The organism is Chitinophaga sp. sic0106 (assembly GCF_019219075.1).
GTDB lineage: Bacteria > Bacteroidota > Bacteroidia > Chitinophagales > Chitinophagaceae > Chitinophaga.
This window is the reverse complement of sequence record NZ_JAHUWJ010000006.1, coordinates 115,344-173,014: the sequence shown is the minus strand read 5'-3', so window position 1 is coordinate 173,014 and position 57,671 is coordinate 115,344. Positions and strand designations below refer to the sequence as shown.

General features: G+C 49.0%; 25 protein-coding genes (2 of these 25 cut by a window edge). 14 read left to right on the top strand and 11 right to left on the bottom strand.

The annotated features are described in order from the left end of the window. The 4 genes from KW844_RS11200 to KW844_RS11185 all read right to left on the bottom strand — a co-directional run. Window positions 1-559, bottom strand: the 5' end (the start) of a protein-coding gene (locus KW844_RS11200) for a RagB/SusD family nutrient uptake outer membrane protein (RefSeq protein WP_218376817.1). The gene continues 845 nt to the left of window position 1, outside the view; only the first 559 of its 1,404 coding nucleotides appear in the window; it begins with the start codon at window positions 557-559; its stop codon lies off the left edge, out of view. A gap of 11 nt (window positions 560-570) precedes the next feature. Continuing rightward, on the bottom strand, window positions 571-4,119 hold the full coding sequence (locus KW844_RS11195; RefSeq protein WP_218376816.1) for a SusC/RagA family TonB-linked outer membrane protein: 3,549 nt from the start codon (window positions 4,117-4,119) through the stop codon (window positions 571-573). Between the two features lie 102 nt (window positions 4,120-4,221). Further along, window positions 4,222-5,370 (bottom strand): FecR family protein, encoded by a 1,149-nt coding sequence (locus KW844_RS11190; RefSeq protein ID WP_218376815.1) that lies wholly within the window; start codon window positions 5,368-5,370, stop codon window positions 4,222-4,224. A gap of 78 nt (window positions 5,371-5,448) precedes the next feature. Further along, entirely contained in the window at window positions 5,449-6,039 is a 591-nt protein-coding gene (locus KW844_RS11185) for an RNA polymerase sigma factor (RefSeq protein ID WP_218376814.1), read from the bottom strand. A 378-nt stretch (window positions 6,040-6,417) separates the two neighbouring features. On the opposite strand from KW844_RS11185, the gene KW844_RS11180 reads away from it, so the two are divergent. Together KW844_RS11180 and KW844_RS11175 are read left to right on the top strand one after the other, a co-directional pair. Further along, window positions 6,418-9,147 carry an outer membrane beta-barrel protein gene (locus KW844_RS11180; RefSeq protein ID WP_218376813.1) on the top strand — a complete coding sequence of 910 codons (2,730 nt, stop codon included), beginning with the start codon at window positions 6,418-6,420 and terminating at the stop codon, window positions 9,145-9,147. A 5-nt stretch (window positions 9,148-9,152) separates the two neighbouring features. Beyond that, window positions 9,153-9,932: a GLPGLI family protein gene (locus KW844_RS11175; RefSeq protein ID WP_218376812.1), complete on the top strand. Its 780-nt coding sequence runs from the start codon at window positions 9,153-9,155 to the stop codon at window positions 9,930-9,932. 71 nt (window positions 9,933-10,003) lie between these two features. Here the strand turns inward: KW844_RS11175 and KW844_RS11170 are convergent, their stop codons facing one another. The 3 genes from KW844_RS11170 to KW844_RS11160 form a co-directional block, all read right to left on the bottom strand. Further along, window positions 10,004-11,575 (bottom strand): SusD/RagB family nutrient-binding outer membrane lipoprotein, encoded by a 1,572-nt coding sequence (locus tag KW844_RS11170; RefSeq protein WP_218376811.1) that lies wholly within the window; start codon window positions 11,573-11,575, stop codon window positions 10,004-10,006. A 10-nt stretch (window positions 11,576-11,585) separates the two neighbouring features. Beyond that, window positions 11,586-15,062, bottom strand: a complete 3,477-nt coding sequence (locus tag KW844_RS11165) for a SusC/RagA family TonB-linked outer membrane protein (RefSeq protein ID WP_218376810.1) — start codon at window positions 15,060-15,062, stop codon at window positions 11,586-11,588. A gap of 211 nt (window positions 15,063-15,273) precedes the next feature. After that, on the bottom strand, window positions 15,274-16,290 hold the full coding sequence (locus tag KW844_RS11160; RefSeq protein ID WP_218376809.1) for a FecR family protein: 1,017 nt from the start codon (window positions 16,288-16,290) through the stop codon (window positions 15,274-15,276). 124 nt (window positions 16,291-16,414) lie between these two features. Here KW844_RS11160 and KW844_RS11155 point away from each other — a divergent pair, with 124 nt between their 5' ends. Beyond that, a complete protein-coding gene (locus tag KW844_RS11155) occupies window positions 16,415-16,990 on the top strand; it encodes an RNA polymerase sigma-70 factor (protein WP_218376808.1) in 576 nt (191 codons plus the stop codon). Window positions 16,991-17,005: 15 nt separating this feature from the next. Here the strand turns inward: KW844_RS11155 and KW844_RS11150 are convergent, their stop codons facing one another. After that, on the bottom strand, window positions 17,006-17,986 hold the full coding sequence (locus KW844_RS11150) for a type IX secretion system membrane protein PorP/SprF (protein ID WP_218376807.1): 981 nt from the start codon (window positions 17,984-17,986) through the stop codon (window positions 17,006-17,008). 49 nt (window positions 17,987-18,035) lie between these two features. Further along, a complete protein-coding gene (locus KW844_RS11145; protein ID WP_218376806.1) occupies window positions 18,036-28,856 on the bottom strand; it encodes a gliding motility-associated C-terminal domain-containing protein in 10,821 nt (3,606 codons plus the stop codon). A 491-nt stretch (window positions 28,857-29,347) separates the two neighbouring features. Here KW844_RS11145 and recD point away from each other — a divergent pair, with 491 nt between their 5' ends. From recD to KW844_RS11125, 4 genes are all read left to right on the top strand, one after another. Continuing rightward, on the top strand, window positions 29,348-31,153 hold the full coding sequence (gene recD / locus KW844_RS11140; RefSeq protein WP_218376805.1) for an exodeoxyribonuclease V subunit alpha: 1,806 nt from the start codon (window positions 29,348-29,350) through the stop codon (window positions 31,151-31,153). A gap of 9 nt (window positions 31,154-31,162) precedes the next feature. Next, window positions 31,163-34,366 carry an exodeoxyribonuclease V subunit gamma gene (recC, locus tag KW844_RS11135; RefSeq protein WP_218376804.1) on the top strand — a complete coding sequence of 1,068 codons (3,204 nt, stop codon included), beginning with the start codon at window positions 31,163-31,165 and terminating at the stop codon, window positions 34,364-34,366. Then, window positions 34,366-37,782 carry an exodeoxyribonuclease V subunit beta gene (gene recB, locus KW844_RS11130; RefSeq protein WP_218376803.1) on the top strand — a complete coding sequence of 1,139 codons (3,417 nt, stop codon included), beginning with the start codon at window positions 34,366-34,368 and terminating at the stop codon, window positions 37,780-37,782. Before recC ends, recB begins: the two co-directional genes overlap by 1 nt. A 113-nt stretch (window positions 37,783-37,895) precedes the next feature. Continuing rightward, complete coding sequence (locus KW844_RS11125) at window positions 37,896-38,693, top strand: SDR family NAD(P)-dependent oxidoreductase (protein ID WP_218376802.1); 798 nt, start codon at window positions 37,896-37,898, stop codon at window positions 38,691-38,693. Here the strand turns inward: KW844_RS11125 and KW844_RS11120 are convergent. Further along, on the bottom strand, window positions 38,680-39,117 hold the full coding sequence (locus KW844_RS11120; RefSeq protein WP_218376801.1) for a MarR family winged helix-turn-helix transcriptional regulator: 438 nt from the start codon (window positions 39,115-39,117) through the stop codon (window positions 38,680-38,682). The two genes, KW844_RS11125 and KW844_RS11120, sit on opposite strands and share 14 nt — an antisense overlap. Next, window positions 39,114-39,620, bottom strand: a complete 507-nt coding sequence (locus tag KW844_RS11115) for a GNAT family N-acetyltransferase (RefSeq protein ID WP_218376800.1) — start codon at window positions 39,618-39,620, stop codon at window positions 39,114-39,116. The genes KW844_RS11120 and KW844_RS11115 overlap by 4 nt, the downstream gene beginning before the upstream one ends. Window positions 39,621-39,716: 96 nt before the next feature. Here KW844_RS11115 and KW844_RS11110 point away from each other — a divergent pair, with 96 nt between their 5' ends. From KW844_RS11110 to KW844_RS11080, 7 genes are all read left to right on the top strand, one after another. Continuing rightward, window positions 39,717-40,265 carry a hypothetical protein gene (locus KW844_RS11110; protein WP_218376799.1) on the top strand — a complete coding sequence of 183 codons (549 nt, stop codon included), beginning with the start codon at window positions 39,717-39,719 and terminating at the stop codon, window positions 40,263-40,265. A 274-nt stretch (window positions 40,266-40,539) separates the two neighbouring features. Beyond that, the gene (locus KW844_RS11105) at window positions 40,540-41,532 is read left to right on the top strand and encodes a hypothetical protein (protein WP_218376798.1); all 993 of its coding nucleotides are present in this window, start codon (window positions 40,540-40,542) and stop codon (window positions 41,530-41,532) included. Window positions 41,533-41,570: 38 nt separating this feature from the next. Beyond that, window positions 41,571-43,685, top strand: a complete 2,115-nt coding sequence (locus KW844_RS11100; RefSeq protein WP_218376797.1) for a hypothetical protein — start codon at window positions 41,571-41,573, stop codon at window positions 43,683-43,685. A gap of 9 nt (window positions 43,686-43,694) precedes the next feature. Beyond that, window positions 43,695-47,090: a DUF6603 domain-containing protein gene (locus tag KW844_RS11095; RefSeq protein WP_218376796.1), complete on the top strand. Its 3,396-nt coding sequence runs from the start codon at window positions 43,695-43,697 to the stop codon at window positions 47,088-47,090. After that, window positions 47,087-50,437, top strand: a complete 3,351-nt coding sequence (locus KW844_RS11090; protein ID WP_218376795.1) for a hypothetical protein — start codon at window positions 47,087-47,089, stop codon at window positions 50,435-50,437. Before KW844_RS11095 ends, KW844_RS11090 begins: the two co-directional genes overlap by 4 nt. A gap of 11 nt (window positions 50,438-50,448) precedes the next feature. Then, window positions 50,449-56,007 (top strand): hypothetical protein, encoded by a 5,559-nt coding sequence (locus tag KW844_RS11085; protein ID WP_218376794.1) that lies wholly within the window; start codon window positions 50,449-50,451, stop codon window positions 56,005-56,007. A gap of 1 nt (window position 56,008) precedes the next feature. Beyond that, window positions 56,009-57,671, top strand: partial view of a hypothetical protein gene (locus KW844_RS11080; protein WP_218376793.1) — the 5' portion only. Its footprint extends 197 nt past the window's final position; 1,663 of the gene's 1,860 nt are visible here — the first part of the coding sequence; it begins with the start codon at window positions 56,009-56,011; the stop codon falls past the right edge of the window.

Sequence of the window (57,671 nt, the reverse complement as noted above, 5' to 3'; positions counted from 1 at the left end):
TATTCTTGTTATTTACCGACTCAAAATCGATATCCTTCACATAGGGCACACCACCATCCATGGCTGCTGAAGCCGGATCATAGGCCTTTGCATAAATATTTACCAACAGGTAATGTGAGTAAGCACGAAGAATGTGTGCTTCTGCTTTTAGCTGCTTTAGCAGCTGCGGGTCGCCGCTGGCCTTATCCGCATTGGCCAGCACAATATTGGCGACGGTAGAAATGAGGCGGTACAAGCCTTCATAAGGCCCGTCGGTAAGGGTTAAGGCGGCCCTGTCAGCCGACTCGTCATACGTCAGCAGGATCTTATTCATCGTTTGCACATTGGAGGAAATGGTATTGGGTACATTGATGGCCTGCAGGTACATATCATTGTCGAGCAGCGCCTGCTTCATCGCAGTAAAGGGCGTACCCGAATAGTTTACATTTAGCAGCAGATCCAGGTCCGTAGCTCTGTTCAGCAGGTTCTGGCCTTTAGGTGTAATATCTGTATACTTCTTACATCCGCCCACAGCCAGCAGGAAAATAGCCATTGCCAGCAGGTATATAGAACTTCTCATAAATACTTGAATTAGAAATTAGCATTGATACCAAAAACAAAAGACGCAGGAATCGGAGCAGCGCCGGTTTCAGGGTCTACATGCACATCTTTTTGTTTGATCCAGATAGCACCAGGATTGTTTATCTGTGCCCTCATCTTGAGGCTGGTGGCCCTGATTTTAGACGCAACTGTGGCTGGCAGCGTATAGCCGAGCACGATGTTCCTGATTTTTATGAAGTCGGCCGGCCGCACCAGGTTATTGCTATAATAATATTGGTTGGTAATAGGCACCTGATAATATTGGCCGCTTCCCGGAACATCAGTATTGGTATTAGTGGGCGTCCAGCTGTTCAGCAGATATGTTGGCATTGGCCCATAGTTCGCATATGGATACGGTGTTGGAACAGGACGGGCTCTATAGTAGTGCCCACCATAATACACCGCAAAAATATTCAGACTGATACCTTTATAGGAGATGTCGTTGTTGAAGCCTAAATTCAATATCGGATCAGCACTACCAGAGTATTCAATAGCATCGGCATCATTGGCACCCAGGGATGCTTTGCTAGGCGCTCCTTTAGCATCATACCACTGTGGCACTCCATTGGTATCCAACCCTGCAAACCTGAAGGAGAACAGGGAGTGAACCGGATAACCCACCCGGTAGGAACCGCCACCAGCCAATGTCAGCGGGTTACGGGTCAGCTCATCTACTGCGGTAATTTTATTTTTATTCCAGCTACCTGTTACCTGGGAGGACCATCTGAAACCGCCGGCGCTTGAGGGCCTAAACCAATCGTATCCTAAATTCAGTTCAATACCGTGATTGGTCATGCTCGCATTATTAATCACCATGGAGGTAAAACCTTCCGACGGGTCGAGGCGCTTCTGTGCGAATAAATCAGTGCCTTTTCTGAGGTACCAGTCAAGCGAACCTCGCAGCCGCTGCTGCCACCAGCTGAAGTCCAAGCCGATATTAGTAGTCGCTGTTTTTTCCCATCTCAACTTTGGGTTCGGGGGGTTAGTGACCGTGGCATTCGGCAGTTGGGTAATGTTATTTACACCAGTAGTGGCTGCCAGCACTGCGGTCACATTGCGGATATTTCCGGTGAGGCCATAAGTAGTGCGTAGCTTCAGGTAGTCCAGGTTCACCATGTTTTTCAGGAATGCTGCTTCAGAGGCTACCCAGGATGCGCCAACGGACCACAGGGGGCGTCCACGGTATTTTTCATCGCCGCCAAACAGGTCTGCATAGTCTTTTCTTAATGAACCGAAGAGATTGTATTTTCTATCATATGTGTAGGTGAGATTGGCATAGCCGGAAGCAAACCGGTGCAACTCATCACGTAGCAGGCTCATGTCCGCAATTTCATTAAAATGATATTGCCGTACCGGATAGCTTGGGTTCCAGAAGGTGCCCGTATTGAGGTTATACAGATTGCCAAAGTTTACACTTTGGGTCGACTGCGTCTGCAACTGATCGTCGTAGCCCAGCAACACTCCATTGTTTCCGTATGTCCGTGTTTGTCTGAATTCCATACCTGCAATGGCTATGAACCCGTGGTTGCCAAATTCACGATCGTAGTTGGCCTGCAGCCTGGCGGTATAATTCGGACTTTTAATATCAGCTGTGGCCAGCTTCCCTCCTTTTGGCAAAAGATTAGTGTACTTGTAATTGCCGGCAGCACCTGTGCGGGTACTGTACACATCCTGTAACCAGCGCATCGTATAACTTTCTGCCTCGGAGTAGGCGCTTACATTGCGGCGCAAATCCTCGTACTGGACCATTGGCTGTATGTAAAGGCCTCTTAGCACTTTGAAATGCATATTTAGGTAATACCTGGTGTTGAGCGTGGAAGTATTTACGAAATCTCTTTCCAGTTCATCCAGATGATTAAAGGTACCCGAATACAGTCCCGGTGTGGTTTCCATGATAGTGTTATAACTATTAAACCTGTTGGTGGAATATTGCGCACGGGTGCCATCCGCATTGAATAGATTGAAGTACGAAGGCACGGAATATGGGGTAGTCGCAAAATCATTATTATGTGCCCTTGCTTTTCCAAGCACGCTATTTACGCCATAGTCCAGGTCCAGCCATTTAGCGATATTGTAGGCACCTTTATAAAATAGATTGATCTGCCGGTTATAGGCATGAATGATGCCGGTATTATCGGTGGTATAATTTACCACCAGGCTATTGTGCGATTTACCATTGTTGGTGCGTAAGGCAAGATTATATTGTTGCAGGACCTGTGATAGCAGCGCCTGATCCCGATACTGAGCTACAAAATCATTTTTCCGGTAATCGCCAAGCTGGCTCTCCAGCTGTGCGGCATTGATTTTACCGGTTTTATATTGGTAATAGGCGTATTGCACGGGAGAAACAGGTGCACCATTGGCCACATTGTTTTCAAAATTACCAACCGGGTTGGAAACGGTACCGTTTCCGCCATCGAACCACCAGTGGTAGTATTCCGATTCCCAGTCCACCTGCTGGGCAGGAGTCATATAGCTTTGGTAACTGTAATCCGGTTTATCCGTTACCGTTAAATTGGAAGAGAGTTCTATTGTAGTCTTGTTTTTAGCTTTCGCTTTTTTGGTATTCACCACAATCACACCGTTAGAGGCTCTTGCTCCGTAGATAGCGGCGGCGGCAGCGTCTTTCAAAACGGTTACACTCTCCACCTCATATGGATTAACATCTGCTATACTCCCTTCGATAGGCAAACCATCCACCACTACCAGTATATTTGCATTCGCCTGTATGGTGCTCACGCCACGGATGGTAGTATTGCCGCGGTATTGTACCAAGCCGGGCACCAGCCCTTCCAGGTTCAGGAGTATATTTTGAGTATTGCGTTTTTCCAGCTCCTCGCTGCCTACGGTTGCTACTGATCCGGTAAGGTTGGTGCGGTTAATAAGCTGGTAGCCGGTGTTTACTACTGCTATTTCTTTCAGGTCATTTACAGTTGGTTTTAGGGAGATGACAAGGCTATTGGAATCAGCAATGACCAGTTCTTTGGTATCATACCCTATGAAACGTATGATCAGCACGTCGCCGCGTTTTGCCTGGAGGTTAAACCCACCATCTTCTCCGGAAACAGTACGGTTATGGGTAGCTTTATTACTGATGGAAGCGCCTGAAAGCGGTTTTCCGGCAGAGTCCACTATATGCCCGCTAAGCGATGTGATGTCCATGTTATCATCCTGACTAGTAGCTTTCACTTTTTTTGAAATGAAAATCGTTTTGCCTTTGATTACATATTGTAATTGCTGCTCGCTTACAATCTGCGCCAGCAATTCGTTTAAAGGCTTGCTGACAACCTGCAGTGTAACAGGTTTGGCAGCGTCATATACATTGCGGTTGGCTAGAACGCCATATCCTGTTTGCTGCTGAATGGCTTTAAAAACCTGTTGCAAGGTCAGGTCTTTTCCGTAGATAGTTACGGATTGTGCGTAAACGGAGATGCCTTTCAGGCAAAGAAAAAATAAAAGGAATAATACATTACACCCGCTCCTTAGCGTTCGTACAGATCCATGCATAGCACGTCCGGACCTGAAAATAGTTTCTGGCATACCTACGGTAATTTGGTTGATAATTAATTGGCTGACCGGTTGGGCAGCCATGCATAATCAGATAAATTAGTGTTGGTTGGTCCTAGCGCATATGACTCAATATTATGGATGATGTGGTAATACAATTAATTTTCGTCCTTCCAGTCTGGTATGTAATCCCAGTTTCCCCAGTCCTTCCATCAGGTCGTTTAGCGATATATCCCTGGTCAAGTTGCCGACGAGTTCCAATTCGGGCACTCCCTGTTCGTACACCACGTCTATATTGTACCATCGTTCCAGTTGTCGCATAGCTTCCGCGAGACTCACATTTCCAAAATCGAAGTAGCCGTTTTTCCAGGCAATTACATTGGCTAGATCCCCAGCTGTAAATTGCTTTATAGTCAGGTTAGCTGCGGTAAGCTGCGCCTGCTGACCAGGCTGCAATTGAACCGCCTTATGAAGCAACCATCCCGTTTTTATACTGCCCTGGAACAGGGTGGTTGTAATAACCGACTCGTTCGTATAAGCATTTACGTTAAAACGGGTACCCAGTACGATTACGCTGGCGCTGTCATTAATGACTACTTCAAAAGGTTGCTGTGCATTTTGCGCTATTTCAAAATATACCTCTCCGGTAATATTCACTTTTCTTTTTTTGCCAATGAAGGCCGCCGGAAACTGGATACTACTAGCGGCATTCAGCCAGGCGATTGTACCGTCGGGCAGGCCAACAGCTATCTGGCGGCCTTTAGGTGTGGTGATGGTATTATAAATGAGGCGGTCGCTGCTGCCTTCGTATACTATTTTTCCGTTTACCATGCGCGCTTTCACGCCGCCCTGAAGGGCAATCAATCCGTTTTTAAGTGTGTCCAACAGCACCTGCGATCCATTTGCCAGTGTGAGTATGGCGCCGGGCTTGCCGGCAGGGATTTCTGCTAAGACTGCTTCCCCTGGTTTATTTTTAATAGTTTTACCCAGCCATACATAACTACCTGCTGCTATCAGCAAGGTGATAACAGCGGCGGCACTCCAACGGTAAATTAGCTGAAGGTAGCGGTCTTTCCTCTTACTCGTATATGCCTGCCAGGCGGTATGGGCCTCAAACTGTTTCATGACCAGCAGCTCCTTTTTAAGTGCCGCAGGATTTGTCAGCTCGCTGAAAAGGTATTCGTTTTCCGTTGACGCTTCGCGCCATTGGTGCACAAAAGCCCATTCTTCCGTTGTTAGCGGCTCCCCGTTCAAATGCCTGATGATGATATCGTCAATCTGCATACAATAATATTAGCATGGCTCCATGCTAATATATATAGCAGGAACTCACGTTTATTCCCATGAAAATTTTAAATATTTTTATAGTTCTCCCCAGATACTTACAAAAACGGCCAGGAGTCCATGCTTCAGGAGGGCTGCTTTCAGCAATTTGGCTGCATTGAGCTTTTGGTTGAGCACCGTTTTGGTCGAAATTTTCAATATGTTGGCCACCTCGTTAACGCTCCTTCCTTCAAAAAAGATGAGTTTAAATACTTCCCCACATCCTTTGGGAAGTAGTTCCACCTGCTCATAAATCGCTGCAATTACTCTTGTGCGCACCTGCTCTACATCCGACTGCCAGTCGAAGACCTCCGACAATTGTCCCAACGCATCATAGCTGGATTGCTCTTTCTTTGCCTGCTCCAAAAAGCGCAAGCTGGCATGGCGAGTGGCCAGGAAAAGGTAATTTTTGAGATGCTGCTCGCTGTCGAATACTTTTGGCTGCGCCGCAACGCGGATCAGCAGCTCCGAGGCAATGTCCTTTGCCGCCTCTGTATCGTTGATCAGTTTAAACGCATAATAGCTGAGAGCAGTGAAGTATTTCAGGTAAATAAACTCCAATGCACTTTCATCACCCGTACTCAAAAGGCGAAATAGTTCCTTCTCCTCCATTGGTTTACCTGCTGTCAAGTTTTTGGATTTGATGCGGCGCAAACTAAAGCAAAAAAATCAGAAAGTACAATAATCCAATTATATTAATCAAAACATTAATAAATAAAAATACCGCCTTGGCCGTAGTCAACTTTCCACTAAGTCAGAACTACTAAAGATAACATGATAAGTATACTTCCGCGTTTTTCAGCTAGATAATCCAGCCGCTTATACGCACCCCTTACTGTATTCCTCCCTTTTCCCCCTTCACCACCCAGCCCTGGCAAAATCATGCCGCTGCTATTTTCTTTATCTTAATAATGCCATACTAACAATCATTCAGAACAGAACAGTAACAATGCAATAATGAAAGGTACTTTGTTTGTAGCAATACCAGGTCAGCAACACCCTATACCCATGTATAGCAGAATAATCGGAGCCATATTACTTCTTGCTGGTATCGCCGGTACGGCAAAAGCGCAAAACAGCATAATAAAGGGCAAAGTGGCAGACAGTAGCCTAAACATTCCTCTCACGCAGGCCACTGTGGTGCTTTTGCAGGCGAAAGACTCGTTCATCATCGCCAGCACCCGTGCAGGCAACGATGGCAGCTTCCAGTTCCGGCAGCTCTCCGACACCGACAGGTACGTGGTGTATTTTTCTTATCCGAAATATGCCAACTATGCCCATATCATAGATATGCGGCAGCATCCGCAAAAGGAGGCAGACATGAAAAGTGTATACCTGATTCCCAAAGGCAAGCTGCTGCAGGAAGTCATCGTTAAATCGCAGGTAGCCGCCATCAAAATCAATGGGGATACCACCGAATATAACGCCGGTAGTTTTAAAGTACAGCCCAATGCCTCTGTAGAAGAGCTACTCCGGCAACTCCCCGGCCTCCAGGTAGATCAGTTCGGCAATATTACCGCCCATGGGCAAAAAGTAAAGAAAGTACTGGTAGATGGCGAGGAATTTTTCAGCGATGACCCCACGCTGGTCACCAGGAACCTGCGGGCAGATATGATCGATAAAGTACAGGTATATGATAAAAAATCAGATGCCGCCACCTTTACCGGCATTGAAGATGGCGTAAAAGATAAGACCATCAACCTGAAAATTAAAGAAGATAAAAACAATGGCATCTTCGGCAAAGCAGAAGCTGGTGCGGGCCCCGACAGCAAATATAACTTCCAGGCCATGCTGAATGCATTTAAAGGAAAACGGAGGATGTCCGCCTACGCCACCACCGGCACCATTGGCCGCACAGGGCTGGGTTCCGCAGATAAATCCAAAATCGGCGACGATACCGACGGCGAGGATGCATACTACGGCAAAGGCCTCCCCAACAGTAGCAACGCCGGATTACATTACGATAAAAAATGGAATAAGGACAAAAGTTCCTTTAACGGCAATTACAAATTCAGCCTGATGGATATAGATGGTGCGGAAGAAACCATCTCCACCAACAACCTGCCCACCGGTATTATCCTCAGCAATTCTACCAGCAGCTTTTCCTCCTCCAGCCGGCATCACCAGGCAAACGGAAAATATATTCATAAAATCGACAGCAACACCACTTTTACACTACTGGCTGGTGGCGCCGATTACCGGAGTAACAACAGCAACATCAGCGCGAGGCAAAACCGCCGGGGCGATTCCAGCGTGATCTATGATAACGTGGCCTCCTCCGGAAACGAGTATAATTTTAATAAATTTGACCTGAATCTCTCCCTGGAAAAAAGATTAAAAAAGAAAGGCCGAACTATATCGTTTTACCTGAACAATAACTTTTCAAATGATGGCGGCTCCGGCAACAGCAGCTCCATTAGTAGCTTTTATGACCCTGCCGGTAAAGAAGACAGTACCGCCCAACTCCTCCTGGCAAAAGAAATGAATGACCATTGGCGCACCCTGCATTTCCAGACATTGTATACGGAAGCCATCAGTTCCAGGATTTCCATGGTCATCAACTATAGCCTGGATAATGAAAGTGCGGAGGATAACAAACGCTCTTACAATACAGCCTTCCCTATTCCAAAACTACTCGATACGGCGTTTAGCACCCGGGTGTCGTCCTCTTCCCTGGGTAATCAGGCCGGGTTGGCATTCAATTATAATCATAAGAAGACAAATATCAAGTTGGGAAATAATGTTAAGTTATTTCAACAAACCATCGATAATCTCTATACCAACGAGCACCTAAATAAGCATTTTACTAACCTGAACCCATCCGCCAGGTTTGACTATAAATTCAGTAACTATGAGAGCCTGAGTATGGGATATAACGGCAACGCCACTACGCCGGGCCGCACGCAGCTGTTACCGTTTAATTATAACAATAGTCAGCTCACTACCTCCCTGCCTAACACGGACCTGCACAACAGCTATACACATAGCGTGGATGGCCGCTACCAGGCCAGCAGGGTAGCTAAGCAGGTTTACTATGGATTCAATGGCGGGTATAACCTTACCACCAGCGCCATTGTGCAGGCCACCCATGTGGACCCTTCCGGCGCCTACACCTATCAGTTCATTAACATGAACGGTTATACGAATACTAATTATAACCTCAACACTTATTATTCTAAAAAAATAATACCGCTGGATCTGCAGGCCGGTGTAGGCCTCGGTACTAATGGCGGTAAAACCTACAGCTCCATCAACGATGCGGTAAACAAGCTGGATTATAGCACCTATAGCCTTTCCGCAGAATTATTCAAGAACAAACCCTATAAATACAGTATTTACCTGGTGGCAACCGGAGGCTATACAAAAAACACCTCTTCCCTGCAACCGGAGTCAAAAAACAACTATTTCTATTATAGCCTTAATCCGTCGGTGGACATACATTTTCCGAAAAAATTCCAGTTGCACACGGATGCTACATACCTCTGGCAGCAGCAGTCGCAGGCCTTTTCCGACAACTTCAGCCGCCTGACCTGGAACGCCTGGTTCGGCAAAAACTTTTTTAAAAATGAACAGCTTACGGTGAAGGTTTCCTGTAACGATATCCTGAATCAGAATAATGGTTACAGTCGTACAGCCACCAATACCTATTATTCCGAAAACAGGTACACCACCATACGCCGGTTTTTTATGCTGGGCGCCACCTGGAACTTCACCCGATTCAACAACATTAAACAGTAAGCCACTTGAAAAAGATATTATTCGTTTATACCTGCCTGTTATTTAGCGTTACAAGTATTTTTGCGCAGCAGGCAAATTTTGTGAACGAGGGAAAAATAAAATTTGAACGCAGGATCAATACCTTCGCTACCATGCCCATCTTCCTGCGGGAAACGGGTATGATCAAGGGAGACGACGTAACTACCTTCATGCAGAACTACCGAAACGGAACACAGTTCTGGACGGACACGTTCGACCTGTACTTTGATAATACACATAGCTTTTACCAACCCGCCAATCCCGATATAGATTTCTGTAAAACGTTTGCTGTACCGGTATCCTATAAAAATAAAGTCTACAATAATTTCGAAACTTCGGTGGTGAATATTGAAAAGCAGGCATTCGAAAATGCTTATTTCATCAGTGATACTATGCGGCGTTTGCGTTGGAAGCTAACCGACGAAACCCGCGAAATTGCTGGCTTTGAGTGCCACCGCGCCAATGCGCTCGTATTTGACTCTATTTATATTGTAGCATTTTATACGGATCAGATTCCCCTACAGTCAGGCCCTGAAACCTTCAATGGCCTGCCTGGCATGATCCTGGGTATTGCCATACCACACCAGCATATTACCATATTTGCGCAGCAGGTAACGGGAATGACTACACGCCCACAAGAGTGGCCGGTACCTACTGCAGGCAAGCGCACTGCTATGAATAATAAATCGTTTAATACCATGACCATGAAGTTGCTGAAGCAATTCAACCTGTCGTCGGACTGGGTGCAGTTTTTTATGGATTTGTGAGTCCTGGCATTTATAAAAAAAGGCCGCCTCTCAAAAGAGAGGCAGCCCGCATTCACCGTTAGTCTATCGACTTATTTTACATCCCACCACACACGGGTAGTTGCGTTATTTTTAGCGGCCACTTTACTGAAGTTGTCAGAGTTATTGGCAGCCTCCGAAGTAGGATACCAATACCTTACAGGGAAGGTGGCATTACGCTGTTGTCCTTCGTAGATATCAGCCGGCAGTTTCGGAAGATCCAATCTCCTGAACTCTGCATAGGTTTCACCCATTTCCATGAAACCGGTATTCAGGTATTTTTGCAGTGCAATTTGTTCCATGGCTTTATTGGGGTCAAAAGCATAGGAGGAAGAGGCCAGCAGTGTATTGATGACAGATGCATCAGGTTGAGCAGTCAGACCAGGTTTTTTAGCCACCGGGCTATTCAGGTAGATGCTGTAATACCAGGAAATAGAGGCTTTCACCCCATTTTCATAGTAGGTTTTGGCATCACCGGTGCTGATCAGGTTTTGCTGCCTTGCTTCTGCCAGGAGGAAGTAAACATCTGCGGCATTAATTGTTACGCCAGTAGGCAGTTTGGTATTTTGCACAAACGTTACCGTATCCAGCACTGCCGCTTTGGTTACCGCAAAGGTTCTGTCGGCAAAAGTAGCCGGCAAGCCTACAATAGCGGTGGTATCGCTGGCACGACGGTAAAACACCTGTAAGCGCGGGTCTCCTGACTGTGTCATTTGATCTACAATAAACTTAGGTGCATACTGGTAGTTAATGGCCTCGTAAAAGGCACGTACCAATGTTCCGCCGGCGCTGGTAAAGGCCTGCCCACCCTGCAGGAGAGCACCGTTATCCGCATTATCAGTAATCAGTGGCTTGTTGCCACCTACCAGGTCGTCCAGCTCCTGCTTAGCACGGGCAGGATCTACTGCTGAAATACGCATGGCATAGCGCAGTCGCAGGGAGTTGGCCATCTTTTGCCATTTGGCCATATTGCCTTTATACAGGATATCCTGTACTGCCAGGGACTTGTGGCTTTCATACAGTGTAGGCTGTAAGGTAACAGTACCCAGGTATTCCGCGGCAGCTTTCAGGTCGTCCAGAATGCTGTAGTAGATACTTTTCTGGTCATCATACACCGGATAGTAATTAACCGGCTGGCCATACAGGGAGTTTTGTGCATCAAAGCCCTGGGAATAAGGCATATCATCGAACAAATCAGTGGCCTGGGCGGAACTATAGGCCCCCAGTACTTTTGAGAGATGATAGTATACCTTATATTCTTCCTGCTGACTCTTGTCTATTTTATAGTTATAGTAATTCTGAATACCGATTACGTTGAGCATTCGTGTCAGATAATAGGTACTCCATTCTGCTCTGTCGGATGTGATATTATAAACGTTGCCGCTGATAGGATCAATGGTAGAGGCATTTAACTGTAACATAGGCCCCAGCTGGCGGAAACTGTTGTTATAAGCCTGTACATATTCCTGTCGTACCACCGCCTCAATGGCAGTAGGCAGCAAGTATTCAATTTTCGTAGTGGTGAATGTTTCCGGGTTGGAAAACAGGTCATCCATGTTTTTTTTACAACCGGTACCTACTGTAGCCACTAATAACCCTGCTAAAATTAATTTTCTGTATGTCATGTCGGTTGATTTAGAAGTTTACTTTAACGGAACCTCCCAGGTTTCGAACAGATGGAAATGCGCTGTACTCAAAATTACTGTTGATCGCATCTGTACCTAAACCGCTGTTAGGAGTCACATTTGGCAGCGACTTATACAGGTAAGCGATGTTACGGGCAATCAGTGAGAACGTCACATTTTGAACCGATAGTTTCTGGCAGATATTATTTGGCAGGCGGTAAGCCAGGGAGATTTCACCCAGGCGGATATAGTTATTGTCGAATACCGCATCCTCTGTAGCAAATCCGCCATAACGGCTGTTATAATAGTTAGCAGCCGACACGATCAAATCGTTTGGCGTACCATCTGGTTTGATACCATCAATGAGCATACCATCTGTACGGAGTACTTTACCAGCCGGCGGCTGTTCTCCATTTGCCAGGCGGATATTTTTACCGGCGTCGTTGGTATAGAATGAAATACCCCCGTGTTCTGTATCACGGCCATACAGGGATTCTTTAGATACACCTGCACCGTTCATGAGTGTATTGGAATAAGAAACGATTTTACCGCCATAACGATAATCCACCGCAATTGTCAGCAGGAAGTTTTTGTAGTTGAAATCATTTATGAAACCGCCGTACCATTTAGGCAGCGCATTACCCATGTTGGACAGGGCTCCATCAAACTTCCAGAGGCCGTTGGCATCTACCAAAGGCTTACCTGTTTTGGCATCGCGGGCAATTTTGTTCATGTATATATCGTAAGGTGCGTCACCAGGTACCGCTTTAAATACGGCACTGAAGGGATTGCCAATTACCCTTTCTTTGATACCATCTGCCAGGGAGAGTACTTTCCTTTTAATTTGTGTACCGTTGAGGGTAGCCTGCCAGCCGAAGTCCTTACCACGCACGATATCTCCTTTGAGCTGGATTTCAATACCCTTATTGGAGATGGAACCGGAGTTGATTCGGATGGAGGAAGCACCGCTTGAAGGCGTTACGTTTACCGCATTGATTAAGTCTACACCTTTATTACTGTAATAGGTGAGATCCAGTTTGAGGCGGTTATCAATAAAGGCCGCTTCCATACCAAATTCCAGGGAGTAGTTTTTCTCTGCGCGGATATCCAGTGGTGGCACGCTGGTAGCCACGCTGGACTTAACAGCAAAGGTGCCATCCGGCAGCGAGTAATTGGTGTAGGTATATCCTTCATTCGCAAAATAGCGGGAAGGCACGGTATTACCCACCTGCGCATAGGAACCGCGGAATTTCATGTAATTGATGACCTCTGGTAACTTCACTGCTTCCGACAGGATATAGCTCAGGCCCACAGAAGGATAGAAATAGCTGCGGTTTTGTACCGGCAGCTTGCTGGACCAGTCGTTACGACCTGTAACATCCAGGAACAGCCAGTCACGGAAACCTAACTGGCCAGATCCGAATACTGCCATATAGCGCTCGCCACCGTCGCTACCGCGTGGAGCATTGTTATCCACTGCCTTATTATTATTCAGCGAAAAGATATCTCTGAAACGCAAACCTCTTACGTATGAGGTATTGACATAACCATAGGAATCATCACCGGAGGCTCCGGCAGTGAGAGACAGTTTAAAGTCTTTACTGATTGATTTATTATAGGTCAGTAACGCTTCCACATAGTTGCGATAGCTGTTATCCAGTGTACGGGAGTAGTTTCCCTGTAAATCTGCAGCATTGGTTGGGTCAGATACCTGCAGCCACTTTTCTTTTGTTTCGTTGAGGTTGAAATACCTGTTGGTACCATATCTCAGTCGCAGGCTCAGCGGTTTTGCCAGCTCGATAGTAGCCGTCACGCTTCCGAGTATCTGTTGTTGGTTAGATGTGTAGCGGTTTTCGAGCTGATCCCAAAATAGCGGCCGGAGAATATTATCCCGGAAGTTGCTGCTTATTTTACGAATGGAATCCGTCATGTAATACCCCAGTGCATTTTTGTAGTTGCTTTCGTAGAGCGAAGTAATTTCGTTCCTGGCCATAGGGTAGTTGGAGGCACGGTCAATACGCTGCGGAGGGTTGGTATTGTTGATGTTATTATACATCAGTTGTACATCCACCTTAATTCTGCTGGAGATCTGGTAGCCACTGGCAAACGACAGGGAGTTCCTGCCTTGTTTCATGTTAGGCATGAATCCGCCGTAGTTGAAATTGGTGACAGACAAGCGGAAGAAGCTCTTATCATTGGAACCATTTACGCTCACGCGGTTGCTATTGGTATAACCATCCTGGAATATATCCTTGAAGTTATCCGGTTGCCCTACCCATGGGCGTTTCTGGCCGTCCCACCATTGTACGGTTCTGCCGTCCAGTTTAGGTCCGAAATTAAGTGTAGACGTACCGGTATAAATAGGTGTACCATCAGCCGCAAAAGTCGTAAAGTACGGTGTAGTACCGGAGCCATACTCATTCTGGTATTCCGGCATGAAAGCGCGTTGATTGTAGGTATAATCACTGTATACTTCTACTCCCAAACCTTTCTTACCGCTTTTACCTTTTTTGGTGGTGATCACCAATACGCCGTTAAGGGCCTGGGAGCCGTATAGTGCAGCAGCGTTGGCGCCTTTCAGTACCGTGATGGTTTCAATATCATCCGGGTTAATATAGTTGAGCAGGGAACCTTTGGCGTTGTTGCCACCGCCGCGGCCTGCAAATGAGTCGTCATTATCTGTAATAGGAATACCATCGAGTACAATCAGCGGGCGGCTGTTTCCATCGATGGAATTGATACCACGGATATTGATGCGGGTACCGTTCATTGGGCCGCCGGTCATACCTACGAGGTCTACACCGGGCAGTTTACCTACCAATGCACTACCGATATTATCAGCACCGGCATGCATGATTTCCGCTGCTTTCACTTCACTTACCGCATAGGTAAGGGAGCGTTTCTGGCGGGTGATGCCCATGGCCGTAACTACTACTTCGTTGAGGCCTTTGGTATCTTCCTGTAAAATCACATCAATATGCGGGCGATTCTCTATCATAACACGCTGTGGCAGGTAGCCGATGAAACTAAACACCAGCGCACCTTTTTCGGAAGCAGCCAGTGTATAGGCTCCTTGCGCATCGGTAGTGGTACCTACAGCAGCACCATCCACTTTCACGGTTACGCCGATCAGTGGCATACCATTTTTATCGGTCACCTTGCCCGTTACCTTGAACGCCTGTTCTGCGCTGGCAGAAAGGATCACGATCATTTTATCGGACATGATTTTATAATCAAGTCCCATAGGCAGCAACACGCGCGCGAGTATTTCCGGTACGGTTTTATCTTTTACCCGCACGTCCACTTTTGTAGTGTTCCCGGTGAGCTTGTTGTTGTACACAAAAGTGTAATCACTTTTTTTCTCAATACTATCCAGAAGGCTGTTCAGACTCACAGCTGTATAGTCGAGGGAGAGTTTGACCTGGGAATAGCCTTTTGCGGATACCTGTATCAATGCACCGCAGATCAGGAATGTTGTCAGCTTCATAAGCAACAAAATCTTTTTAATTGCCTGCTTTTTCTTCATTATCTTTAGATTCTGGGTAATAAAATGCCATTTACAGCTCCCGGTGTTCAAGCAAGGAGATATATGTAGATGGTGTTAATTCCTTTGGGCGGGGAGTGGGCCAACACTTCCTGCCTTTTTTCATGTAGAATGTTGGTGGAATCTGCGTTACAGCATAATAATTTTTATTTGGTTAATAAATGTGGACTCCCAAACTGTCAGTATGAAATTTGAATCCCGCAGAAAGTTGCAGGGCTTGTAAAACCTGGTATAGGTCTTTGTCTTTGAATGTTCCGGTGATTATTTCCTGATTGTATCGATCGTTTTTCAGTTCTATATTAATGCCATACCATCTCTCTAATTCTTGTAATATTTCTGGCAGACTTTGTTGTTTAAATGAAAGTTGGTTATTTAACCAGCCGGTTTCTGTGAGTTGACCTGTGGTAGAATCCGTGGCCATATTACTTACTGCATAATCTATTGGCATAAGCTGATCCGGTGGCTGGACGCCAGGTGTGGCGACTACCGCTTTCTGACCGGGCAGCAATACTATTTTCCTGCCACTCCCCTCTTTCAGGTCCACTTCCAGCTTCCCTTTGATAAGGGAGGTTTCCACCGCGCCCTGTCCTGGATAGGCTTTGATATTGAGTGTAGTACCCAGCACGCGCACATCTATTTTCCCTACATGCACTATGAAAGGGTTATTGGCATCACTTACCACATCGAAATAGGCTTCACCGGTAAGAGTTACCTCGCGTTTACCCTGTACCGATTCAATTCGACTGTCTGCATTTAACCATACCCGTGTGCCATCTTCCAGTACTACGTTCGTTCTGGAACCCGGTCTGGTGGAGATTTCGCGGGCAGTGATAGAAGAATGGCTTTTCTTTTTATACAAATACCAGCCCGCAGAGCTTACCATCAATGCTGCCACGGCCGCCGCTGTAGCCCATTTTAGGATAGGTAGGATACGACGCTTTGTTGCAGGCATTTCCTCACTAAGGTTCAAACGGGCCAGCCGGGATTGCAACATCTGCTCCTCTTCCCCTTGGGGTAGTGTGGGCATGCTTTCCAATTCCTCCAACAGGGACACACTGTATTGCATGGCGATATCGTTTGCCAGCAGCGCATCCAGCTCTTCCAATTCGGACAGAGTGGCTTCACCGGCAAGCTTACGCGTAATCAAATACAGGGCTCTTTCGTTTTCCATATTCATAAAGGAGTATGAAATCTGAAAAAACCCCTAAAAGAATTTTAAAAAAACAAAATAACATTGGTTTAAAACAATTTAACACCAGCCTGCCATTAAGAATAGTGGTTACTTTACAGCCGTAATGACCAAAATCGCTATTAGTGAAATAATTGAAAAGATTGTTATGTTTGATGATCAGCAGGCATTTAAGCTGATCTACCAGCATTATTTTATACGTTTGTTCCGGCTGAGCTTTTCTATCGTTAAAACTAAAGAACTGGCCGAAGAGATTACTAATGATGCATTGGTAATGCTATGGAATAAACGTAGCCGGCTACCTGCTATTCACAACCTGGACGTATACCTCTATACTGTTGTTAAAAACGAATCCATTACCAAACTCAGTAAAGAACAGGCTCAGTATACTACTGATCTTAGCACCGTTGCGGGAGAAATGGTGCATATCACGGCTGATCCGGAGAAGTTAATGATATCAGCAGAAATGGGAAAACAGCTCAATGCAGCCATTGCCGGCCTTCCGCCACGCTGCAGGCTGATTTTCAAACTGATTAAGGAAGATGGCATGAAGTATAAAGAGGTAGCCACGCTGCTGGATTTATCCGTTAAAACGGTGGAAGCCCAGCTCACCATCGCCGTAAAGAAAATCATGGCTGCTACCCAACTGAGGGTAATATCTCCTAAAACACCTACAACTTAAATCCAATATATAGCGTTAAAAATACCTGGGGGATATTGCCCTGGTCCGGATGGTAGGAAAGAAATAGCTGACAGACAATTCATTGGTTGGATAGCTGCCCATGCCTACCACATTAGTAGTATATTCATAGGCGTAGCCTATCCTGAATTTCTCTCCTATAAACACCTGTGCGATACCAATGATAGCGCCAGACTTATTGAGATCATCCTGTATACGTGGTTTATTTAAGATAGCTGTCCTATACCCCGCTCCTATCCAGAACATCTGCTTCAATATTACAAAGGCATTTACATCCAGACTGGTAGGACCGGCAAAATCTTCCTTGACCAGCAGGCCCGGCTTTATCTGCAAATTTTCTGACAAAGTAAACATACCACCAATTGTAGCATACATATGTACTTTCCGCTCTGCAAAAATGTTTCCCGGATCTTTACGTGCATCATAGGCGGCGGTCAACAGGTTATCGACCGAAAGGCCTGCATAAAAGGTATTGGAGCTGTAGAATACGCCGAACCGGGCATCTGGTGTAAATTTAGACCGCAAGGAATTATACAATGTAGGATCACTGTCAACCGGATCAGTAGGGTCATAAGCTTCCACTTTAATCCGGCTCTGAATAAACCCCGCGCTCACCCCAACGGATAATCGTTTGTCTTCTTCATAGTGCCCGATAGGTATACGAAATGCATAACTGGCGTATAAGGTGGAGGTTCCCTGTAAACCGATTTCATCATTTGACATATTGAGACCTAGTCCGTACCTGCCTTCCCTTGCTACCCCATCAATGGCCAGCGCTACGGATTTGGGGCCACCCGGAAACCCTGACCATTGATTGCGGTAAAAGGCATTGACATTCCACATTTCCCGGTAACCGGCGTATGCGGGATTTATATACAGCCCACTGAAAATATACTGACTAAGCTGAGCGTCTTGCTGGGCGTTTGCGGCTTGCTCACAAACCAAACAAAATAACAACACTAACAGATTCTTTTTCATGGCTTATATTTTAACAAAACAAACAATTTGAAACTGACCAGGGTCCACCTTACTTTCTTAATATCAGTACATTTCCTCTATAGGTATGCCACACACCATTACTATCCTTCAGTTTCAGAATATAGAAATAGGTACCTTCATTGAGGCCGCTGCCATCCCAATCGTTTTGGTAATTCTTCCGGTGGTAAACATTTGCGTTCCATCTGTTAAAGAATAATATTTCATTTTCCGAGTACAGCTCCAGTCCTTTGATCACAAACCTGTCGTTCTGACCACTGCCATTAGGGGTGATTACGTTCGGTATATGGAAAGGAATCACCTCTTTCTTAACAGTTGCCGTGTTATTGGTAAGATCTTCATCTACCTGAGGACTGGTAACAGAAACGGTATTGACAATGGTACCCATGGCATCCGCCTGTACGCGGATTGTCAGCAATTCACTGGCATTATCCACGAGCGAATCCAATGTCCAGGTGAGCACCCGGTTAGCAGTGTTATAACTGGCCACGCCCCTGCTTGGAATGCTACTAATATAGGTAAGCCCGGCAGGCAGTGTATCCGTAACCGTTACAGGGAATGCGGTTGCTCCCTTATTGCTCACAATGATGGTATAATCAAATTTGTCGGGTACGGTTACTGGTTTGTTTTCCGTTTGCTTTTGCACGCTGAGATCCAATGGCAGGCGCTGTTCTACCGGTATTACAACAGTAACCTGGGTAGAGCATTGGACGTTACCGGCAGTAACCACTTTCACATCAGCGGTATTGACGATCTGAGGGATACTACCACGAATACCTTCATCCGTTCTTACCGTAAACACATAATCCCGTTGCTGGCCAGCCGGAAGATTGGTATCACTGAAGGTGATGACATTATTATTGACTGTACCGGTAGCACTACTGATAAATGTAGTACGCTGCGGAATTGCATCTGTGATAGTGATCGTGTTGATGGTGATTGCTCCGGTATTCCTGACCCTGATGGTATATGTGAGCACCTCATTTTCATCTGCGATGTTATTACCACTGGCATCGGCCACGAGTTTAACCGCCTCATATCCGTTCGTCAAAATCGTCGTACTAACGGTCTGTTCACAACCATTCGCATCGGTAATTTTACAGGTGTATGTTCCTGCTGCCAAATTCATAACTGATGCGGTGGTAGCGCCATTACTCCACAGGTATTGATATGGCGGCACTCCACCGGTTACAGAAACGGTAGCTGTGCCGGTATTTCCTCCATTACAATTGGTATCAGTATGGGTTATATCCGCAATGATAGCAGATGATTGCGTCAGCGTAACGGTATCACTAATGGTACAGCTGTTAGCATCCGTAATCGTAATGATATAATCTCCTGCTATTAAGTTATTAATGGTAGATGAGGTGGCACCATTGCTCCACAGGTAAGTATAAGGAGCAGTGCCGCCGGTGGCAGTTGCAGACGCCGTACCATTATTACCGCCATTGCAGTTCACATTGGATGCTGTGGTAGCAACGGCAAGCGCTGGAGGCATGGTGATAGTACCGGTTACGCTACCCGTGCAGCCATTTACATCTGTAATGGTACAGGTATAACTACCTGCTGTCAAACCTGTGATAGTGGCGGTAGTAGCGCCATTGCTCCATAAGTAATTATACGGAGCTGTGCCACCCGTTACGGTTACAGACAAGCTGCCTGTGTTACCACCATTGCATAATACATTTTGCTGGGTGAGCGTGCCGGTAATGGCTGCATTTTCTGTAATGGCAACGGTGGCAGTGGTATCACAACCATTTGCATCGGTAATGGTACAAGTGTAGGTGCCAGCGGCCAGGTTGCTGATAGTGGCAGTGGTAGCACCGGTGTTCCACAGGTAAGCATAAGGCAGCGTGCCGCCAGTGGCTGTAACGCTGGCTGTACCTGTGCTGCCTCCATTACAATTCACATCCGTTTGTGCGGTGGTAAAACCAAGTAAATCCGGCTGTGTGATAGTAGTGCTCAGCGTGGTATCGCAACCATTTACATCGGTAATGGTAACAGTGTAGGTGCCCGCAGCAAGGTTGCTGACAGTGGCAGCAGTGGCACCATTACTCCATGCATAAGTATACGGAGCAGTACCACCACTAACGACCAGGGATATACGCCCGGTATTATTACCATTGCATAATACATTATCCTGGGACACCACCGTAGCAATCGCATCTTTTTCAGTGATGGTGACAGTGGCGGTGGTATCGCAACCGTTGCGGTCAGTAATGATGCAGGTATATGTACCCGCTGTAAGATTACTGATGGTGGCGGTAGTGGCGCCGGTATTCCATTGGTAAGTATATGGCCTGCTGCCGCCGTCAGGATTTACGGTGGCCGATCCGGTATTAGCGCCGTTGCAGTTCACATTTACCTGGGAGGTAGCAAAAATTAACAGATCCGGCTCAGTAACGGTAGCACTGCTATTACCGGTACATCCATTTGCATCGGTAATAGTACAGGTATAAGTTCCGGCGGTGAGATTACTGATGCCCGCAGTATTGGCACCCGTATTCCACAGGTAAGTATATGGTGCTGTGCCGCCGGTTACTGCCAGCGACAGGCTGCCAGTATTTCCACCGTTACACAACACATTATTTTGTGTAATAGCAGCAGTAATCGCTGCTGTTTCAGTTATAATAATGGAAGCAGTGGTATCACAACCGTTTCTGTCGGTTATGGTGCAGGTATAAGTGCCTGCTTTCAGATTGCTGATGCTGGCCGTCGTTTCACCTGTTGACCAGCTGTAACGATATGGCCTTAAACCGCCGTCTGGATTAACTGTAGCCGTGCCGGTGCTGTCGCCATTACAATTCACATTTGTTTGTGAAGTAGTAAACACCAGTGCATCCGGCTGGGTAATAGTAACGCTGAAGGTAGTATCACAACCATTGGCATCTGTGAGCGTGGTGGTATAAGTTCCAGCAGTCAGACTGCCAATAGCAGCGGTAGTACCACCATTACTCCAGGAGTAAGTGTAAGGTGCCGTGCCGCCACTACCGGCAAGGGATATACTGCCACTACTATCACCATTACAGCTAACCTCCACGGTGGTGACGCCTACAGTAAACGCGTCTTTCTGCGTAATGGTTATGGTAGCAGTAGTATCACAACCATTGGCATCTGTAATAGTACAGGTATATGTACCAGCGCCAAGGCCGGTTACAATACGTGTAGTAGCACCATTAGACCAAAGGAAACTATATGGCCGGGTGCCGCCGTCGGGGTTGATGGTGGCTGAACCCGTTTGCGCGCCGTTACAATTCACATCCGTTTGGGAGGTGGTGAAGGTCAACAGCTCCGGCTCTGCAACCGTGGCAATCACCCTTCCTGTACAGCCATTGGCATCTGTAATGGTGCAAATGTAAATCCCTGCTGTCAGGTTGTTGATTACGGCAGTAGTTGCCCCGTTATTCCAGGAATAGGTATACGGAGCGGTGCCACCAGCGGCCGTCAACGTCACACTACCATTATTACCTCCCTTACACAAAACACTGTCCTGTGTAGTAGTACCCGTTACAGCATCTTTTTCCGTGATGGTGAAAGTAGTGGAGGTATCACAACCATTATCGTCCATAATGGTACAGGTATAGGTACCAGCGGTGAGGTTATTGACAGCAGCAGTAGTAGCGCCATTTGACCAGGAATAGGTATATGGCGAAACACCGCCGCTAACTGTTACCGAGGCACTGCCTGTGCTATCACCATTACATTCCACATTTACCTGGGCAGTGGTAAAGGTAATAAGCGGAGGTTCTGTCACCGGCGTGGTGATAGCGGTATCACAACCATTGGCATCGGTAATGGTAACTGTATAAAGGCCGGCAGTGAGATTACTCACTGAGGCGGTGGTAGCTCCGTTACTCCATAGGTACCCGTATGGCGCTGTACCACCGGTAACGGCCACGGATATACTACCGGTATTACCTCCATTACACAATACATTCTGAAGGGTGACATTAGCAGCCAGTGCATCGTTTTCTGTAATCGTAAAGGTAGCAGTGGTATCACAGCCATTGGCATCAGTAATGGTGCAGGTGTAAGTACCTGCTGCCAGGTTATTGGCAGTGGCAGTAGTGGCACCGCTCGACCAGTAATACTGGTACGGGCTGGTGGCCCCGCTAACAGTTACTGTAGCGCTACCGGTGCTTTCTCCATTACAATTCACATTTACCTGTGATGCCGTTACTGCAAAAGCAGTGGGCTCAGTGATAGTGGAAGATACAGTGGTATCACACCCATTGGCATCAGTAATGGTAGCCGTATAGGTGCCTGCTGCCAGGTTATTGGCGGTGGCACTGGTAGCGCCATTACTCCAGAGGTAAGTATAAGGGGAAGTACCTCCGCTAACGGCCAGGGATATACTACCGGTGTTGCCGCCGTTACATAATACATTACCAGGTGTAATTCGGACGGTGAAGGCAGCTTTTTGCGTTATAATGACGGTGGCACTGGTAGTACAACCTTGCCCATCTGTAATGTTACAGGTGTACGTGCCTGCCGCCAAATTGTTTATAGTTGCTGTAGTGGCTCCGTTGGACCAGAGATAAGCATATGGCGTGGTACCGCCGGTAACTGTTACTGTTGCACTACCTGTGCTTTCTCCGTTACAGTTTACATTTACCTGTGAGGTGGTAGCACGGAGCTCGTTAGGCTCGGTGATGGTGACTGTTGCTGTTACGGTACAATTATTAGCATCGGTGATATCGCAGGTATAAACGCCTGCTATCAGGTTAGATGCGGTAGCGGCGGTACCTCCGGATGGTGACCACGAATAAGTATATGACCCTACCCCTCCGGTTGCTACTACGGTTGCACTACCGGTGTTATTACCATTACAATCAACATTGGTTTGTGACGTAGTGAAAGTAACGGCTGTAGGTTCGGTAATGGTTACATCTACCGTGGTATCGCATCCATGTGCATCTGTAATAGTACAGGTATAAGTACCTGCCAGCAGGTTGCTGGCAGTGTTGCCGCTACCACCTGAAGGTGACCAGCTATAAGTATATGGTACTGTTCCGCCGTCGACGGTTACAGTCGCTGATCCAGTAGCCGCACCATTACACAACACATTCACCTGGCTGGTGGTAAAGCTGATTAGGTCCGGCTGTTGAATATCTACACTTATGGTGGTGTCGCAACCATGGGCATCCGTGATGGTACAGGTGTAAGTACCCGGTACCAGCCCAGTTACCGATGCGGTAGTTGCGGCATTTGACCACAGGTAGGTATACCCGCTGGTACCGCCTGAAGCCGTAACACCTGCGGTACCGTCGCCAGCGCCATTACAGGTAACATCCGTAAACGACACAGTTGCCGTGAGCACGGTTGGCTGTCCGATTATAGCGGTAGTGGTGGTGGTACATCCACTGGAATCCGTAATGGTACAGAGGTAGGTACCGGCAGCGAGGCCGGTAGCTGTGGCGGTGGTTTGATTGCCGGGAGTCCAGAGATAAGTGTATGGAGTTCGTCCCCCGGTCACTGTTGCAGTGGCAGTACCGTCGCTGCCGCCGTTACACTGCACATCGGTGTGGGTGTTGCCTGCAACCAGTATTGGCGGTTCTGCAATTTCAAAAGATTGGTTAACACTGCAATTATTGGCATCCTTCACCTCATACTGGTGCGTGCCAGGTGCCAGGCCGGTAGCAATGGAATCAGTTCCTCCGGTTGACCAGGTATAGGTGTATGGCGCTGTACCACCCACAGGAGTGAGTACAACTTTACCATCTGCGGCGCCGTTACAGGTCACATTTTCCTGATGCTTATTTACCACCAGGGCATCTGGCTGGGTGATGGTTACATTAATAACTCCTGTGCAGCCCCTGGTGTCCGTAACGGTACAGGTATACGCACCGGCAGGTAAGCCGGTAGCAATAGGTCCGGTACCGCCCTGTGGTGCCCAGAGGTAAGTATATGGCCCTGTACCACCGCTGACAGCAAGATTGGCAATACCATCAGAAAGACCATTACAGGATACATTGGTTTGTGTAACCACACCGGTAATGGCATCTGGCTGCGTAACATCCACCGTAACGGTGCCGGTACATCCCCTCAGGTCGGTAATGGTGCAGGTATAGGTGCCCGCAGCCAGGCCTGTGATGGTTGCTGTGGTAGCCCCATTGGACCATGCGTAGGTATATGGGGAGGTACCACCGGTTCCACTCAGGGTAATGCTGCCATTTGTACCTGCGTTACAGCTCACATTTACTTTGTTGATATTGGCTGAAACCACTGCAGGTTCCGTAATAGTAACACTGGTAGTAGCTGTACAGCCATTAGCATCCGTAACTGTACAGGTGTAATTGCCCGGTGCCAGGTTGCTGATGGTAGCAGTGATGGCACCGTTGGACCAACTATACGTATACGGAGCGGTGCCGCCGTTTCCGGCAGCTGTAGCACTACCATCCGTATCGCCGTTACAGGTGGTATTGGTTTGGGTGGTGCTGGCTGTTAATACAGCAGGCTGCATGATATCAGCAGTACCAATCACCTGACAGCCATTTGCATCTGTTACAAATGCAGTGTAAGTTCCAGGTGCCAGGTTATTGATAGAATCCAGGGTTTGCCCGCCAGGTACCCAGCTATAGGTATACGGTGTAGTGCCGCCGGTGACCAGCGCGCGCGCCATACCATCTGCCGCGCCGTTACAGCTTACATTGCGGGTTTCGCCACCAGCAGTAAGTGATGTAGGCTGTGTGATAGTTACTAAAGCAGTATCGGAGCAGCCGTACAAGTCAGTAACCGTACAGGTATAATCACCCGGAGCAAGACCAGTAGCTGTTTGTCCGCTGCCGCCACCACCGGACCAGCTGTAACTATATGGTGGTAAGCCGCCGCTAACATTTACAGTTGCTATACCATCATTATAACCGTTACAGGTAACATTAGTTCCTGAACCGGCAGCCACTAACTGGGTAGGCTCTTCTACAGCTATGGAAGATGTAGCTGTACAACCCTTAGCATCCGTAACTGTGACTGTATAACTACCTGCAATAAGGTTTGTAATAGTATCATTTGTGCCGCCATTATTCCAACTATAGGTATAAGGCGGTGTTCCACCGCTGGCAGTGGCAATGGCAGAGCCATTATTACCACCAAAGCAGGTCACATTAAATCCTAAGGAAGCTGTTGCTGATAAGGCCGGTGGCTGTACGATAGTAACACTCACTACCTGGGTGGCACCTGCATTATCTGTAATGGTACAGGTATATGTACCTGGCGCGAGGCCAGTGATAGTAGCTGTGGTGGAGTCGCCGGGGCTCCAGAGGTAAGTATAAGGAGGAGTGCCACCATAAGCAGTTACAGAGGCAGTACCATCGTTTGCACCGTTACAGGATACATCCGACTGATTAGTATATGCACCCAGACCAGTGCCAGAATCAGTGATCGTTACAGTCTCCGTGGTGGTACAGCCATTGGCATCTGTGACCGTACAGGTATACGTGCCAGGTGCCAGCCCGCTGGCTGTTGCTCCCGTTCCTCCGGAAGGCGACCAGCTATAGGTATATGGCGCTGTACCGCCCGTAGGATGCGCGGTGGCAGCACCATCACTATTACCCGCACCTGTGGTATTATGGTAGGTGATGGTGGCGTCCAGTGCTGCAGGTTCCGTCACCGTTACAGTAGAAGTAGCTGTACAGCCATTGGCATCGGTAACGGTAGTTGTATAATTACCCGGAGCAAGACCGGTAGCTGTTGCTGCTGTACTACCGCCTGGCGACCAGCTGTAGGTATATGGTGCTGTTCCACCTGAAGGCGTTACTTTGGCTATACCATCACTGGCACCATTACAGGTAACATTGCTGACAAGTGTATCCCTGGCAACCAGCAACGCCGGTTCTTTAATTTCCACTGTTTGTCGTACCGAGCAACCATTAGCATCCGTAACCGTGCAAGTATAGGTGCCAGGTCCCTGGTTGCTGATGGTTGGTGTAGTTTGCCCACCTGGCGCCCAGCTGTAAGTATATGGCGCAGTACCGCCGGTTACAGCAGCAGTAGCCGAACCATCAGCTGCACCTTTACAACTTACATCCGTTGCTGTGAAATTTGGCGCGAGCGTGGTGGATTGATTAATGGTTACACTGGTAGTGGTAGTACAACCATTGGCATCAGTAATATTACAGGTATAAGTGCCAGCTGCCAGTCCCGTGGCAGTAGCACCTGCACCTCCGCTTGGTGTCCACTGATAACTGTACGGCGCAGTACCACCGCTTGCCGTAGCTGTAGCCGTACCGGTGCTCTGTCCATTACAACCCACATCCGTATGTGTTGAACTTCCGGATAATACAGGCGGTTCTGTAATGGTAGCCGGTGTGGTTACATTAAATACGCAGCCATTGGCATCAGTGATCACGACAGTATAATCACCCGGCGGAAGGTTATCTACATGCTGTGTAGTGGCTCCATTTGACCAGGCATAGGTGTAAGGAGATGTACCACCGCTGGGGAACACGGACACTGATCCGTCGGCAGCGCCGTTACAAGTTACATCCTTATCAGAGGTGGAACCGGACAATACTGCCGGTTGTGACACCGTTACGGTGGTTTGACAAGTACAGCCGTTTGCATCGGTGATGGTGCAGGTATATGAACCTGCTGCCAGGTTTGACAAGGAAACGCCGGTTGCGCCGGTGGACCAACTGTAGGTATATGGCGCAGTACCTCCAGTGGCCGCTGCCGTGGCCGTACCATCTGAAGCACCATTGCAGCTAACCTTTGTGGAGGAAGAAGAACAGGTTAAAGGTGGTGGCTCCGTCAGCGAAACAGTACCGGTAATCGTACAGCCATTGGCGTCAGTAGCAATACAGGTGTAGGTGCCCGGACCCACGCCATTTACTGTTGCCGTGGTTTCTCCGCCTGGCACCCAACTGTAGGTATATGGCTGCACTCCACCACCTACGATGGCATTAATGGTCCCATCATTGGCACCATTGCAGGAAATATTTGTTTTGGTGGCAGTGGCTGTAAGCGCAGGCGGCTCTGTAATTATTATGGTAGCAGTAGTATCACATCCATAAGTATCCGTAATCAGACAGGTATAAGTTCCGGCCGACAAACCATTGGCTGTAGCGGCAGAACCACCGGAGGGTGACCAGCTGTAAGTATAGCCGGGTGTTCCGCCACTCACTGATACAGAGGCAGAACCGGCATTACCACCATTGCACGCCACATTGGTTTGCGAGGTGGTGAATGTTATCTGAGGTTGCTGATTAACTGTGGTTGTTGCAGTTGTAACACAACCATTGGCATCTGTAATGGTGCAGGTATAGGTGCCAGCCTTGAGGTTATTGGCAGTAGCTGCACTTCCCCCGCCTGATGACCAGCTGTAGCTATATGGAGTAACGCCTCCTGTAACATTCACAGTGGCCGAACCCGTTGCGGAGCCGTAACAAAGGATATTCACGGCAGTCGCAGTTGCGCTCAGTGCCGGCGGCTCGGTAATAGTAGCAGTAATAGATTTCGTACAACCATTAGCGTCTGTTACCGTAACAGTATAGGTACCGGCGGGCAGGTTACTGGCCGAAGCCCCTGTACCACCGGATGGCGACCAGCTGTAAGTATATGGCGCCACACCGCCTGAAGCAATCACCGTACCTGAACCTGTACTGTTACCATTACACAATACATTTGTTTTGGTTCCTGTTAATGCCAGCTGCGGCGGCTGTGTAATTGTTACCGTCGCGGTGATTTTACATCCGTTGGCATCTGTAATGTTGCAGGTATATGTACCAGCTAATAGGTTAGAAGCGGTTGCGGCGGTACCTCCACCGCCGGACCAACTATAGGTATACGGCGAGGTCCCCCCGGTGACGGTCACCGTTGCAGTGCCTGTTGCCGCCCCAAAACAAAGAATATCTGTTTGGGCAGTAGTTACACCCAGCGCCGCTGCCGGTTGTGACACCGTAGTGGTAGCCGTAGTTGTACAGCCGTTTGCATCAGTTACAGTACAGGTATAACTGCCAGCCGCCAGGTTATTGGCTGTGGCACTGGTGCCACCCGTGGGGGACCAGCTATAGCTATATGGCGCAGTGCCACCCGTAACAGTGACAGTCGCCGAACCGGTACTGCCACCAAAACAACGTGCATCCGTATGCGTGGCGGTGGCACTCAGCACAGCGGCAGGCTCCGTTATATCAAAAGTAACAGTAGTATCACAGCCGGCATTATTGGTAATAGTACAGGTGTAAGTGCCGGCAGCTAAATTGGAGGCAGTAGCCCCACTGCCGCCGGATGGCTGCCAGTTATAGGTAAATGGCCCCCCGGCACCAGCCACAGTAACAGTGGCGGTACCATTGCTTTCTCCGCGACATAAAACATTGCTCTGTGTTGCAGTATAGGATATAGGCGTACCATCAGCCACCGTCACATTTGCTACTACATCACATCCGTTGGCATCAATGATTACACACCGGTAATCACCGGCAATAAGGTTACTGGCAGTAGCCGCACTACCGCCGGATGGAAGCCAGTTATAGGTGTATGGCCCTGTTCCTCCGCTGACACTAACTGAAGCAGATCCGGTTGCATCTCCATAACAAACAACATCCGTAACAGAACTGGTGAATGTAAGCGCGGCAGGTTGTGTAATAACCACGGAGGCATTGGCAGTAGCTCCGCCAAGTGCAGTTACTGTACAGGTATATAATCCAGGCGCCAGTCCACTTAGCGTACGAGTAGTGGCACCGTTTGACCAGGAATAGCTATATGGAGGTATACCACCTGTTGCGGTGGCAGAAGCAGAACCATCTGTTCTACCCGCACAACTGATGTTGGTATGAGTAATAACAACGCTTAGCTGGGCGTGTGCACTCAAACAAAACAACAAAACAGTGAATAGAAAGAGTAACGTTTTCCTCATGCATATACTGATTTGTCTTTTAAAATTCCGGACAAAGCAGGAACAGACGAATCTGATCATCCGGGTGTATTTCGGTTGAAATGAATTTTAAGACTGCTATTCGTATATGCTTCGGAAAAGAAATATAACGGGAAAATGATATTGATGTATCTGGAATTCTGCTTCTAAGCAAAACAGTTCCAAGCAAACATTTGTTCAATATATGTGCACGCCCGCCCAAAAAGACTTCCTCTCCCTAAAACAAAAACAGCTGAGAGGATAAGGCCCAGCTGCCTTTACATCTCCCTGAAAAAGTTTTTAAAATAGACGTAAATCGCACCCCCAACCAACCCGTTACCAGCACCAGGAATATCCACAACTTTCCAGGCGCTACTAAATTTTTTTAGGTCCCCGTAAAAAGTTAATTTGGCAGGTATTTCCTGACTGAGACTTTACAGCCGCTACATGCGGCTGGCAAAGGCGGGACCTGATTTCCCGAAGGGCAAAAAAGTATGCGAAATTTAATCACCATCAACGACGTTCATCAGCAGTTTGCTGACTACTTTGAACATCCGGACCTGAAACCATTTTTGTACCTGCTGTCCAAAAAGCTCAGTGAAGGCCATATATGCCTGGACCTGAACGACCTGCAGACAGACCAGGAACAGCTTCCTGAATACTACAGCTTTCGTGACAAAGGGCCGGCCGTGCTCGCAAATCAGCCACTGATAGGCACTGCCGACACACTCAATAAACCGTTTATCCTTCACCGGGATAAGCTCTATATGCAACGCTATTACCTGTACGAAACGGCGCTGCTCCAATACATTCGTAACCTGATAGCCGCGGAGCAGGGACTCCAGGAGGAAAGAGGTGCTGCACTGCTGCAACACAGCCAGCTCGTAAAACAGCTCTTCCCACCGGCTACCGACCTTACACCAGCTGATGATCCGGTGGACTGGCAACTGGCAGCAGCTATCACCGGCATCCTGAATAATTTCACCATCATCACCGGAGGCCCCGGCACCGGTAAAACAACTACCGTGGCCAAAATTCTCGCCATCCTTTACGCCATAGATCCCGAACAGAAAGTGGCCCTGGCCGCTCCTACCGGTAAAGCTGCGGCGAGAATGGCCGAAAGTTTGCGCAACGCCGCCATTCCTAAAGACCCGCTCCTGGCAGCCAAATTCAGGGAACTGGCTCCATCCACCATACATCGCCTCCTTAAACCGGTAAAAGGGACCCCCTACTTCCGGCATAACAGCGAAAATCCACTCAACTACGATGTAATCATCGTGGACGAATGCTCCATGATAGACCTGGCACTTTTTACCAAGCTGCTCGCCGCTATTCGCCCGCATACCCGAATTATTTTGTTGGGCGATAAAGACCAGCTGGCCTCCGTGGAAGCAGGCAGCCTATTCGGTGACCTCTGCCAGGCACAGGAAACACTGAACCAGTTCTCCGCAACGCGGGCAGCACTGATTAATCAGTTTGCCGCAGCACCGCAACAGATCACGACTATCACCACAGGATCAGCGCACCCGCTGTTCGAACATGTGGTGGAACTGCGCCGCAGCCGCCGCTTCAGCGGCCATACCGGCATCGGAAGATTCAGTAAAGCCCTTATCCGGAACAATACCGCCGTCATCCAGGAAATGATGGCCCCCGGCGCTGATGAACAGGTAATCATCGATACCGCCTATTCAGAACAACTCTTCGAAAATTTCATCGCCGGCTATGCCTCCTACCTCCAGGAAAAGGATACGCTCACGGCCCTACGAAAAATGAATGAACTGCGTGTGCTGGTAGCCATACGCGACGGCTCCCAGGGCCTCCCGGCTATCAACAGACGAATAGAAAAATATCTCTCTGATAAAAAATATATAAACTTAACCACCGCTTTTTACGAAAACAGACCGCTGATGCTCACCCGTAACTACTACGAACACGGACTCTTCAACGGTGATACCGGCATCATCCGCCCCGACGAAAATGGTGTGCTGATGGCCTGGTTTGAAGACAGCGACGGGCAACTGATCAGCGTATTCCCAGGGTACCTTACCCTCGCGGAAACCGCCTTCGCCATGACCATCCACAAAAGCCAGGGCTCTGAATTCGGGAAAGTACTGGTAGTACTCCCCTCCACAGAAGTACCGCTGCTCACCCGCGAACTCGTGTATACAGCGGTGAGTCGCGCCAGAAACAAAGTATACGTACAAGGCAGCGCAGCAACCATCCTCACCGCTGCGCAGAAATTTGTGAACAGGGGCTCCGGGGTCAACACCCGCATTGCAACGGAGATCGGCAACAACTAAAAAACTACTATGGCATTATATCTGAAGGTTTCTAACGCGTTGAATAGTCTGGCAAAGGGGTTGATCGACGACCTCCGGCATGCCGGCAACGGCGTGTTCGACCCTCACTATATCATTACGCAAACAGAAGGGATGAACAACTGGCTGAAACTGCAACAAGCCCACCGGCAAGGCATTGCAGCCAACTCACGCTTTCTGAAACCCAATGATCTGCTCTTCCACCTCTACATGTGGCTGGGCGGCCCCAGCATCGATGTGATGTCGTCCCAAAACCTCAGCTGGCTCATATTTAAACTGCTGGGCGAAAAAGAATTTACGGCCCAATATCCCGAGGTAGCCAACTACTACCTCGACCATGGCGAAGAAAGCAACCTGAAAAAGATGGTGCTGGCAGAAAAAGTAGCGGATTTGCTCGACCAATACCAGGTGTACCGCCCGGAAATGATACAGGCCTGGAGCCAGGCCGACCCCGCCACCCTCCAAACAGAAGAATGGCAGGAATGGCTGTGGGCAAGGGTAAAACAACTATCCGGGGATGCACTTCCCGATAAAACCCTGATCGGTAACTATATCCTGGATGTTTTGGCAAAAGGCGAGAAACACGGCGTATTGCAGGCAAAAATCCCTGCCGTACACGTATTCGGCCTCTCCATCCTCACCGCCTACCACATAAAAATCCTGCATGAGCTATCCGCCGTGATAGACGTGCATTTTCACATCCTCAACCCCGCCCCTGGCGTATTTTGGTTTGAGGAACGCAATGAAAAGCAGCTGGCACGCTGGCGGGCAAAAGGGCTGCGCGACCTGGAAGAGCAAGCCACCGTTGGTAACGCCCTGCTCACCGGTTGGGGTAAGGTGATCCAAAACAGTTTCCGCCTGTTCTTTGCATATGATAATTTTATCAATGCTTATGAAGAAGTAGGTGTTACTCCGCCCAAACCCACTACCCTGCTGCATAAGATCCAGCACGATATTTTCACCAGCGCCACCGCCAACCGCCACCGGTTAAGCATCAACGACGTACGGGATGGTTCTGTTACCATCAACGCCTGCTATACGCCGGTGCGGGAAGTAGAAGCACTGTACAATTACCTGGTGTACCTCTCCGATCAGCGAAAGGAGTTATTGTCGCCCCGCGACATCGTAGTCATGGTATCAGACATTGATGCCTATGCTCCCTATATCAAAGCCGTATTTAACCACGCGCCGTACAAGTTCCGCTATACCATTGCGGATGAAAGCTATAACGACACCGACAATATATTCAACGCCCTGCAGGCCATCTTAACGCTGGACGAAGAAAACTTCACGGCAGAAACGGTTATGCAGCTGCTGGATTCTTCGTATATCCGTAACCGTTTTAACCTGCAGGACCCGGTACATATCCGCCCTATCATAGAGGCCGCCAACATCCGGTTTGGCATTGATGGTACCCGCGATGATCAGACGCACTATGTAAGCTGGAAGTACGGCATCCAGCGCATCATGTACGGCATCTGCATGAGCGGCGAAGCCGAATATGGCCATGACCTGGAAAGCTTTTTCCCGCTGGACCTCGTGGAAGGAAGGGACGCCTACGATATCATCCGCTTCTGTCACTTTGCAAAAGTGCTGATTGCCGCCATAGAAGGCCGCCGGCAGCTGCGCACCATCACCGAATGGGTGACTTACACCGAGCAATTACTGCACAGCCTGATCTTTGAACAGCAGGATGAAACAGACGAGGACTATGCTTCCCTGATCAAGCAGCTCACCGACTTCAACATATTACACGAATACATGGAAGATACCATCCCGTTCAATGTATTTGTGCATAGCCTCCTCCATGTAATCAGCGGCGCTACGCGTACCAGCCTGTTTGCCAACGGTGGTATCACTTTCTGCTCGCTGATTCCCATGCGCTCCATTCCGTTTAAGGTAGTGGCGCTGCTGGGCCTGAACCATGATAAATTTCCGCGAAAAGAGAATAAATCCGGATTCGATATTATGTCGAAACAGCCGCAGCGTGGCGACCGTAACATCCGGGAAAATGACAAGCACCTGTTCCTGGAAACCATCATCTCCGCACAGGAGTACCTGTACATCAGCTACGTGGGCCGCAGTGTGAAGGATAACACGAGCATTCCCCCGTCGGCCATGGTAGACGAGCTGCTGGATTATATTGAATCCGGCGCTAAGGACACCACGGGCACCATTCGCAAAGCGATGGTTACCCATCAACCTTTACAAGAATTCAGCAGAAAATATAATCAGCCGGCAACAGGACTTTACAGCTATCTTAACACGAATGCCGGAGCGAGCTATCCGTTTATCAATCCACATAAGAAGGTGGAAATGCCAATGATGGAAGATTTCACGCTCGATATGCTCATCGGACTTTTTAGAGATCCATTTAAAGCATACTATAACAAAGTTTTAGGCATCTATCTCAATGATAATAATTTGCTGCTAAATGAAACTGAGATATTCAACTTATCCAACTTACAGGAATGGAAGTTGAAAAACACCTTACTACCCGCTCAGAACGTTTCAGCTAATACACAATCAACTTTAGTTAAAAAAGGTTCCCTTCCACTGAGCAATATGGCATTTGTCTCTATGCGGAAGCTCGAAGACGCTGTCCATCCAGTACGCGCCTTACAAAAGGAATACATTGCCGGTAAAATGCCAAAGCGGCTAGATTTCGACCTTCTGATTGAAAATGTAATAATTAAATGCAGTATAGATGATGTATTTGAAGGTAATCTGGTAAAGGTTTCCTGGTCAAAGAATGAGTTAACTTATTTAATCGAAGCTTATATCACTTATTTAGCAGGTATAGCAGCTGGGGAACTACAAGGCCTCGTGTTTATTTCCGGTATGCAACAAAAGGCATTTGTGGCAAATTCTTTGCCGAGAGAGTCCGCGGTTAAACACCTCGGCAATTTAATAAACCTATATGAACAAGGGATGGTCAAAATACTCCCATTTTATCCTAAAATTAAGGTCGACCCTCAATGCCTGGACAAAATAGATAATAAATTCTTGGCCAAAGAACTTCAAGAATTGACCGACCTTAGTAATGGAAGAAAAAGTGACAAATACCTAAAAGCCGTTTACAATTTGGGATTCTTTGAGCAGGAAGGAATTTGTGATGCTTATAGACAATTGTGTGAACAGGTGATCAAACCGCTGGCAGAAATTTTTCCGGACTACGATTTTAAAAAGAGATAATGACTACAGATAGATATAAAAATTTTGAGGTGACTACAGTGCCAATGGAAGGGAGCAACCTGATAGAGGCCAGTGCGGGCACCGGAAAAACTTACTCTATTGGTATATTGGTATTAAGACTGGTATTGGAGAAACAGATTTCCGTAAAGGAGATCCTGATGGTAACCTTTACCAAAGCCGCTGTAGCAGAGTTGAAAGAGCGCATCCGTAAATTTATGCGGCAGGCGTACCAGGTTAGTTTCGGATTTCCGGTAGACAATGATGACATCATTAACCTGGTGCTGGAGGCCGGTGAAAAATCTGACCCGGAGAGCGTCAACAAGCTGCTGCACGATGCCGTGCTGTTGCTGGATGAGATTTCTGTACTAACCATCCATAGCTTCTGTCAGCAAATACTCAACGAATACGCTTTTGAAACCGACCAGCTCTTTGGTGCCGAAATGGTACCGGATACCAGTCCTATCGTGGAAAGGGAGCTGAATAAATTCTGGCGCAGGCATATCACTACCCTCCATCCGGAACTCCTGCAGCTGATCTGGCAGGAGGATATGCGGGCACGTATGCAAAATGTGCTGGAGCAACACATGAGCGGTAAAAAGTACCTCGGCTACGAGGAAGGCTATACCTACTACATAGGTGCTGCCAAACAGGAAGAATGGCAGCAGGAATACCAGCTGCTGGCTGCTAAGCTTACCGATATCACCACGCAGCTGCACGATTATATTTGCAAACATACCGCCGAACTCACTACCCGGTGTAGTAAAAACACGCATGCCAAAAAAGCGTTTGCGGAAATCATTTCCATACCGGAAGCCTTTGTAGCAGCTATTTATGCAAAGAAAAACTCCTCCAAGCCCCCAGGCTATCTTACGGAACTATTTCCTGAGATCATGGAATACATGGACTTGCAGGAAGCGATAGAAGAGGAAATCAGTAAACTGGTAGCCGGCATTCATCACCGGCTCAACTGCTTCGCCATCAGCGTAGTGGCGGACGGGGTTTATGGCTATATGACCCGCAACAATATCCTTGGCTATGACGACCTGATCACCAACCTCAACAACGCCCTGGTAAAACGGGAAAATCCGGAGCTGGTGGCAAAATTGCAGGAAAAATACAAAGCGGTATTCATCGATGAGTTCCAGGATACAGACCGGTTGCAGTATGAAATCTTTGATCGTGCATTCGGCCAGAACACTACCCTGTTCTACATCGGGGACCCCAAGCAAAGTATTTATGCCTGGCGTAAAGCGGATATATATACGTATTTCAGCGCCCGCAATAATGTACAGCACCTGTACAATATGAACTATAACCGCCGCTCTTCGGAACCGATGATACGGGCTATGAACCAGTTTTTCATGCCTTCGCCCGATTTCGACACCTTCCGTTTCAGCGACGAAAAAGATAGTATCGAGTATATTCACGTGGATAGTCCGGACGATAATAACAAAGGACTGCTCTACAAAGCATCGCAACCGGACATTCCCATTACCATATACGAAGGCAGCAACAAATCAGACATAGCCGCTGCCGTGGCCGCACAAATAGGACATCTGCTGATGGACCCTGACTACCATATCACAGCAGGCGGGCAGTCGCGCGCGATCACCCCTTCCGATATCGGTATCCTCGTAAGAACCGGGAAAGAAGGCGCAGAAGTAAAACAAAAGCTGGCAAAGCTGGGCATTCCGGCTGTATCCATCGACGAAATAAAGATACTGGGCTCCGCAGAAGCGCTGGAAATTTATTACCTGCTGGAAGCCATGGAAACGCCCGACAGGTCCACTATTAACCGGGCGTTGTTATCAGCGCTTACCGGTTTTAGTGTGGACGATATCCTTCACCTCGATGATGAGCTGGTACTGGTATGTTTCGGAAAATACCGGGAACAGGCGGACCGCAACGGCGTGTATACGGCGCTGATGGCCTTCCTGGCCGACTTCGGCGTACGCAACAACCTCATGAAGGACAACAACGGTGAACGCATTCTCACCAACCTGTTACAGGTGATTGAAATCGTACATCAGGTGCAGAGTCGCCGCAACCTGTCCATGCGCGACCTCATCTCCTGGCTCAAACGCGGTATCGACGGGATGTTTGTAGAAGGAGATGAATACACGCAGCGGATGGAGAGTGATGAGGAGGCGGTGAAGATTGTAACGATTCATAAAAGTAAGGGGCTGGCGTATAATATCGTATTTGCGCCCTACCTTGACTTTAACCAGAAAGAAAAACAGGAATTTGTCAGCTTCCGGGACCCGGCCACCGGTGAATATATCAGCACTGAGGGCGACCGGCAAACGGAAGAGCAGCGCCATGCTTACCTGCAACAGCAGGAGCAGGAAAACAGGCGACTGATATATGTGGCCATTACGCGTGCCGTATATAAATGCTATATTTTCAGAAACACTAACTCCCAATTTAAAGAATCCTCTCTGAAAGCGTTTACAACGGAGCTAACCACCTATGGGCGGGATACTACGCTGATTGAATTCGCCATTTCACTCCCCCCCAAACCGGAGCATCATTACCGCAGGTTTAAACAACAGGAAACAACGGCTACGGCTAAACGCGAAGTATCCTTTCACCTGAAGGAGGAATACTGGCGCAAGCTGAGTTACACGATGCTGGCTGCAAAGGCGGAACAGAAGCGGATTCCGCGAGGCGACACCGCCACCGAAGCCTATGATGAATTTATTTTCAACACGCTGCGCCGTGGTGCTAAAACCGGAAACCTGCTGCACTTTATCTTTGAGAACATCAGCTTCTCCGATAACAGCAGATGGGAACACTGGCTACAGGTAGCCATCGAAAAATTTCTGCCTGGTCAGGAGGAAACTTACCAGCCCATGCTGCTGCAACTGGTGCAGCATGTGGTGAAAGCGCCGCTACATACCGGCAACCACAGCTTTCAGCTTTCCTCCGTATCCAAGGATAAGCGCATGGCTGAATTTGAGTTCGACTTCCCCGTGCCGGTGTTCCAGCTCAATGAACTGAACGAGCTCTCTGAAGCAGGGCAGACCGTTAGTATCAAACGATTCGCAGAGCTGGGCGGCCAGGAGCTGGAAGGCATTATGAACGGGAAAATAGATCTCTTCTTTGAACATGATGGCCGGTATTATGTGCTGGACTGGAAATCGAACTACCTGGGGGATCAGCCGGAGGATTATCAGCGGGAGGCGCTGGAGGCAGAAATGAACCATAACAATTACCACCTGCAATATCTGATTTATACGGTGGCCGTGAAAAAGTACCTGGAATCAAGATTGCCGGCGTTTGATTATGAGCGGCAGTTTGGTGGGGTGTTTTATTTGTTTATACGTGGGGTGAGGAATTATGGAGATAACGGAATCTACTATACGAAACCTCCCCTGGAAAAAATATTGCAGCTGGAGAAAATTATCGCCACATAAATCCGGACTTTTCAACAAAGTACATTGAGCCTCTCAACAAAACCGCTTGTTCTTGTTTAACGGACCTTTGCTGTGGTTTGATATCAAACCACCAACAAGTAAACAATTAAACAATGGACATACAATTAAAAGGTAAAAGGGCTTTGGTAACCGGTTCCAGCTCCGGTTTAGGTGAGGCGATTGCAAAAATGCTGGCAAGTGAAGGAGCTACCGTAATAATTCATGGTCGTAACAGCGACCGGGCCAGCCAGGTAGCAGCCGCCATTATACAAGCGGGCGGTGCAGCAGAAATAGCTGTAGGCGACCTTTCCACCAACGAAGGGGCGGATGCTGTAGCAGCAGCAGCACTTCAATCCGGACCGGTTGACATCCTCGTCAACAATGCCGGTGTAACTTCACATAAGTCATGGGGTGAAGCCAGTGCAGAAGACTGGTTAGATATTTACAATTCCAATGTGGTTTCATATGTGCGCATGGTGCAGCGGCTGGTACCGCAAATGAAGAATTCAGGCTGGGGCCGGGTGATTCATATCGGCGGCGGACTTGCGATACAGCCCATCAAGGAGCAGCCTCATTATAACGCAACGCTTGCGGCGCGCCACAATCTTTCCGTATCACTTGCGCGGCAATTGAAGGAAACGGGTATTACCTCCAACATCGTATCGCCGGGTGCGATCATCAATCCGATGGTAGAAGAATGGTTACAAAATGCAGCCCCAAAATTTGGCTGGGGTACTGATCCCGGGGAGATCCGGTATAAAGCCGTACAGGAGCTGATTCCCAATGATACCGGCAGGTTCGGAGAGCCTACTGAAATTGCTGCTGCGGTGACTTATTTATGTAGTCGTTATGCGGATTATATCAGTGGTGCTACCATTCGTGTGGATGGAGGAACAATCAGGAGTCTTTAGTACTGCCTGATAACAATTTTCTGATACCTTCCATGTGCTCCACTAATTGCCTGCGTTCCGCTTTGCTTAAAGCGCTGATGAGTGCTTCAATTTGCTGATGCGAGGCGGCATCGAGGGCATGATAGGCTTTCAAACCCTTGGCCGTCAAGGATATCAGGGACACGCGTGCATCTTCGGCGGATAGTTGTTTTGATATCAACCCATCCTTGGCGAACTGCTTGAGTACTTTGCTCAGGTAGCCTTTATCCATGTCGATTTCCGCCATGATCTGCGAGGCGCTTACGGGTCCCTGCTCATGGATTTCATACAGGATACGGGCTTCCACCAGCGAATAGGGGCTGTTTAACAAGTGATCGTCCAGCAGGCCCAGCACCCTGGTATAATAGCGGTTAAAGTCCCGGAATTTGTCGATTACTTTTTTCATGCTGGCAGGTTAATGAGATCGTAGCGCCGCTCAGTTACAGGTTTATCAAAACTCTCTGACGTACTTTCTTCCGTGAGTTGAAATCCGAATTTATTATACAGGAAGATGGCAGCCTGCTGATCGGCGGTAGTCCACAGGAAGGCATGACGAATTCCATTTTGCTGCATGAAGCCGATGAATTGCTGCATCAGGTATTTCCCGAGGCCAATGCCGCGGTATTCGGGCAGGAAAATAAAGTAGCGCAGCTGCACTTTTTCTGCCCGGTGCTGTGCCACCAGTGAACCGATGATGCGATTGTGATGCGTGCAAATCCATACCTGGTCTTTGGTGGGGTTGTATTCCCTGGCAAAGTCCTTGAGGCCATCGAGCACATACGCTTCAAAGTTAAGCCCGTAGCCGCATTCTCTGGCGTACAGGTCGCCATGAATGTAGGCGATATAGCCTAAATCGCCTGGCTGTAAAGTGTTCCTGATTTGAATATCAGAAAGGCTGATTGTTGACATGTAAAAAATATTTTAGTTGATAAATTCAACTATTTAAAACATAAAAGAACAAATTTTAGTTGAATTTGTCAACTAATTAACATTATAGCTCTAAAGATGAAACAGCAGATTTACCGTATTGCCTCCAGCACCAGTATCTGGCCTTTTGCAGTGCCGATGGTTATCCTATTCCTGGTGATGTCATTTTTGCTCATTCCTCCACTGCAGGTATTGTTAGGCAGCATGCAACTACCGGATACCCGGTTTAATGGGTATGACGCAGGTTATGTGCAGCAGCTGGCGGAGCGGTTACAATCCAGTGGGATAAAAGGATATCTACGATTGGAATGGTACGCCGATATTCCTTTTATTATCCTCTATGTGATCACATTCACTTTGGGCATCGCGAAATTGCTGATGAAGAACGGACTATGGAACAGCGTATGGTATTACAGCTTGTGTTTCCCGGTGCTGGCGGGCATATTTGACCTGGCAGAAAATGCAGGCATCATTTATATGTTGCAAACTAACCGTATCGCGGCTGTAGCACCGGTTGCCTCCTTTTTTACTATTGCGAAAGGATGCTTCCTGCCGCTTACCTTACTCACACTGGTGGTATTATTGGGAATAGCAGCTTACCGAAAAATTGCCGGGCGCTTCTCTTGATACTTTTTTACAGAGAGATTTAAGTGCCCGGTAATCCCGGGCCTCCCTGCAGCGGCAACGCCACCGCAGCGGTTATCATCTCCCTAAAAAAACTATTTCATTTACTCAAAAATTCCATATATATTCGTTAGCGGAATTGCAGCTAACCCCAAAACATTAGCCTATACAATTCCGTTACCATATTTTTAGTTCTGCCCCCAAAAAGATCAAGACGAGCAATGGTTTCGGCCAGAACTTCATTCGTATCGTATTTCTGTAACTGAAACATCACATCATGGCCGTTCGTAAAACTGAAAGCCGTATTCCGGCCGGTTTACAGCCATCGGATCTCGGGCAGGCCTTTGTAGCTCCTGATAACCGTTGCTGCCTTGTTTCCTTCATCCATTCCCCACTGGTACTCAATAGGGAAAATACTTACGTGGTATTGGTGACGGATGCCGCCCTTGCAGGCAACATCAGTAACTATGAATGGACCTTCACCGAAAATGCCAATCCCCCGTCCGTACAAACCACTACAGCAGGAGAAATCGGCTATACCCCAGTTGCCACCGGTGACCTCCAGGTAACCGTGCGCCTCCTGGACGCTGGCAATGCAGAACAGGCCAGTCTTACCCTCTCCCAAAAAATCTTTGAACTCAACCCCGAACTGGAAGCCCTCATCGCTGCCGCAAAAAATGCTGCCGGCGCTGTAGAAGGCAATATAGACGTGGAACGGGAGCTGATAAACGATTTCAACACCTATTACCAGGAAGTGGCCCTGCAAAATGCAGAATCAGGCGAAGGATTTAAACAATTCGTGTTTTCCATGGTATACGACGGCGCCCTGCAACAACCGCCCACAGCGCGTAAACAACGCCTGGGCGATCTGGCCGCAGCCTTAAATGATGACGCCGGCGACTATTCCACCCTGGCCGTTGCCGGGGCAGGCGTGTGCGGCATGCGGCTCTCCTCACTGGCGATGATCGTACCACTGGCAGGGGCCAAATGGCTTACCTGGACCGAGCTCCCCGAAGATGCCAATCAACGCGCCTTCGCAGATCAGCAGCTGCGCGATAACCTCGGTAAACTGGACGAAGACAAACGCATAGACCTCTATAATATCGTTCGGTTTCCTAAAAGTAATATCACCTTCTGTGGTCACCTGATAGAAACCCTGCGTGACAAATACTTCAGCGGCACCAACTTCTCGGATGTGCTCAGCGGCATGTCCGGCACCCGATCCCACTGGATCATGCGCCACTATCGCGAAGGACCGGTAGCCCATTAACGCCCCCTTTGTTCACCGATTAAAGACAACAACATTCCATGTGTAAATCTTCGAAAGGTACAAAAACAGCCAACCCGGCTTTGGAAAAGAAGCGCCAGATTCAACCGGCAACCGACGGTAATGCCGGCGGCGGTGGCGGCAATGGTGGCGGTGGCAGTAGCACAGGTGGTGGCGGCCCTGACCCGGAAGCCAGTGCGCCGGCAGCTATTATGTTTGAGCCAGACTTCGCGCCACAGCTAACTTTCATTGCCAAAGGCGATGACGGTTTTATTAAAATAGCCAATAAATTCCATAAGCAGATAGGTTTGAAGGTCGAGGAAATCGCCTCTATCGAAGAGCTGCTGGAAAAATTATTAGATAAAACTATTACCCAGGAAGGACTGATCAACCGCATGCGCATCGTATCGCACGTATATGTATCGGCTAGTGCGCTGGATGATCCTGCCAATATGAAAATCCCTTTTCTGAAAGGTGGTTCCCGCAATTCACTCAAACGGTTCTTTACCGGTTTTGCCGGCACGTCTATCGACGCGCTGCGGGCCATGATGACGTTTGAATACACCTCCTTTACTGACCTCACTATTTACCTGTGTCAGAATGGTGCATCGGATATCATCCTGTCGGCAAAAAATGCTGCCAGCACAGCCAGTTTTAATAAAATCGCCACAGACCCTTTGGGAGATCCTGTTGATCCAAAGATCACCGATTTCCTGAAGATCTGTATGAGCATGTGGTTAATAAAAACCCTGCCCGTACAACCACACTATGCGGTTTTCAAGCAGGCATATGATATGCTGCTGGCAGATGCAAAGCCTAAACTCGTAGGTGCCCTTACTGCGCAGGACCTCGACACCATACAGAATGCAATTCTGGCAATAGGTCCGGTCACCTATAAAGAGGCCTCTCCCGGCAAACCCGCTGAATTTGCGAGTGACCTTACCAAGGCCATTGCCGTCATTCAAAGTAATACCCTTCGCGCCAACCTGGATAAGGTACGTAAACGCTTTGATAGCAAAAGCCGGATAGATATACGCGGCTGCCAGATAGGCCGGGACCCCGAATTCCTCACCGCAATCCAAACATTCTTCGGCACCGACGCTACCCGCCGCCCCACCGTATCAGGCCCTAAATGGTACCAGCATTTTAACGCCATCGGTTACCGGTCGGTAAAAAACAATGGGAATATCACCACGCTCTACAACAGTGGTATCGCCGGCATGTATACCGCCAATCAACTGCGCGCGTTCCTGGATCAGTGGGCAGATGGCTTTGGTATCAAAGCCAATCACCTCACCTTCTGGCAAACTGCATTCGGCCTGCCGGTACTGGAATTTCTTGCATTGCAATGGCGCACACCATTGCCCGCTACCACCCTGCCAGTTCCACGCCTGCTCAGTCTGGGTACTGCTGCATTCAGCGACTTGCTGACACAACTGGGCGCTGTATTTTACCTTCCTGCCGCTACCCCACTTTCGGCCGGAGATATTACCGGTATCACGCCCTTGTTGCCACAATGTGCTACCTGGAATACCCAGCTCAAAGCGGAAGTACCAGATGCCGCCACAGAAGCAGAACTAAAAGCAACGCTGGCGAATTATAAAGTCATTTACGAAAAAATAGATAAACGCGTAGGCTCCGGCACACCGCCAACAGACGCCCAGCGAATTATCCCTGCCACTGTACCGGCCACACTAACGGTAACGGAAGTACGGGATTTTCAAACGAAGCTGAAACAATTTATCGACACCAACACCAACTCCAGATTGGTAAAAATGAAAACACTGTTAGATGCTGCACTGGCTAAAGTACTGGACGGCCCTGCTAAAATGCGGTATTACCTGGGAATAGGATTGCCCTTCCTCGTGTATAATCCTGCTGCTGCCGCCAATGTGGAAGCTAACCATGTGATTTTAGCTGAGGACAGCGGATCAGCAGCCGCAGGCCGGCAAACAGACGCTGTTAAATTCTGGGCAAGGGTGCAATGGCGAGGCGTTATTCCGGCTGACCTGGGAAAGAATCTCGTGTTTCCCGAAGGGCTTGAAACACCCTGGCTCGTGGAAAAACACCAGGGAGATACCGGCCTTACCATCCCTCCATTTGTAGTAAGCCCCACTCCGGAATACCAGGATAAAATAGTTACGATTAACGCGTAAAATATCAGCATGTCACAGCAAGCATTACAGTCCATACTTACACAGGCAGCGCTGGCCTTATCACCATTGCGGGGCCTCAACACTCCCGAAAAGGCAACGGCCTTTTTTCAGAAGTTGGGCTACAACTTCCCCGGTGGCGCCTTTGGTAATACACTGGGCGCCGCAGCCACACAAGGCCGGGAGCTGGTTACTGCCTTGCAGCAGCTGACCACCGCCAATTCGGAAACCGCCGTGCTGGCCGCCATCGCCAACCTGTTCGTCAAGTTTGGAGCTACCGTACATGCCATAGGAGAACTGCAAACACAACTGCAATCAGGCCCCGGTGCCGGCCTGCCGCATATCGGCGACTTATCTCTCCGGCTTACCGACTATTTCCTGCTCGACTACCTCGATAATAAACTCCCGCAACTGCATGCCACCATGCTGGTGCTGGGCCTGATAGAACATGAAACATCCCCGCAAGCCAATCAATCGCAACGCGTAGTACACTGGGACCGGCTAGGACTATTGTTCAGTGCTCCCCAGCAATTATTTGATGCAGCCTATAAATGGAATTCGGCATTTGATGCACCGAAGTTTTTAGGGCGACTCGAACTGCTCATGCGCGCAGCACAGCTGCCCGGCGGGTTATATCCCCAGGCGGATACCACCCGCACCATGCTCGGCAATACGACGCCTAACCTCCAGGAACTCCGCTTTCCCCTTTTTCAGAAAGGCCTTACCAACGCCACTTACAGCCAGTTTGGACTCACCTTCTCCCCTGCGGATGGCGTGAGCGGCAAAAAGAAAGGGATGGCAGTGCTGCCCTATCTCATGGGCGGTGCCTCGTTTGACTTTGATGTATGCGACCGCGGACAACTCCTGTTTGAGTCTACTGCCGATATAAAAGGTGTAGGCCTGGTCGTTAGACCACCCTTCGATGTGCAGGGCCTGCTCAATCTCGTGAGTGCTTTCCATGCCGCCATCACCATAAAAGAAAAGCCGGAAAAGTCGGCAGAAATGGTACTCATAGGCTCCGCCGGCGGTACCAGGCTGGCCATCCAGGGGTTATCCGCTAAATGGTACCTGGAAAATCCACAGGGTAAACTGGACGTTGGCGTAGAAGGAGAAATACAGGCCATCCGCCTGGTCGTGAAAGGCGGTGAAGGCGACGGCTTCCTCTCCAAAGTATTATCCGCGCTTAATATACAGGCAGAAGCCAATATAGCCATGGGCTTTAGCCTGCTCCACGGCTTTACCATTCGCGGCGGCGCACAGCTGGCCATAGAGTTGGCCGTGCATATCGACCTCGGACCACTTTCCATCAATAGTCTGCGCCTCACCCTCAAACCCACCGGTGAACAAATAGGACTGGATGCCGGCGTGGTATTGAAACTGGCCTTAGGCCCGCTGACAGCCACCGTAGAAAACATCGGGTTATCCGCCGCCCTGCAATTCAAAAAAGGGAACCTTGGCCCCGCTAACCTGGACGTAGGCTTTAAGCCACCAAATGGTGTAGGACTGGCCATCGACGCGGGCGTGGTGAAAGGTGGCGGCTACCTCTACTTTGATTTCGACCGGGAAGAATATGCCGGTGCACTGGAACTCACCTTTAGTGAAATCGTGTCGCTCAAAGCCATCGGTATCATCACCACCAAAATGCCCGACGGCAGCAAAGGCTTCTCCCTGCTCATCATTATATCAGCGGAATTTGGCACCGGCTTGCAACTGGGTTTTGGCTTCGTTCTCCTGGGCGTAGGCGGCCTCTTGGGACTGAACCGCACCATGAAATTACAGGCCCTCGCCGATGGCGTGCGCACCGGTGGTATCAACGGTATCATGTTCCCTACCAACATCGTTGAAAACGCACCGCGCATCATCAGCGACCTGAGAAACTTTTTCCCGCCGGAAGAAGGAAAATTCCTTATCGGCCCCATGGCCAAACTAGGCTGGGGAACACCGGCACTCATCAGTGTTTCACTGGGCATCATCATAGAAATCCCCGGTAATATCGCTATCCTAGGTATCCTGAAAGTGGCGCTGCCAGTGGAAGATGCGGCATTGATTGTTTTGCAGATCAACTTCATCGGCGCTATAGAATTTGATAAAAGCAGATTATGGTTTTTCGCCAGCCTGTACGACTCCCGCATTCTCTGGATTACTTTACAGGGAGAGATGGGGCTGCTCGTAGCCTGGGGTGATGACGCCAACTTCGTGGTGAGCGTAGGTGGATTCCATCCGGCATTCAACCCGCCACCATTGCCATTCCCAAGCCCGGTAAGACTCTCACTTAACATACTCGATACCAGCTGGGGAAGAATCCGGGTGATGGCCTATTTTGCCGTAACCTCCAACACCGTACAATTTGGCGCGCATGCAGAATTATACTTCGGCTTCAGCGCTTTCAACATAGAAGGAGCCCTCGGATTTGATGCGCTCTTTCAATTCTCGCCTTTCTATTTCATCATCGAAGTTTCACTATCCCTGTCGGTGAAAGTATTTGGCATAGGCCTGTTCAGCGTGCGTGTACGCATGTCGCTCGACGGTCCTACTCCTTACCACGTAAAAGGCACCGGCTCCATCTCTATCCTGTTCTTCGATATTGATGTGGACTTCGAATTCAGCTGGGGCGATAGTGCCAACACCACCCTGCCGCCGGTAGAAGTGATGCCATTGGTGAAAAAAGAATTTGAGAAACTGGAAAACTGGAAGGCACAATTACCGGAAGGTAACAACCTGCTGGTATCCTTGCGCACGATCGATACGAACGCGGAACTGGTACTACATCCTTTGGGGGTGTTACAGGTGAGCCAACGCTTTATTCCGCTGGAACTGCCGCTGGATAAGGTTGGTACGCAAAAACCTGCCGATGCCAGCAAATTCACGGTTACCGCTGATCCGGCAGCCGGGCTGGCTCCGGTGAATAAGCTGAAAGCTCCGTTCGCCATGGCACAGTTCCAGAACATGAGCAACGATCAAAAGCTGGCACGACCATCTTTCGAAAAAGAAAACAGCGGGCTGGAACTCTCTGTAGCAGGGCCTCTACTGAATACCGGCCGGGCAGTAAAGCGTATTGTACGCTATGAACTGATTACGATCGATACCAATTATAAACGTTTTGTGAGAAAGTATTTCCGTGCTATCAGCGGTATACTCTTCCGCCACTTACTCAAAGGAAACGCCACTGCTTTGTCGGCCCTGTCGAAAAAATCGAAAACACAGCTGCAGCCTTTTGAGGATAAAATTAAGGCACAGCAGTCGGGTTACGCCGTGGCTAATCAGTCAGACAATAAAGCCTTCCATGCCACCACTTTCGAAAGTGAGGCGCAGGCCAGGGCTTATATGCAGCAACAGGTGGCCGGCAACCCTAATCTGAAAGATGCCATTCACGTTATTCCCCAGCACGAAATAAATACTGCCGCATGAGTAATATAGCCACATATACTTTCCTGCCATGGATGCGCTCCGGCGTGGCCAACAAAATCAGTAGCGCCGACAAGGACAACAGTGTGCGCATGCGTGCTACCATCGCTATTAAACTGAAAGTAGAAGGTAATAAGCCCGACGGCGGCGTGCTCACGGAACCGGTTACCAAAAACATTCAGTTGTATGGCCCGGGAGATATTATTGGCATTGAAGCCAGGGCCATCATTAAAACAGATCCGCATAACTGGATTACTAATTTTGAGCCGAACTACCTTCCCTACGTTGACTTTTACGACGAAGATTTCCCCTGGCGGTATACGCCGGCGGCACCCGACAACAAAGACCGCCTCAGGCCCTGGATCACGCTGGTAGTGCTGGAAGAAGGGGCTTTTAAAGAAGCTACCAATATCAAGGATAAGCCACTCCCCTATATCTCCGTGGATAAAGCCGCAGAGAAATTCCCACCGGCAGATCAGCTGTGGGCGTGGGCGCACGTGCATGTAAACGAAAGTATGCTGGACAGGATTGTATCACAGCCAGTGGACCGTACCGCGGTGGTAAATAAGCTGAACAGCGTACTAAAAAGTGATCCGGATCATGCCAATGCACGCCTGTTATGTCCGATTAAGTTAAAAGAGAATACAGCCTATCATGCGTTTATCATCCCCACCTTCGAAACCGGCCGCCTGGCGGGGCTCGGGGCGGACATGAAAGAGGACAGCATACCGGCTGCCATTTATGCTACGATGTCGGCCTGGGCCGACTACAGCGGCCGCCCGGAAACCGCCAGCTTTCCCTACTACTACCGCTGGCATTTCCGCACCGGCAGTAAAGGTGATTTCGAATACCTTGTGCGATTATTAAAGCCTAATCCGGTAGATAACCGCGTAGGCCGCCGGGATATGGATACCCAGGTACCGGGCAGTAATATCCATGGCATTCCTGGGCTGGGCGGCATATTGCGCCTGGGTGGCGCCTTGCAGGTGCCCTTCAGCACCATGCTGCCGGCAGACAAAGCCGAGGTTTTGAAATACAACAACTGGGACCATCCCGGTTATCCCCATGCTTTTCAGCATGACCTGGCCCAGTTCATCAATCTCGCGGACGACTATACGAAAAATACCTCCAAGGACGCTAACGGCAACACCACGCTGGAAAACGTACAAGACGATGTGGACCCGCTGATTACAGCACCTTTATACGGCCGCTGGCATGCACTCACCGATCGCCTGCTGTATAAACCGGATGGCAGCAATGCCCCGCAAAATCAGAACTGGATTCACCAGCTGAACCTGGACCCGCGCTGGCGTGTGGCCGCCGGCTTTGGCACCAAGGTGATACAGACCAGGCAGGAAGACTATATGAGCGCCGCCTGGCAACAGGTAGGCGATATCCTGGAAGCCAACCGCCGCCTGCGTTTCGGACGGTTCGCCCAAAAGACCTCATACAGCTGGTATGAGCAACATATTGCTACGCTCATCAACAACAGACCGGATAAGGCATTGCAGTTTACCGCCCCCCTGCAAAAACGTGTACTCGCTAATAATGTGACTGCCTACCACCAGGTCGACAAAAGCGTATTATCACGATCACTAACAGCAACGACCATACGAAAAATACTACGCCCTGGCGGCCGGGTGATGCAACTGCATCCCTTCAGTGTGACCGCCAACGGTGATAACCTGCTCACGCGGGTAAACAGCGGGGACGTGCCGCTGGTAACACCCAAAATTGATCCGCCGGCATTGCCTGGCCCTTCACAACTGGCCGATGCCGTGCAACCCGCCACCAAGCTCCCACCATGGCTGGTGAGCATCCTGAAGAAATGTAAAAAATGGCGTATAGGCGTGATCGTGCTGATACTGATTTTACTGCTGATCATGCTGTTTAGCGGATTTGCTCCCGTTATCACCACCCTCGCCGGTATTGGTATTGTGGCCTTGATCTTATTTTGGATTTTAGCCAGCAAATGGGAAGAAGGTAAAGCCGGCGCTGATTCCATTCGACCGGAAAACCAGACACCGGAATCCGTGGAAGACATGCCCAAACAACCTGATTTTGAAGTAACGCTGCCGGGCGATAATACCGTATTCACCCCCGGTACTACAGATAGTGCAGAAGCCGGCAGTTACAAGGAAGCGATGATAGACGCCGCCATCCTCATGCAGGGCAACGTGGAAGCAGGTAAAATCCCCACCAGGCCTAAGCTGGACCTGCCCGTGCTGGCGGATACCATATTCAAAGCCATTGATCCCGAAATTACTATTCCGGCGCTGATCTTCAGCGGCATCAGTATTCCTGAACGAATCCGCATCCGCATGGTAGAGCTGTTTGATGAAGTAATGGCCTATCCTGTCATCGATGTACCTATGTACAAACCGCTGACGGATATATCTTCCGAGCTCTTTTTGCCCAACATCAATCTCATCTCCCAAAATACCATATCCCTGCTGGAAACCAACCAGCCGTTTATAGAAGCCTATATGGTGGGCGTGAACCATGAGTTTGTGCGCGAGCTTGTATGGCGCGAATATCCTACGGATAACCGGGCGAGCAGCTTCCGTCAGTTCTGGGATGTGAGTACTTTCCTGAATGTGGACGACGCACTGAACAGCGAGCAACTGAAGGAAAAACTGCGGGATATACCACCACTGCATATGTGGTCACGCAACTCTAAAATAGGTACCCACGACAACCGCGAGGCCAATGGCCCCCAGGAAGAAGACCTGGTACTGGTGATTCGTGGAGAATTGCTGAAAAAATATCCCAACGCCGTTATCTATGCCCAGAAAGCGCAGTGGCAGCTGAATGAGGATGGTACGATTAATAATAAAGTAGAAAGGATATTGGTGCCGTTATCGCCATCAGAAGAAGATAAACCGCCGTTGAGCAAAGTGAAAACACCCTTGTACGAAGCAAAAGTATCTCCCGATATCCATTTCTTCGGATTCGACCTTACGGCAGCCGTGGCTAAAGGCAGCGATGGCACCAAGCCGGAAGACATCAACAATGCCGGCTGGTTTTTCTGCATCAAGGAAAGGCCGGGTGAATGCCGCTTTGGATTGGATATCGACACAGACAAAACCCCGAATGTATGGAACGACCTGGGATGGGAAAGTTTACTGCCAGGCGCCAAAGGCGGCGAAATGATACAGATTAATAAGAGTCTGGCACTTACTGCACCAGAGGCTGCCAGCGAAGGCGAAAAAATGGAGCAGTATAACGATGACATCAACGTGAACTGGAATACAGAAATGAGCGCCGCAGAAGTGGCCTACGTCCTATACCAGGTGCCGGTGCTGGTGGCAGTACATGCGTCTGAAATGTTACCTAAAACATCCGCGTAAAAGAAAAAATCATGGCAGAATTTGATAGCTTAAGACAAGAACTGGATGACGCCCGCAGCAGCCAGTCCGCTGCCCATCAGTCTTTCCTGGACGCAGGTGAACAGCTCAAACGTATTGCAGCCGAAAAACAAAACCTGTTGAGGTCTTATAACGGGAACGACCAAACGCAGCAGGCGCGGCTACATGCACTGGAGAACCAGGAGAAAGCACTGAAAAACAATCTCGGTCAGCTGCAGGAAGAGCTCAACAGCCGTAAGTTGAAAGAAAAAGACCTGTACAAAAAATTCAGTGTATTTACTGATCCCCGTCAGGGAATAACCAAGCTAAACGACGTTTATCCGTTCCTGTTAATGCCGGTGCGGATAGAAACCCGTTTCAAGAAAGTAATGAATGAGCGCCAGGTGCTGACAGATCAGCTGTGGGTCCGCATCTTCCCGGATGATTTCATGATTGATACTTTTGAGGAGACGTTATCTGAAGCAGAGGTAAAAAACGCTGCGTACTATTGGGCCAAGTACTGGGAAGCCGGTGGCCTGGAGAGCATGGAGCGGGCGGCCTGGCGGGTGATGGTAGATGGCTATGGTTCCGGTAGGGCAGGTTACATACTGGATAACTATAAACCGGCCGACCTAACGGGCAAGCCTGTACGTACTGATACCACCGATATTATCCTTGTGATCACTGCGTTCACACTGCCCACCACTAACGCGCAGGATGCCCTAAAAACCTACTGGGAAAGGGTTTGGATAAAATATACCGACCTGGTGGAACAGGAGAGTGCTTTTAATGATCTTGTAGATGTGGTAGGCCCGGATAAAGCAACCGAATATGTAACGAGCTATAAACCTGGAAATATTACCGTACTCCCGCCGGAAGATACTGCCCGGGAAGAGGTGGATGTACAGGTGGTATTTCTGCAACTGCAAAACAGCGGGGACGTTAACACCAAACAGCAATCGTGGTCGCAGGCCCCTAAAGTGTATGTGATGCCGGATCGCTTTGTGGTAACGGGTTACCAGGAAAATAATGTAGGTTTTGAGGTATTGGGAGAACCTATCCCCTCGCCATTGATAGTGGGCCCTGATCCATCCGCCAAACCGGAGGAACAATTCATCCGCAACGGTAATGGCGACCTTACCCTGCACGAGGATATCCGGTGGATGTCCGATTTTGAAGCAGCCATTAAAATAGGATTAGGTTTTAAGATTAATATTACCGCGGACCAGGTGACCCATGGTTTTAGTCGCATCAGCGCCCTGGGTATCCGCATGAGTGGCAGTGCCACCAAAGGGCAGGAACTGCTGGAAACCTTGCTGGAGCACCACCGTGTGAGCAAAAAAGGTTGTATCATTTTACCGCAGGGCACGCCCACCAATAATACAGAGGAGGAAGGTACTGCCCACCGCTACATCGACGATCCCGACGAAAGCTTTGACAACAGAAAGAAAGATCATCTCTTTGATATCACCCCTAAGCTATTGGAAAAAAAGGATGGACAATGGTTGGCGGAAGCACTTGGCATCAATCCGGATGCGTTGCAAAAAATGCTCAACAGCGATCATACCGACCAGATGGAAGCACGCCTCATGAATACCGCCCTGTGGCCCGCTACCCTGGGATACATGATGGAAACCATGATGCACGGCGTGTTTACCGATGAAGACATAGAAGCTACCCGTACTTACTTCAACTGCCATGTATCCGGCCGCAATACTGTACCAGCCATCAAAGTAGGCAAACAGCCCTATGGCATTCTGCCAGTTACCAACTTCTCCAAAATAGGCTGGTTTGATTTGCATACGCCGGTACCTGGCATTGCCGGTACCAATGTAACCGGGATGGTCAATACCGGCAACAGCTATCTGTTACGCCTATACGAAATATTAAAAAAGGTAGATGCCGATTTTCTGAAGTTGCTGCCCGCCGTGTCCTTCGTAGGCAAAACAAAAGAAGACCCCCACCGCGTATTACTCGATGTATTGGGACAAAATGCAGGCACGGTGGAGTTTTACCAGCGACAGGGCCAGAGCAAAGAAGATTTCATGAACCGCTTTAAGCTGGAAGGCATTTTCTCAGAAATCATCGGCGCCCTGCTAGCAGGGGCCTATATCGAAACGGGCATGACGTTGCTGAAGCAGTTAGGCTATAACGGCAGGGTAACACCCGATATCCTCAACAAATTTTTCTGGGAACAGGCTAACAAGCTGAAAGGACCTGTGGTGGATGATCAGCCGTTATCAGAAACTGCACCCATTCGGAAATATGTAACCGGTGCCGATAACAAAAACTATATTCACTGGCTGATCCAGGCAGCTCAAACCTCGCACGACACACTGCGTAAACAGCAGGGTTTCCTGGATAATAAAATACCGGTATCACTGCTGTACCTGGTGCTGCACCATGCACTGGATCTGAGCTATGTGGAAGTGAGCCGCTTCCTGTACCTGCGGTCAGCACTCATCACCCCGGAACGTGCGAAAATATTACAACAGGAACCTCCCTTCATCAACATACAACAAAAGGCACCTGCGTCGGAAAGCAAATACCTCTTCCTCTATCAGCCTGCCGAAAAGATTACGGGCAGCCCTAACCGGCTGCTGGGAGATCATATTCCAAAGCTCATCAAAATGGATGTGGCCACCGAATATCTCGGCGAGCAACTGGATGCACTGGAATGGCTCAAAGATGTGCCTACGGCGCGCCTGGAACGACTCTTCACCGAGCATATCGACTGCTGCAGCTATCGCCTGGATGCCTGGAAAAACGGCCTGGTAAACTACCAGCTGGCTAAAGTACGTGGTCAGCAGCAAGCCGGCAAAGGGATTTATCTGGGAGCCTATGGCTACCTGGAAAATGTAAGGTCTGAAAATAAAGTACTGACACCATTTGTGCCGCAGGGAGAAGAACTGCAACAGATATTCGTAAAAGAAGATCATACACCGATTGTAAAAGATAATACCAATGGCGGCTTCATCCTGGCACCATCGGTGAACCACGCCGTTACCGCTTCCATCCTGCGCAATGGTTATATTGCCAACGGGAACCCTGACTCCTTCCGGATCAACCTTTCTTCGGAGCGGGTTCGTAAAGCATTGTCGGTGATTGAGGGCATACGTGGTGGCCAATCGTTAGGCGCATTGCTGGGCTACTACCTTGAACGCGGACTGCATGACGGTCATCCGGGGGTAGAGCTGGATTATTACATCTACCAGCTGCGTAAAGCATTCCCGCTGGTGGCCAATAAAAACAAGGATACTAAAGTAGATGAAAGCAGTGATATACCTATTGATGCGGTAGAAGCCATCGAAGCAAGGAACGTGGTGGACGGTTTATCACTCATCACCCACATCAAAAAAACAGGACATAGTACTTATCCATTTGGTAAAACCTGGCTGCCGGCGTTTACTACGCCTCAACAGGCCACTGCTATGGCTGCGGAAATAAATAATATCCGCGATATCAATGATGCCATTGCCGATGTAGCCATGTCTGAGAGTGTACACCAGGTAGTGCAGGGAAACTACGAGCGCGGCGCGGCCTCGTTTGATACGTATGCAAAAGGCAACTTCCCTCCTATCCCGGATGTGATACAAACACCACGCAGCGGTATTAACCTCACTCACCGCGTAGGCCTTCACCTGGAAGCGGGGCTGGACGGAACGTTGGAAGTCACACCACGGGCCCAGGCCGAGCCGGCCATCAACAAATGGCTAAAAGGTATTTTACCGGCCACTGATAAAGTTATTTGCCTGGTATCCTACAATGCAGAAGTTGATAAGAAAATTACTGCCGCCGATCTGGGCTTGCAGCCAATAGATATTCTTTACACCGTTAATTTAGACAGTGAACAACAAATGAAGGAGCTGGACGACCGGATCACAGGGCTGGTGATGCAACAACCTGGCATCAGGCCTGATACGATCGTACAGATTAATTACATGAAAGGCCTCAGCGGACATTTCACCTTCTTTGAGCTGGCGCCGCTGCTGAATAGTGCAGCTACCCTATTGCTAAAATCCAGGGCACTAACGGCAACGGATGTATTACTTCCTGCCGCTACCAGCCCTGTTGAGCCAGGGAAGCAACAGCTCAACCCGCAACGCATTCATACCTGGCGTAACGCCCTGCAATCGCTGGTGGACACTCCGTTGAAAAATTTCATAACGCATATGGATACACTGTTGTCGGACATGGTAGCCAACCGCCAGCAGCAGCTTAGTGAAATGGATCAGCTGATGAAAGACTACGCGGCGATTCTTCGTGTTGCCGGCGCTACCGGGCTGCCACAAACAGGCATCGGCTTTATCTATGAAACCAGGCAAACCTTGTTTAATAGCTTGCTCACGAAAATAAATGAACTGGTAGCACGCTGGACCAAAAAATCCGCTGACTTTGACCAGCTGATGACCGACTATGACGCACTACCGCTCACTACCACCGCAACCGAAAAATTCAATCTCCTGGAGCAGGCCAGGGTACTGATTTCCACCGTTGCGCTAACCCTCCCGCCAGATCCGGATACTTATAAAACACAGTTGGCTCCGGTGAAGCAAAGCTTTACGGATAAGCTGAAGGTATTCCAGGACCTGCTCAACATCAATACCGATAAGGTGTTTGACCTGTTGCAGCAAACCACCGCTGCCCTGCCGCTGATTGCCTACGATACCGAGGTGTTTGAAGTGGTAAGTGTGGAAACAGCTGTTATCAATGCGGTAGAAGACTTATCAGTAAAGGCTTTAGCGCTTTCCGCAGACCTGAAAAAACGCCTGCTTAAATCCGGCGATCTGTTGACAGCATCCGCTGCATTACCTGACAGCAAAAAGAAAGTGGACTTGCTGCTGGAAGCTGCTAAACAGTTGTTCCAGGAAGATTTTAAGCTGGTACCGGAATTCACACCCGGCCATACCAGTGCACAGGAATGGGCAAACAGCTATGCCGCGCAAACGGAACTGCTGGCACATAGTCAGGCAACCACTGATTTTCCGGTGGATGATTGGCTGTATGGCATTGCACGCGTGCGGGAACACATGCACCACTGGGAAAACACGGTGATGCTTACCGAGGCATTGGTAAATAAAGAACTAACGTTGCATCCGGTGCAGTTTCCTTACAAAAATGCCGACCATTGGCTGGCATTACCTTACCCGGAAACATACGACATCGAGAGTGAAAGACTGTTATATACCGCGCATTACACCGCCCCGTTTGATGCATCAAAGCCACAGTGCGGGCTGCTGCTGGATGAATGGACCGAATTGATACCGGCAAAAAAGGAAACTGCCGGCATCGCATTTCATTACGACAAACCCAATGCAGAACCTCCGCAGGTGATGCTGCTGGCCATGCCACCGGTGTACACCGGGTCATGGAAATGGAGTGACCTGCAGGAGATCGTTCATGAAACATTTGAAGCAGCTAAACAGCGCGCTATTGAGCCGGATCAATTGGATACTACTAATTACGCACGTTTCCTGCCGGCAGTGGTATCCTCGATGACTGTTCATCCCATTTCGATTTCGCTCAACTACGGGTTCAACAATTCCATTCACGAAATACTTCAAAAGCCCTGATATGAATAAGTATGTAGCTACGGATAACCTCGTGGAGGTATTGAACAAACGTATTTTACCCACCATTACCTTATGGAACCGGTTGGAAGGGCGCCCCCGCACGGACAACCTGGAACGTGCACTACGTGCGGAAGTCCGTGATCCACTGTGGATGCTCACACGCCAATGGCAAATGGGTGAGTTCATCGGCGATGATGCCGGCACCCCCGTGTTTTCAAAAATACATATGGGCAGTACCCACCTAACCAAATACCTGGCTGGAGAAGGGCCCGTACAGCCGTTTACAGATGCTGTACCACTGGAAGCACAAGTAGAACAGCAACCTATCCCCTTTATCAGCGGCAAACAGGAACTATCACTGGATATCCGCCTGCTGATAGGCAGGCAATGGCTGAAAATGGTAGCGGCCGTGGGTGATTACCGCAGCGACTATATTGGTAACTATCCCATCACTACTCCCGACAAAGACAGTAAAGACGATGTGCAGCGCACTGCCCATCGGGAAGTATGGCAGCAGTTCAGCGCTGTTGCGGGCAGGAGTATGGATGGCGCCAAGTTGTTACTACATTTGCAAAACCCTGCCAATCACGCCTGGGATAATATTCCTGCACTGGCGGGCGACCTGCCAAAGCAGGCCGCAGTAGATGCCGTGGCAGAAAAGTTCAAGGCATGGTACAAACACTTATTCTTTCAGCCTGCTGACCCGGCCACCAGCGCCTGGAAGCCACGCAACCTGGAATATCAGTTTGCCTGCTCTGCGCCTGTAGAAGGCACAGAAAAAGTACTGACAGCAGATGAATACTACCACGGCCATCTGGACTGGTACAACCTGGATATAGACCCCAAACAGGCTACGCTGGGCGATACACCGCCACCGCCTCCTGATACAGAGCTACCGGTTACCAACACTTTTATGCCGGTGCCGGTGCAGTTCGACGGCATGCCTAACACCCGCTGGTGGGCATTTGAGGATGGCCGCACTAACCTCGGTAAATTAAATCCAGGCCCTACCGACCTGGGTAAACTCCTGTATATTGAATTTGCGCTTGTATATGCAAACGACTGGTTCCTCCTCCCCTTCACACTGGACGCCGGCAGTATTGCCCGGATTAAGGGCATGACTGTCACCAACGTATTCGGAGAACGAACCTGGATAGAAGCTGCTGGTCGCGGCCTTGACGATGCCTGGAACAAGTGGAGCATGTTTACCCTCAGCACCAAAGGAAAAGGCCCTGAGAAAACCGATAATAGCTTACTCATATTGCCGGTAGTCCCCAAAATGCTGGAAGGCGCCCCCCTGGAGGAAGTCCACCTCCTCCGCGATGAAGTTGCCAACATGGTATGGGCGGTAGAAACTACCGTTCCGTTAGCCACCGGCTGGGGTAAATCCGGCGCCGAAGCCGCCGTGGAACTACGCCGCAAATACCAGCAACTGCTGGATGCATCAGGTCCGCTGCCACCGGCTGCCCCATTGATCCCTAATGAAGCCGCCATCCGCTATGAGGTGATGAATACGGTTCCTGAAAACTGGATACCGTTTATTCCGGCACAGCAGGATGCCACCAAACGGGCAGTGCATCTGCAAAGAGCCGCCATGCCACGTATTTTGGAAAATGACACTTCCGGCAAACCTGAAAAAATAAAGCCCCGTACCCCGTTATTGC

Excerpts from the sequence above, each read along its gene's own strand:
- KW844_RS11155 (WP_218376808.1), top strand. The coding sequence starts at position 16,415 with ATGACCAAAATCGCTATTAGTGAAATAATTGAAAAGATTGTTATGTTT.
- KW844_RS11125 (WP_218376802.1), top strand. The coding sequence starts at position 37,896 with ATGGACATACAATTAAAAGGTAAAAGGGCTTTGGTAACCGGTTCCAGC.
- KW844_RS11180 (WP_218376813.1), top strand. The coding sequence starts at position 6,418 with ATGTATAGCAGAATAATCGGAGCCATATTACTTCTTGCTGGTATCGCC.
- KW844_RS11120 (WP_218376801.1), bottom strand. The coding sequence starts at position 39,117 with ATGAAAAAAGTAATCGACAAATTCCGGGACTTTAACCGCTATTATACC.
- KW844_RS11115 (WP_218376800.1), bottom strand. The coding sequence starts at position 39,620 with ATGTCAACAATCAGCCTTTCTGATATTCAAATCAGGAACACTTTACAG.
- recD (WP_218376805.1), top strand. The coding sequence starts at position 29,348 with ATGCGAAATTTAATCACCATCAACGACGTTCATCAGCAGTTTGCTGAC.
- KW844_RS11170 (WP_218376811.1), bottom strand. The coding sequence starts at position 11,575 with ATGACATACAGAAAATTAATTTTAGCAGGGTTATTAGTGGCTACAGTA.
- KW844_RS11195 (WP_218376816.1), bottom strand. The coding sequence starts at position 4,119 with ATGCCAGAAACTATTTTCAGGTCCGGACGTGCTATGCATGGATCTGTA.
- recC (WP_218376804.1), top strand. The coding sequence starts at position 31,163 with ATGGCATTATATCTGAAGGTTTCTAACGCGTTGAATAGTCTGGCAAAG.
- KW844_RS11095 (WP_218376796.1), top strand. The coding sequence starts at position 43,695 with ATGTCACAGCAAGCATTACAGTCCATACTTACACAGGCAGCGCTGGCC.
- KW844_RS11090 (WP_218376795.1), top strand. The coding sequence starts at position 47,087 with ATGAGTAATATAGCCACATATACTTTCCTGCCATGGATGCGCTCCGGC.
- KW844_RS11160 (WP_218376809.1), bottom strand. The coding sequence starts at position 16,290 with ATGGAAAACGAAAGAGCCCTGTATTTGATTACGCGTAAGCTTGCCGGT.
- KW844_RS11085 (WP_218376794.1), top strand. The coding sequence starts at position 50,449 with ATGGCAGAATTTGATAGCTTAAGACAAGAACTGGATGACGCCCGCAGC.
- KW844_RS11100 (WP_218376797.1), top strand. The coding sequence starts at position 41,571 with ATGTGTAAATCTTCGAAAGGTACAAAAACAGCCAACCCGGCTTTGGAA.
- recB (WP_218376803.1), top strand. The coding sequence starts at position 34,366 with ATGACTACAGATAGATATAAAAATTTTGAGGTGACTACAGTGCCAATG.
- KW844_RS11150 (WP_218376807.1), bottom strand. The coding sequence starts at position 17,986 with ATGAAAAAGAATCTGTTAGTGTTGTTATTTTGTTTGGTTTGTGAGCAA.
- KW844_RS11165 (WP_218376810.1), bottom strand. The coding sequence starts at position 15,062 with ATGAAGCTGACAACATTCCTGATCTGCGGTGCATTGATACAGGTATCC.
- KW844_RS11145 (WP_218376806.1), bottom strand. The coding sequence starts at position 28,856 with ATGAGGAAAACGTTACTCTTTCTATTCACTGTTTTGTTGTTTTGTTTG.
- KW844_RS11110 (WP_218376799.1), top strand. The coding sequence starts at position 39,717 with ATGAAACAGCAGATTTACCGTATTGCCTCCAGCACCAGTATCTGGCCT.
- KW844_RS11105 (WP_218376798.1), top strand. The coding sequence starts at position 40,540 with ATGGCCGTTCGTAAAACTGAAAGCCGTATTCCGGCCGGTTTACAGCCA.
- KW844_RS11190 (WP_218376815.1), bottom strand. The coding sequence starts at position 5,370 with ATGCAGATTGACGATATCATCATCAGGCATTTGAACGGGGAGCCGCTA.